At 51.1% G+C, this 57,073-nt stretch carries 59 protein-coding genes, 3 tRNA genes and 1 other RNA gene (1 of these 63 cut by a window edge); 16 read left to right on the top strand and 47 right to left on the bottom strand.

Annotated features, from left to right (window positions below; translation table 11 throughout):
* Positions 1-337, top strand: partial view of a PspC domain-containing protein gene (locus G5B42_RS08615; RefSeq protein ID WP_181340068.1) — the 3' portion only. Its footprint begins 50 nt before the window's first position; 337 of the gene's 387 nt are visible here — the last part of the coding sequence; its start codon lies off the left edge, out of view; its stop codon occupies positions 335-337.
* Here G5B42_RS08615 and G5B42_RS08610 read toward each other — a convergent pair.
* From G5B42_RS08610 to G5B42_RS08540, 15 genes are all read right to left on the bottom strand, one after another.
* Entirely contained in the window at positions 321-902 is a 582-nt protein-coding gene (locus tag G5B42_RS08610; RefSeq protein ID WP_181340067.1) for a 5-formyltetrahydrofolate cyclo-ligase, read from the bottom strand. The two genes, G5B42_RS08615 and G5B42_RS08610, sit on opposite strands and share 17 nt — an antisense overlap.
* A gap of 56 nt (positions 903-958) precedes the next feature.
* Positions 959-1,144, bottom strand: a non-coding RNA gene (ssrS, locus tag G5B42_RS08605) — 6S RNA.
* Positions 1,145-1,181: 37 nt separating this feature from the next.
* A complete protein-coding gene (aspS, locus tag G5B42_RS08600) occupies positions 1,182-2,987 on the bottom strand; it encodes an aspartate--tRNA ligase (protein ID WP_181340066.1) in 1,806 nt (601 codons plus the stop codon).
* A gap of 2 nt (positions 2,988-2,989) precedes the next feature.
* Positions 2,990-4,285 carry a histidine--tRNA ligase gene (gene hisS / locus G5B42_RS08595; RefSeq protein WP_181340065.1) on the bottom strand — a complete coding sequence of 432 codons (1,296 nt, stop codon included), beginning with the start codon at positions 4,283-4,285 and terminating at the stop codon, positions 2,990-2,992.
* A gap of 95 nt (positions 4,286-4,380) precedes the next feature.
* Positions 4,381-5,889, bottom strand: a complete 1,509-nt coding sequence (locus G5B42_RS08590; RefSeq protein WP_231133394.1) for a peptidylprolyl isomerase — start codon at positions 5,887-5,889, stop codon at positions 4,381-4,383.
* Between the two features lie 113 nt (positions 5,890-6,002).
* Entirely contained in the window at positions 6,003-7,475 is a 1,473-nt protein-coding gene (gene hemZ / locus G5B42_RS08585; protein WP_181340063.1) for a coproporphyrinogen dehydrogenase HemZ, read from the bottom strand.
* Positions 7,476-8,105, bottom strand: coding sequence for an MBL fold metallo-hydrolase (locus tag G5B42_RS08580; RefSeq protein ID WP_181340062.1), 630 nt, complete (start codon positions 8,103-8,105; stop codon positions 7,476-7,478).
* A 20-nt stretch (positions 8,106-8,125) separates the two neighbouring features.
* Positions 8,126-8,692, bottom strand: a complete 567-nt coding sequence (lepB, locus tag G5B42_RS08575) for a signal peptidase I (protein WP_231133381.1) — start codon at positions 8,690-8,692, stop codon at positions 8,126-8,128.
* Between the two features lie 180 nt (positions 8,693-8,872).
* A complete protein-coding gene (locus tag G5B42_RS08570) occupies positions 8,873-9,148 on the bottom strand; it encodes an HU family DNA-binding protein (RefSeq protein ID WP_181340060.1) in 276 nt (91 codons plus the stop codon).
* Between the two features lie 225 nt (positions 9,149-9,373).
* The gene (gene spoIVA / locus G5B42_RS08565) at positions 9,374-10,849 is read right to left on the bottom strand and encodes a stage IV sporulation protein A (protein WP_181340113.1); all 1,476 of its coding nucleotides are present in this window, start codon (positions 10,847-10,849) and stop codon (positions 9,374-9,376) included.
* Positions 10,850-11,146: 297 nt separating this feature from the next.
* Positions 11,147-11,773 (bottom strand): DOMON domain-containing protein, encoded by a 627-nt coding sequence (locus G5B42_RS08560; RefSeq protein ID WP_181340059.1) that lies wholly within the window; start codon positions 11,771-11,773, stop codon positions 11,147-11,149.
* A 91-nt stretch (positions 11,774-11,864) separates the two neighbouring features.
* The gene (locus tag G5B42_RS08555; RefSeq protein ID WP_181340058.1) at positions 11,865-12,872 is read right to left on the bottom strand and encodes an NAD(P)H-dependent glycerol-3-phosphate dehydrogenase; all 1,008 of its coding nucleotides are present in this window, start codon (positions 12,870-12,872) and stop codon (positions 11,865-11,867) included.
* Positions 12,873-13,475 carry a glycerol-3-phosphate 1-O-acyltransferase PlsY gene (plsY, locus tag G5B42_RS08550; RefSeq protein ID WP_181340057.1) on the bottom strand — a complete coding sequence of 201 codons (603 nt, stop codon included), beginning with the start codon at positions 13,473-13,475 and terminating at the stop codon, positions 12,873-12,875.
* 25 nt (positions 13,476-13,500) lie between these two features.
* On the bottom strand, positions 13,501-14,811 hold the full coding sequence (der, locus tag G5B42_RS08545) for a ribosome biogenesis GTPase Der (protein WP_181340056.1): 1,311 nt from the start codon (positions 14,809-14,811) through the stop codon (positions 13,501-13,503).
* Positions 14,811-16,175 (bottom strand): DUF512 domain-containing protein, encoded by a 1,365-nt coding sequence (locus G5B42_RS08540; RefSeq protein ID WP_331274095.1) that lies wholly within the window; start codon positions 16,173-16,175, stop codon positions 14,811-14,813. Before G5B42_RS08540 ends, der begins: the two co-directional genes overlap by 1 nt.
* Before the next feature lie 120 nt (positions 16,176-16,295).
* Between G5B42_RS08540 and G5B42_RS08535 the strand changes: the two genes are divergently transcribed.
* On the top strand, positions 16,296-16,628 hold the full coding sequence (locus G5B42_RS08535) for a hypothetical protein (protein ID WP_181340054.1): 333 nt from the start codon (positions 16,296-16,298) through the stop codon (positions 16,626-16,628).
* 19 nt (positions 16,629-16,647) lie between these two features.
* On the opposite strand, the gene dut is transcribed toward G5B42_RS08535, so the two are convergent.
* Both dut and G5B42_RS08525 read right to left on the bottom strand, forming a co-directional pair.
* A complete protein-coding gene (gene dut, locus G5B42_RS08530) occupies positions 16,648-17,100 on the bottom strand; it encodes a dUTP diphosphatase (protein WP_181340112.1) in 453 nt (150 codons plus the stop codon).
* Positions 17,081-18,361, bottom strand: coding sequence for a M16 family metallopeptidase (locus G5B42_RS08525; RefSeq protein WP_181340053.1), 1,281 nt, complete (start codon positions 18,359-18,361; stop codon positions 17,081-17,083). The genes dut and G5B42_RS08525 overlap by 20 nt, the downstream gene beginning before the upstream one ends.
* Before the next feature lie 342 nt (positions 18,362-18,703).
* Between G5B42_RS08525 and G5B42_RS08520 the strand changes: the two genes are divergently transcribed.
* The gene (locus tag G5B42_RS08520) at positions 18,704-19,999 is read left to right on the top strand and encodes a glycosyl hydrolase family 18 protein (protein WP_181340052.1); all 1,296 of its coding nucleotides are present in this window, start codon (positions 18,704-18,706) and stop codon (positions 19,997-19,999) included.
* A gap of 87 nt (positions 20,000-20,086) precedes the next feature.
* Here the strand turns inward: G5B42_RS08520 and G5B42_RS08515 are convergent, their stop codons facing one another.
* The gene (locus G5B42_RS08515; protein ID WP_181340051.1) at positions 20,087-20,512 is read right to left on the bottom strand and encodes a hypothetical protein; all 426 of its coding nucleotides are present in this window, start codon (positions 20,510-20,512) and stop codon (positions 20,087-20,089) included.
* 277 nt (positions 20,513-20,789) lie between these two features.
* On the opposite strand from G5B42_RS08515, the gene G5B42_RS08510 reads away from it, so the two are divergent.
* The 5 genes from G5B42_RS08510 to G5B42_RS08490 are packed head-to-tail and all read left to right on the top strand — an operon-like array spanning position 20,790 to position 25,100.
* Positions 20,790-21,329 (top strand): helix-turn-helix domain-containing protein, encoded by a 540-nt coding sequence (locus G5B42_RS08510; protein WP_181340050.1) that lies wholly within the window; start codon positions 20,790-20,792, stop codon positions 21,327-21,329.
* Positions 21,330-21,383: 54 nt separating this feature from the next.
* Positions 21,384-22,442, top strand: a complete 1,059-nt coding sequence (potA, locus tag G5B42_RS08505; RefSeq protein WP_181340049.1) for a spermidine/putrescine ABC transporter ATP-binding protein — start codon at positions 21,384-21,386, stop codon at positions 22,440-22,442.
* On the top strand, positions 22,439-23,263 hold the full coding sequence (locus tag G5B42_RS08500; protein ID WP_181340048.1) for an ABC transporter permease: 825 nt from the start codon (positions 22,439-22,441) through the stop codon (positions 23,261-23,263). The genes potA and G5B42_RS08500 overlap by 4 nt, the downstream gene beginning before the upstream one ends.
* Complete coding sequence (locus G5B42_RS08495; protein WP_181340047.1) at positions 23,260-24,060, top strand: ABC transporter permease; 801 nt, start codon at positions 23,260-23,262, stop codon at positions 24,058-24,060. Before G5B42_RS08500 ends, G5B42_RS08495 begins: the two co-directional genes overlap by 4 nt.
* Positions 24,054-25,100 carry an ABC transporter substrate-binding protein gene (locus tag G5B42_RS08490; protein WP_181340046.1) on the top strand — a complete coding sequence of 349 codons (1,047 nt, stop codon included), beginning with the start codon at positions 24,054-24,056 and terminating at the stop codon, positions 25,098-25,100. The genes G5B42_RS08495 and G5B42_RS08490 overlap by 7 nt, the downstream gene beginning before the upstream one ends.
* Before the next feature lie 103 nt (positions 25,101-25,203).
* Here the strand turns inward: G5B42_RS08490 and G5B42_RS08485 are convergent, their stop codons facing one another.
* From G5B42_RS08485 to G5B42_RS08365, 25 genes are all read right to left on the bottom strand, one after another.
* Positions 25,204-27,237 (bottom strand): methyl-accepting chemotaxis protein, encoded by a 2,034-nt coding sequence (locus tag G5B42_RS08485; protein ID WP_231133380.1) that lies wholly within the window; start codon positions 27,235-27,237, stop codon positions 25,204-25,206.
* 273 nt (positions 27,238-27,510) lie between these two features.
* A complete protein-coding gene (locus G5B42_RS08480) occupies positions 27,511-27,711 on the bottom strand; it encodes an aspartyl-phosphate phosphatase Spo0E family protein (RefSeq protein ID WP_181340044.1) in 201 nt (66 codons plus the stop codon).
* A gap of 342 nt (positions 27,712-28,053) precedes the next feature.
* A complete protein-coding gene (locus G5B42_RS08475; RefSeq protein WP_181340043.1) occupies positions 28,054-28,692 on the bottom strand; it encodes a response regulator in 639 nt (212 codons plus the stop codon).
* Positions 28,689-30,260 (bottom strand): sensor histidine kinase, encoded by a 1,572-nt coding sequence (locus G5B42_RS08470; RefSeq protein ID WP_331274093.1) that lies wholly within the window; start codon positions 30,258-30,260, stop codon positions 28,689-28,691. Before G5B42_RS08470 ends, G5B42_RS08475 begins: the two co-directional genes overlap by 4 nt.
* Before the next feature lie 86 nt (positions 30,261-30,346).
* Positions 30,347-30,700 carry a response regulator gene (locus G5B42_RS08465; protein WP_181340041.1) on the bottom strand — a complete coding sequence of 118 codons (354 nt, stop codon included), beginning with the start codon at positions 30,698-30,700 and terminating at the stop codon, positions 30,347-30,349.
* Positions 30,701-30,845: 145 nt separating this feature from the next.
* The gene (locus G5B42_RS08460; protein WP_181340040.1) at positions 30,846-31,199 is read right to left on the bottom strand and encodes a response regulator; all 354 of its coding nucleotides are present in this window, start codon (positions 31,197-31,199) and stop codon (positions 30,846-30,848) included.
* 199 nt (positions 31,200-31,398) lie between these two features.
* Entirely contained in the window at positions 31,399-32,658 is a 1,260-nt protein-coding gene (locus tag G5B42_RS08455) for a 6-phosphofructokinase (protein WP_181340039.1), read from the bottom strand.
* Between the two features lie 348 nt (positions 32,659-33,006).
* On the bottom strand, positions 33,007-33,288 hold the full coding sequence (locus G5B42_RS08450) for an FmdB family zinc ribbon protein (protein WP_187350988.1): 282 nt from the start codon (positions 33,286-33,288) through the stop codon (positions 33,007-33,009).
* On the bottom strand, positions 33,257-33,832 hold the full coding sequence (pduL, locus tag G5B42_RS08445; protein ID WP_181340037.1) for a phosphate propanoyltransferase: 576 nt from the start codon (positions 33,830-33,832) through the stop codon (positions 33,257-33,259). The genes G5B42_RS08450 and pduL overlap by 32 nt, the downstream gene beginning before the upstream one ends.
* 102 nt (positions 33,833-33,934) lie before the next feature.
* Positions 33,935-34,010 (bottom strand) — tRNA-Trp (locus G5B42_RS08440).
* Between the two features lie 96 nt (positions 34,011-34,106).
* A complete protein-coding gene (locus tag G5B42_RS08435) occupies positions 34,107-34,496 on the bottom strand; it encodes a TIGR04086 family membrane protein (protein WP_181340036.1) in 390 nt (129 codons plus the stop codon).
* Between the two features lie 144 nt (positions 34,497-34,640).
* Positions 34,641-34,717 (bottom strand) — tRNA-Pro (locus G5B42_RS08430).
* 81 nt (positions 34,718-34,798) lie between these two features.
* Positions 34,799-35,914, bottom strand: a complete 1,116-nt coding sequence (locus tag G5B42_RS08425; RefSeq protein ID WP_181340035.1) for a hypothetical protein — start codon at positions 35,912-35,914, stop codon at positions 34,799-34,801.
* A 269-nt stretch (positions 35,915-36,183) separates the two neighbouring features.
* Positions 36,184-37,080, bottom strand: a complete 897-nt coding sequence (thrB, locus tag G5B42_RS08420) for a homoserine kinase (protein WP_181340034.1) — start codon at positions 37,078-37,080, stop codon at positions 36,184-36,186.
* A 79-nt stretch (positions 37,081-37,159) separates the two neighbouring features.
* On the bottom strand, positions 37,160-38,032 hold the full coding sequence (gene ilvE, locus G5B42_RS08415) for a branched-chain-amino-acid transaminase (RefSeq protein ID WP_181340033.1): 873 nt from the start codon (positions 38,030-38,032) through the stop codon (positions 37,160-37,162).
* Positions 38,033-38,171: 139 nt separating this feature from the next.
* Positions 38,172-39,515 carry a 16S rRNA (cytosine(967)-C(5))-methyltransferase RsmB gene (gene rsmB, locus G5B42_RS08410; RefSeq protein WP_181340032.1) on the bottom strand — a complete coding sequence of 448 codons (1,344 nt, stop codon included), beginning with the start codon at positions 39,513-39,515 and terminating at the stop codon, positions 38,172-38,174.
* Entirely contained in the window at positions 39,508-40,209 is a 702-nt protein-coding gene (locus tag G5B42_RS08405) for a zinc metallopeptidase (RefSeq protein WP_181340031.1), read from the bottom strand. Before G5B42_RS08405 ends, rsmB begins: the two co-directional genes overlap by 8 nt.
* Positions 40,210-40,353: 144 nt before the next feature.
* The gene (gene fmt, locus G5B42_RS08400) at positions 40,354-41,301 is read right to left on the bottom strand and encodes a methionyl-tRNA formyltransferase (protein ID WP_181340030.1); all 948 of its coding nucleotides are present in this window, start codon (positions 41,299-41,301) and stop codon (positions 40,354-40,356) included.
* Positions 41,298-41,756: a peptide deformylase gene (gene def / locus G5B42_RS08395; RefSeq protein WP_181340029.1), complete on the bottom strand. Its 459-nt coding sequence runs from the start codon at positions 41,754-41,756 to the stop codon at positions 41,298-41,300. The genes fmt and def overlap by 4 nt, the downstream gene beginning before the upstream one ends.
* 101 nt (positions 41,757-41,857) lie before the next feature.
* Entirely contained in the window at positions 41,858-44,317 is a 2,460-nt protein-coding gene (gene priA, locus G5B42_RS08390; protein ID WP_181340028.1) for a primosomal protein N', read from the bottom strand.
* A gap of 85 nt (positions 44,318-44,402) precedes the next feature.
* Positions 44,403-44,606 carry a DNA-directed RNA polymerase subunit omega gene (gene rpoZ / locus G5B42_RS08385; RefSeq protein ID WP_181340027.1) on the bottom strand — a complete coding sequence of 68 codons (204 nt, stop codon included), beginning with the start codon at positions 44,604-44,606 and terminating at the stop codon, positions 44,403-44,405.
* A 63-nt stretch (positions 44,607-44,669) separates the two neighbouring features.
* Positions 44,670-45,266: a guanylate kinase gene (gene gmk / locus G5B42_RS08380; RefSeq protein ID WP_181340026.1), complete on the bottom strand. Its 597-nt coding sequence runs from the start codon at positions 45,264-45,266 to the stop codon at positions 44,670-44,672.
* Positions 45,267-45,276: 10 nt separating this feature from the next.
* Complete coding sequence (gene remA, locus G5B42_RS08375; RefSeq protein WP_181340025.1) at positions 45,277-45,546, bottom strand: extracellular matrix/biofilm regulator RemA; 270 nt, start codon at positions 45,544-45,546, stop codon at positions 45,277-45,279.
* A 21-nt stretch (positions 45,547-45,567) separates the two neighbouring features.
* Positions 45,568-45,882 (bottom strand): integration host factor, actinobacterial type, encoded by a 315-nt coding sequence (gene mihF, locus G5B42_RS08370; protein ID WP_181340024.1) that lies wholly within the window; start codon positions 45,880-45,882, stop codon positions 45,568-45,570.
* Positions 45,883-45,893: 11 nt separating this feature from the next.
* A complete protein-coding gene (locus G5B42_RS08365; RefSeq protein WP_181340023.1) occupies positions 45,894-46,775 on the bottom strand; it encodes a YicC/YloC family endoribonuclease in 882 nt (293 codons plus the stop codon).
* A 234-nt stretch (positions 46,776-47,009) separates the two neighbouring features.
* Between G5B42_RS08365 and G5B42_RS08360 the strand changes: the two genes are divergently transcribed.
* The 5 genes from G5B42_RS08360 to G5B42_RS08340 all read left to right on the top strand — a co-directional run bounded on the left by G5B42_RS08360 (position 47,010) and on the right by G5B42_RS08340 (position 50,497).
* Positions 47,010-48,209 carry a S1C family serine protease gene (locus G5B42_RS08360; RefSeq protein WP_181340022.1) on the top strand — a complete coding sequence of 400 codons (1,200 nt, stop codon included), beginning with the start codon at positions 47,010-47,012 and terminating at the stop codon, positions 48,207-48,209.
* Positions 48,210-48,284: 75 nt separating this feature from the next.
* Positions 48,285-48,884, top strand: coding sequence for a sigma-70 family RNA polymerase sigma factor (locus G5B42_RS08355; protein WP_181340021.1), 600 nt, complete (start codon positions 48,285-48,287; stop codon positions 48,882-48,884).
* Entirely contained in the window at positions 48,884-49,426 is a 543-nt protein-coding gene (locus tag G5B42_RS08350; protein WP_181340020.1) for an anti-sigma factor family protein, read from the top strand. The genes G5B42_RS08355 and G5B42_RS08350 overlap by 1 nt, the downstream gene beginning before the upstream one ends.
* A gap of 74 nt (positions 49,427-49,500) precedes the next feature.
* Positions 49,501-49,914 (top strand): hypothetical protein, encoded by a 414-nt coding sequence (locus G5B42_RS08345; protein ID WP_181340019.1) that lies wholly within the window; start codon positions 49,501-49,503, stop codon positions 49,912-49,914.
* Positions 49,915-49,981: 67 nt separating this feature from the next.
* On the top strand, positions 49,982-50,497 hold the full coding sequence (locus G5B42_RS08340; protein WP_181340018.1) for a flavin reductase family protein: 516 nt from the start codon (positions 49,982-49,984) through the stop codon (positions 50,495-50,497).
* Here the strand turns inward: G5B42_RS08340 and G5B42_RS08335 are convergent.
* Both G5B42_RS08335 and G5B42_RS11925 read right to left on the bottom strand, forming a co-directional pair.
* Positions 50,487-52,091 carry a UTP--glucose-1-phosphate uridylyltransferase gene (locus tag G5B42_RS08335; RefSeq protein WP_231133379.1) on the bottom strand — a complete coding sequence of 535 codons (1,605 nt, stop codon included), beginning with the start codon at positions 52,089-52,091 and terminating at the stop codon, positions 50,487-50,489. The two genes, G5B42_RS08340 and G5B42_RS08335, sit on opposite strands and share 11 nt — an antisense overlap.
* A 4-nt stretch (positions 52,092-52,095) precedes the next feature.
* Complete coding sequence (locus G5B42_RS11925; RefSeq protein WP_231133378.1) at positions 52,096-52,278, bottom strand: hypothetical protein; 183 nt, start codon at positions 52,276-52,278, stop codon at positions 52,096-52,098.
* Between G5B42_RS11925 and serC the strand changes: the two genes are divergently transcribed.
* On the top strand, positions 52,279-53,367 hold the full coding sequence (gene serC / locus G5B42_RS08330) for a 3-phosphoserine/phosphohydroxythreonine transaminase (RefSeq protein WP_181340016.1): 1,089 nt from the start codon (positions 52,279-52,281) through the stop codon (positions 53,365-53,367).
* Positions 53,368-53,475: 108 nt separating this feature from the next.
* Here the strand turns inward: serC and G5B42_RS08325 are convergent, their stop codons facing one another.
* Positions 53,476-54,600, bottom strand: coding sequence for a lactonase family protein (locus G5B42_RS08325; RefSeq protein WP_181340015.1), 1,125 nt, complete (start codon positions 54,598-54,600; stop codon positions 53,476-53,478).
* Between the two features lie 215 nt (positions 54,601-54,815).
* Between G5B42_RS08325 and G5B42_RS08320 the strand changes: the two genes are divergently transcribed.
* Positions 54,816-55,520, top strand: a complete 705-nt coding sequence (locus G5B42_RS08320) for an MFS transporter (protein WP_181340014.1) — start codon at positions 54,816-54,818, stop codon at positions 55,518-55,520.
* Positions 55,521-55,615: 95 nt separating this feature from the next.
* Positions 55,616-56,734, top strand: coding sequence for an RtcB family protein (locus tag G5B42_RS08315; RefSeq protein WP_181340013.1), 1,119 nt, complete (start codon positions 55,616-55,618; stop codon positions 56,732-56,734).
* Positions 56,735-56,778: 44 nt separating this feature from the next.
* Here G5B42_RS08315 and G5B42_RS08310 read toward each other — a convergent pair.
* A tRNA-Ala gene (locus tag G5B42_RS08310) sits at positions 56,779-56,854 on the bottom strand.
* Positions 56,855-57,073: the final 219 nt, after the last annotated feature.

The raw sequence follows: 57,073 nt of genomic DNA, 5'->3' as shown, positions 1-57,073 counted from the left end.
GGTGGCCGGAGGGTTGGCCGATTATTTCAACGTTGATGTCACGGTAATCCGGTTATTGTGGCTCCTGTCGTTATCGTTCGGTGGCGGACTTGTTTATCTGATTGCTTGTTTCATTATTCCCGAAGAGAACGACAACTGGGACCGGACCGAAGTCCAAGAAAGCCCGGAAGACGATGAACAACGGTGGCGGCGGGGCGGCATCATCCTGATTGTCCTGGGATTGTTCTTCTTGTGGCGTGCCCTATTTCCCTGGCCGCGTTTTCGTGACTTGTTGCCGTTCTTCTTGATTATCCTTGGGATCATCATGCTCTTTGGCGGATTTAAACGTAACAGATAATTTCCTGCTCGGTTAGGACCGCATCGACTTTTATATCGTGGGGAGCAACAGGGAGGGCCTCGGCGATCTGCAGTTGAAAAGCAAGCCCAATTTTGGCCGCATCCGGTCTGACCGTGGACAGATAACGGTCATAATACCCGCCCCCGCGGCCCAACCGGTTCCCCTGTCGGTCAAAAGCAAGACCGGGAATGAAGAACAGCTCAATCTCCTCCGGGGAACATAACTCTCCGCTCCGGGGTTCCAAAATCCCGTAAACGCCAGGGGTTAAGGCATCCAGACTGTCGACGCGCCGGAACTCCATCATCCGGCTTTGCCGGTCCACCACGGGCAGGACTAAAACATGGCCTGCCGCCAGCAAACCGGCGAGGAGCGGCCGGGTAGCCACCTCGTGGCCAAAGGAGCAATAAGCCGCTATAACTTGCTTGTCCGGTAAGACCGGCAAGGCTAAAGCCCGCGCACAGATCTGGGCACTCCATCGCCGGACTTTGGCTTCCGGGATCTGCGCGAGCTTCGTCTGGTAGACGGCGCGCAGTTCTTTTTTTTCCGCCTTGACGGTGGATTGCAATGAACCAGCCCCCTTGACGCTTTGGTTTTTTCGTCGTGGTCATACCCAAAAAAGAAAGAAACCCCGCCATGTCGTTTACGGCTGAAGGTTACCTGAACCCGCTCTCAACAGGTGGGTGCCTACCCAGACGCTTTTGTGTGTCCTTCCTTCGCCAAGGCTTACACGCCACGCCCGGAGATCGGCTCCCTAGGTAAATGTGTTGGTTCAATACATCAGCTTCGTCACGCGCACAGCAGGGTTTCGTTTGTTGTTTCTATTTAGATCTTACCATATGTGGGCTTATCCTTGCAAGTCTGTGGTTGCCGCCGGAGGTTTCCTATACTTGGTAACCAAATGCACCTCATCCAACTGTTCCTGAGTTACTTCGGAGGGGGCCATGGTCATCAAGCACGTAGCGCTGGTCGTCTTCGGAAAAGCGATCACCTCACGCATGCTGCTTGCCCCTGCCAGCAGCATCACCAACCGGTCCAACCCCAGCGCGATGCCGCCGTGGGGCGGGGTCCCGTATTCAAAGGCCTCCAACAAAAAGCCGAATTTTTCTTGTACCACGTCGGGGGAGAGCCCCAGGGTGGCAAAGATCTTCTCTTGGAGGCTGCGCTCGTGAATCCGGATGCTGCCGCTGCCCAGCTCCATTCCGTTCAGCACCAAATCGTAGGCGTTAGCCCGGACCTTTAACGGCTCGACCTCCAAGAGCGCCTTCTCTTCCGGCAACGGTGAAGTAAAGGGGTGGTGCATGGCAACCAGACGACCCGTGGCGGCATCCTTTTCAAACAAGGGGAAGTTCAGCACCCATAAGAAATTATACTGGTTTTCTGGGATCAAATTTAAGCGGCGGCCAAACTCAAGGCGTAAAGCCCCGAGCGCCATGAGCGCCTGGGTTGGGTTCTGGTCGGCAATGATGATGATTAAATCGCCGTCTTTGGCTTCCAGTCGCGCAAAGACCTTTGCCAACTGTTCCTCAGTGAAAAACTTGCTGATCGGCGATTTTACTTTCCCTTCCGTCAAGGCAAAATAGGCCACGCCTTGCGCGCCGTGTTTGGCGGCCAACGCCGACAAGTCATCCAACTCCCGGCGGGTATAAGCCCCGCACCCCGGAGCATTGAAGGCAACCACTTTCCCCCCTTGGGCCAAGATCTTACGGAACACGGCAAACTCCCCATCGGCCACCAAGGCGGAGATATCCTTAAGTTCCAAACCAAACCGGGTGTCCGGTTTATCACTGCCGAAACGGTTCATCGCTTCTTCATAATCCAGACGGGGGAAAGGCCGTGGGATGTCAATCCCTTTCAGCTCCTTTAAGAGCACCGCCATCATCTCTTCCAGCAAGGCAAGGATGTTTTCCCGCTCGATAAAGGACATCTCGAGGTCGATCTGGGTAAATTCGGGTTGACGGTCCGCCCGTAAGTCTTCATCCCGGAAACAACGGGCAATCTGAAAATACTTCTCCACCCCGCTCACCATCAATAATTGTTTAAACAGTTGCGGGGATTGGGGCAAGGCGTAAAATTGACCGGGGTTGACGCGGCTGGGGACCAGAAAATCCCGCGCCCCTTCCGGCGTGCTCCGGGTTAACATGGGGGTTTCGATCTCCCAAAACCCTTTTTTATCTAAAAAATCACGGATCAACTTAACAATCCGGTGACGCAGGGCCAAATTCCTCTGCATTTCCGGGCGGCGCAGATCCAGATAACGGTAACGGAGACGGAGCGTCTCTTCTTCCGTTGGCCGTTCGTTCACGTAGATTGGCGGCGTCTTGGCCGTATTTAAGATCACCAGCTCGCTGGCGATCACCTCCACCGCACCGGTGGTCATTTCGGGGTTGACCATGTTCGCCGGTCTCTTTTGGACCTGTCCCTTCACCATAATTACGTATTCATTCCGCAGAGCCTCCGCGGTTTTAAAAAGCTCCGGCTGTTGCTCCGGATTAAAAACCACCTGGACCACACCGGACCGGTCGCGAAGGTCAACAAACAATAACCCGCCCAGGTTCCGGTAACGATTAACCCAGCCATTCAACGTAACAGTCTGACCTACTTCGTTTAAGCCGAGCAAACCACATTCGTGGGTACGAATCAGTGACGACATCCTTATTCCTCCCTTAGCGGTACTATCAGCCGGGGACTGACCAGTTCGGCAATCTCCTCCATCAAACCGGAAGCCGGGAGACGTTTTTGGCTTCCATCCGCCATAGTTTTCAGTGTTACTTGCCGCTCCCGCCATTCTTCCTCGCCGATGATCACGGCATAACCGGCTCCTGATTTATGAGCCGTTTTCAGCTGCGCTTTTAAGCTTTTCGCTCCGTTGCCCATCTCCACACTAAAGCCTTGCCGGCGTAGGACGGTGGCGATTTCAAAGGCGACTACGTTTAGCTCCTCGCCCAGAGGCAAGACATACAATTGGGGGCCAAAGGGAAGCTCCGGAATTTTCCCCTTTTGTTCCAAGGTTGTATAGAGCCTTTCCATCCCGGAAGCAAAACCAACCCCGGGGACCGCCGGCCCGCCACATTCCGCGACCAGCCCGTCATAACGGCCGCCGCCACAGAGAGCATTCTGGGCTCCCAAGTCATGATTGATGATCTCAAACACCGTCCGGGTGTAATAGTCCAAACCCCGGACCAACTTGTCGGACCGTTTATATTTCACGCCGACCTTTTCCAAAAGGGTGGTAACCTGGTCAAAATGGTGACGGCAGTCGGCACAAAGATAATGATGGATCGATGGCACCCGACTGATCACTTCTTGACAGACCGGGCTTTTGCAGTCCAACAAGCGTAAAGGATTACGGACTAAGCGCTGTTGGCAGGTGGGACAGAGCTGGTCGGCCACCGCCTGCAAGGCGGAGGTGAGCGCCGCTTTATATTCCTGACGGCACGCCGGGCAACCCACCGTATTCAGGTGAATTTCCAGCTCGGTCAAGCCCAATTGCCGGTAGAGGTCGTGGGCCAGAATGATCACCTCGGCATCGGCGACGGGACTTTTCTCACCGATCATTTCGACGCCGAACTGGTGGAACTGGCGGAAACGGCCGGCCTGCGGCCGCTCTTGCCGAAACATCGGGCCGATGTAGAAAAGTTTCGCCACGGGTGCCTGGCCATAAAGTTTATGTTCAATATAGGCGCGGACAACCGAAGCGGTACCCTCCGGCCGTAAGGTGAGACTGCGCCCGCCTTTGTCGACCAGAGTGTACATCTCCTTTTCCACGATATCAGTGGTTTCGCCGATCCCCCGTTGAAAGAGTTCGGTATGTTCAAAAATGGGCGTCCGGATCTCACCGTAGCCATAGGAAAGAAATACCTTGCGGATGGTCGACTCCATCCATTCCCAGACTATAGCTTGCGGCGGCATCAGATCAAAAGTGCCGCGTGGCGCAGTGATCAAATTCATCCCTCGTTCCTTAACGTAGTGTGCTTACTCATATAAGGAAAGAAAGGGTGAAGGGACCAGCCCTCCACCCAAACCTGCTTCTTAACTGACCGCGGTTATTCCGCCGGGGTTTCGATGATCCCCTCTTGGTTCCGTTCGGCTTCTAGTTTCTTCTGTTCCTCTTCCAATCTCCGGTTGAGCTCTTCCTGTTCCTTTTGGATCTTTTCGCGCAACTCCGCAATCTTGGCCTCTAAGGCTTCGGCTTCCGCGGTTAATTCTGCCTCTTTGTACTTTTCGAGAACCTGGTATAGATTGCCAAGGTTATCGCCGGCTTTGGCTTCCGCCGCCGTCAAAACTGCTTTGACCTTTTCCTGCTCGCCTTTGGCAAGATAAAGAGCGGCCTTTTCTAAGTCAACTTGGAAGTTACCCTGCAGTCCCTTGGGCAGACGGGCAAAGACACCAAGGGCCGCGTCGTATTCTTCCCTTTCTTTGTAGGCTCCTGCCAACGCCAGATAAGTCTTGAGTTCGTTTTTGTATCTTTTATCCTTTAGCGCTTTCTCATAGGCCATGGCGGCTTCCGCCCATTTCCCTTCCTGGCCCAGACTGTATCCCAACAGATAGGGGTCTAAAATCTCAATCTTAGCATGCTTCGTCCGTTGTTCTTTCACCCAGTCGCTCTTTTTCTCGGCCGAAAATTTTTCGGCAAGGAGCTCGTCCCGGATTTTCTCTTTTTCCCGTTCATACGCTGCGCCCTGGGCTAGCTTTTTGTCATGCACAGTAATTAAATGGTAACCAAACTGGGTTTTCACCGGTTCGCTGTATTCGCCAACCTCAAGCTTCAACGCCGCTTCCACGAACTCGGAAGCAAAGGCCATCTTGAAGTAACTGAGCGGAACACGTCCGAGTTTACCACCCTGCTCCTTATTGCTCGCATCATCCGAATACTCCCGGGCGAGCTCGGCAAAGTCGGCCCCCTCCTGGAGTTTTTGGTAAATCTCCCGGGCCTTCTTGAGGGCTTCCTGATCCGAGAGGGGTTCTGCCTTCACCTCGGAGCTGGTAGCAATGAGGATGTGGGCCGGTTCCAACTCTTCGTAACGATCAATGATCTCCGCTTCATCCACTTCCATTTGTGCTTCCTTTGCCAGGACAGTATACAATTTTTGTTCGGCCAGGATCTCCCGGATCATCGCCTTCAACCCTTTCAGGCTCCCGGCCCCGGTTTGGTAGATCAGGTACTCCAGCTCTTCTTCACTGTCAATCTGATTATAAAGTTTAATCTCGGCGAGTAGATCATCCACTTCCTGGTCGGAAACTTTGATCTTCCGTTTTTTGATCTCCTGGTTGACCAGTTCCTTGGCGATTAGATAATCCATGGTACTCAATTTGATCTGATCCTCACCGATGAAAGTACCGTATTGTTGCGTAAACCGCAGGTAGGCCTCGTTAAAGTCCCGGTCGGAGAGGGTCACCTTGTTGACCCGCGCGGAAGGGCCTTTATATAAAGTGAGGGTGTTGACATCTCCGAAGCGGGGAATATAATAGAACAAACCAACAACCAGACCTAAGACTAAAATAATAACAACCGGTTTCATTAATGTCGTTGTTAACCGGCGAAGACGCATCATTCCAGCCAAAAAAATTCCTCCTTAAAATATGATTTGCTCTTTCATATCACAAGGGAATCGACAAAGACCATTGCAAGCACTAACCTTAATTGTACCTAAAGCCACTGGCATTGTCAATTCACACTCGCCAAGAGCTTATTGACTTTTTCCGCCACCAATTCCTTGATCCGCCCCCGGTAGGTCGCCGGACATTTGGGGTTGGGAGTTCGGGAAACCTCCAGACTGACCGGATCAAACCATTTACTCATCCCACCTCCCCCTAAACCTAAAACGGTAGCGCGTTCTTCCATCATAATAATGTTATAAATCCCCTCCCGGCCTGGAAGGGTGTAACCGCTGTTTTCCTGTCCGGCCACAATCCTGCGCTGCCGGTAAAGATAATATGGATAATATCCGGCCGCTACCAGCCGCCTCCTGCCTGCTTCCAGCCAGTTGGCGACCCTTTCTTCGGCAATCTCCCCTTTTACTTGAGAAAAGTCCCACGTAGCCGCTCTTTTGGGCGCCAGGGTATGCAAAGTAATATTTTCGCTCCGGTAGGCAAGGAGCTTTTCAAGGGTATAATCCCAGTCTTCTTCTTGTTCCCCGGGTAAACCAAGGATCATATCCATGTTTAAACATGGAAAGTCCAACGCCCGGACCTGCGCCACCGCTGCTTCCACCTGTTCCACCGTATGCTGCCGGCCGATCCGCACCAGGGTCCGGGGGTTGAAGGTTTGCGGATTGACACTGACCCGGGTGACCCCGTAATCCCGGAGCAACTTCAATTTTTCCCGGTCCAAGGTGTCAGGACGCCCGGCTTCTACGGTGTATTCCAACAGTTCCCCCAGGGGGAAGCTGCGACTAACCTGCTCAAGGAGTTCGCGCAACTGATCTGCCGTCAAAACGGTAGGAGTTCCGCCCCCAATGTAAAGCGTGGCCGGGGAATGGCCCATCCGGGCAAGGGTTTTCCCAATCTCCGCAATTTCATAAGCAAGGGCCGCCAAAAACCCCTCCACCAAGTGGGCATGGGTGGCCAAGGGATAAGAAGCAAAGGAACAATAATGACATTTGGTCGGGCAGAAGGGAATCCCGATATAAATACTGATCCGGCCCGCCACCTTTTGCAACCAAGGCCTTTGGACCTCCCCGACGGCGGCTAAATGTGCCGCTTTTTCCGGAGCGAGCATAAACTGGGCCTGCAGACGTTCCTTTACTTCCGCCGGGCTAAACCCTAAGTCCCGCAGGTAATGGTAGAGCTTGCTTGGGCGAACGCCGGTAAGAATTCCCCAGGGTGGCGCCGGCCGGCCAATTTTCTGGAGTAAAACCAAGGCCCCTTTGCGCACCATTTCCTTTTGGCGCTGGGTAAAAGCATTCATATCGTAGCGGGAATCACCGATCTCCCGGTCCGTAAAAGTCACCTGGGCACTCTGCCGCCCACTGATCCGCCCCTGACAGGTCAGCTCCTGCTTTGTCCCGCTGATCGTGATGGCGATCCGGTAGTCGGCGGAACCACTTGTAAAAACCGCCTCCGGATCGACCGCAAGCACCATGTTTTCCATGTTGGGGATGTTCCCCGGTAAATTACACTCCAGTGCGTAAGAGGTCATTTATTCCCCACCAAATTGCTTCAAAAATGGATTGAACTGTTTTTCCCGCCCGATGGTGGTCTCCGGTCCATGACCGGGGAAAACCCGGGTTTCGGCGGGCAGTTGAACCAATCGCTGCAGACTTTGGTCCAAAGTTGCCTGGTCACCACCGGGGAGATCGGTCCGGCCGACACTGCCGGCAAAAAGGGTATCCCCACTAAACAGTAGTCCGGACGTGGCGATACAGATGCCGCCAGGAGTATGCCCCGGCGTATGGTTAATCTTCAGCATTTGCGCCCCTAAACACAGGACATCGCCATCAGCCAGCAACTGGTCCGGCGTGACTACTATTGGCCGGCTAAAAACAACGGAAAGGTTAAGGTTGGGATTGGTTGCCATCTCGGCATCGGCGGCATGGATGGCGACAATGGCACCAGTGTTGGCCTTTAACTCATTAACCCCGCCAATATGGTCGTAATGACCATGGGTAAGCAGAATATACTTTAATTTCAACTTTTTCTGCGTAAGCTCCGCCCAAATCTCCTGCGGTGGACCGCCCGGGTCAAAGCAGGCGGCTTCCAAACTTTCTTCATCCCACAACAGATAGCTGTTGACTTCCAGTTCGCCAAGGACGAACTGTTGTAGTCTCATGTTGATCCCACCTTATTTTTTTAACGGATCGGGCCGATCCGCTTTAGCGGCCAAAAGCGCCAAAAAGCCCGGCCGACAATGTTTTTCCGGGGGAGAGTCCCCCAATAATGACTATCCCAACTTTGGTTCCGGTTGTCCCCCAAAACGAAATACTCGTCCTCACCAACCGTGATCGGCCCGAATTCATAAATGGGACGGCGTTCCGGCGAAATATATTCCTCTGTAAGGGGAACACCGTTAATCCAGACTTTGCCTTCGGCGATCTCCACAGTCTCGCCGGGCAAGGCCACGATCCGTTTGATAAAATCATCCAGTCTTACCGGTTCCCCCTGGCGGCCCTGCTGTTCATTGGCCAGGTAATTTGCTTTCTCCGTTGGATGAAAAACAATAATGTCACCCCGGCGGGGTTCACGAAAGCGGTAGGAGACCTTCTCTACCAAAAAGCGGTCCCATTCGATGATCGTCGGCCGCATCGACGGGCTGGGTACATACCGCGCTTCCACGACAAAGGTACGTAAAAGCAAAAACAGAACCAGCGCCGGCAGAACGACCTCCAGGATCTCCCGGAAGATAGTTTTAAATTTCAAAGCCAATCTCCTCCCAAACGCAATGGGGATATGTCCACATTTAATCTTGAACGTAAAAAACAAAAGACAGTTCCGGCGGATAGCAAAAATCATATTATAAAAGGCCCCCAAATTACGGGAGGGCCTTGTAAAAACAAATAAACGGAGCCTTTCCGAAGGATAAGAAAATGTTTTGTGGAATTAACGATCCACCGCTTCTTTCAGTGCTTTCCCCGGTTTGAAAACCGGTACCTTCCTGGCTTTAATTTGGATGGCAGCTCCGGTTTGCGGATTCCGGCCCGTCCGGGCACTTCTCTCTTTCACCTCAAAACTGCCGAACCCGACCAGTTGAATCTTGTCTCCCTTGGATAAAGTTTCGGTCATCACTGAAAAAAGCGCGTCAATAGCTTTCCCCGTGTCTTTCTTCGTTAAACCGCACTTTTCGGCGACTTGATCGATCAACTCAGTTTTCGTCATCAACCTTCACCTCCTTCTGATGCACCCAATAAGTGCATTATGGAAAGTAGTAATCAATAGTTCCCTTGGAAATTGCATTTATCTATTCTAGATAATTCCCCGTTCTCCTTCCGTCTAACCGAAAAATATTTTCCCCGCCCCAGTCATCTGGTTCTTTGGCCGGCTTTTTTTAAAAAATTAAAGCCGTGTTTTACACGGCTTTCCCAGCTAGAGATGGGTTTCTAATTAAATTATAATACAGATCAGCCCACCGCTGCCTTCATTCAAAATTTTGGTCAATGTTTCTTGCAGTTTTTCTTGGGCATGAGGTGGCATCCGGCTTAATTTAGCTTGGATCCCTTCCTTGACCAAGTCATGAAGGGTCTTGCCAAAGAACTCGGTTTTCCAGATCCCCTCCGGATCTTTCTCAAATTCCTCCGTTAAAAAGCGGACAAATTCTTCCCCTTGTTTCTCCGTACCAACTACCGGAATAACTTCCGTCTGGATATTGGCTTTGATAAAGTGATAGGATGGCGCTGATGCCCGGATACGCACCCCGCACCGGCTCCCTTGTTGAATAAGCTGGGGTTCGGCAAATTCGATCTCATCCATTTGCGGCATAACCAGACCGTAACCGAACTCGCGCACTTGAGCTAGGGCCCCGGCTACCTTTTGGTATTCCTTTTTCACCGCAACCAGTTCTTGGATATTCCGTAAAAGGTCCCCATTGTTCTGCAGGGATAGACCGGTCATTTCCTGTAACACTTGATAGAAGAGGGCTCCGGCCGTCTGGATCCGGATCACAACGGTGCCCTTCCCCAAATCGACCTTGTCGAGAATAACCTCTTCCATGTGTTCGGTGCTGCGCAGAGTAGCCAAGACCTCTTCGATATCCTGCACTTTTTCCACCGGGGCAACCGCGGACATCACCGCTTCTTCGTAAGCGCACCGGAGCCAATGGTCGGCGGGCAACTCTTCGATCCAATCCACAAAATTGACCTGAATCTCCTGGACAGGGAACATCTTTAAGACACTCTGCATTATACGGTTCACTTCATCGACTTCCATCCGCAAACAATTCACCGACAGCACCGGAACTTTGTATTTCTCCTTTAAGGTTTCGACCAAGGCCAAAGTCTCCGTGGCTTCCGGATGAATCGAGTTGACAAGGACAACAAAGGGTTTACCCAAGGTGGCCAGTTCCGCCACGACCTTCTCTTCCGCGGGCAGATAATTCTCCCGTGGGATTTCGGTAATACTCCCGTCGGTGGTGACCACCAAACCAATGGTGGAATGGTCCTGGATCACTTTTCGTGTCCCCATCTCGGCCGCCACCTGGAAAGTGACCGGCGTTGTGCTCCAGGGTGTGAGCACCATACGCGGCCCAGTCTCATCTTGATAACCCCTGGCGCCCTCAACGGTATACCCGACACAGTCCACCATCCGCACCTTTAGTTCAACCTGGTCAAATTTGAGGGGAACCGCCTCATCCGGAATAAACTTGGGTTCCGTCGTCATAATCGTTTTGCCGGCACCACTTTGGGGCATTTCATCCATGGTGCGCTCGCGATAGTGCTGATCGCTGATGTTCGGTAAGACCATTAATTCCATAAAACGCTTGATAAAAGTGGACTTCCCGGTTCGCACCGGCCCGACAACACCAATATAGATGTTTCCATTCGTACGTTCGGCGATATCTTTAAAAATATCAAACCGTTCCAATCCTTCTCCCCCCTTTTCTCCTTCAAGTTCAACCGAAACGGCAAGTGTCTTTCTTCGCACACACCTCCCAAAGGCCTTAAATTCTTTGGACTCCGTTCCATCAGATTGATCTCAATATATATACAACAGAAGAATAACCGTTATGCTTTTCCGGTCCAAATTCCCCGGCCAGATCGTTGTCGCCCGGATCCGGGGTCTGTTTATCTATATGAAGGTCAGACCTAAAATAGGACAAAAAAAAACAACCCATCCGGGTTGCGCTCTCATGAGTTACCGATAAATAGCTTCTTGTCATATCTAGCGGGAAAGAACCAAGGTGGTATAGTCCAGTGGTCCAGTACCGAAAAGCCAATAAGTTTTGGCCTCTCCTGTACTGCTGACCTCGTTCACCCCGATCTGAACCGGTATCTCCCGGTGGTTCGGAGCAAGACCCAAGTTGGACAGGGCAATGTCAACAGTTAAGAAATAGCCCTCCGGAACGGGGAACGACCGTACCATTACACTTGTCCGGCGCCAGGAGGCACCGGAGATGTTCAGGAGCGGTTCTTTAATCTTACTGCTGGGCAAGAGATATAAAGTTACCGGCGTTGAACCCTGCGGCCAAAAAGAAAGCCGCAGATGATCACTGCCTCGAAAATCCAAGGAATAATCGTCTTGAAAGGTTAAAAAAAGATCCTTGACGTAAAAGCCCAGATATAATTGCTCCTGATCGAAACCGGCCCAGAGGCGTAAATTCATACCTCCAGGCAAAGAAAAGTCATAAGCGGCCGTGCTTTCCCGCCAGGCTTTCTCCGGGAGCGTTCCGGCAAAACTTTCATTAACCCGGACCGCTTTTAAAGGAACGTCCGCCGCTCTTGAAGGGGTTCCCAACACCAAAAACAACAAAACCAGCAGAAAGCCCTCTCTAACCAATTTCTTGGTCATTTTGATCGCTCCCTTCCGCAGCCGTAGGTGCCATCTTCGGCACCGCTCGGCCTGATCCTTTTGCGGAAATGCTGGAAACCCCCAAATTCGGTTAGAAAATATCTTCCGTTTCGGAACGGCGCTCGCGAATCATCAGATCTTCCACCGCCTGGCGGGGTGGATAATCCTCAAACAACACTTGGTACATCTTCTCCACGATCGGCAATTCAACCTGGAACTTTTTACTGAGCGCATAAGCTGCTTTCGTAGTGGGGACACCTTCCACCACCATTGGTGTGGAGGCCAAAATCTCCTCCAGGCGGCGGCCTTTCCCGATCTCCCGGCCCGCCCAAGCGTTTCTACTATGCCGACTGGCGGCCGTCACAAAAAGATCTCCCAGCCCAGACAAGCCGGAGAAAGTTTCGGGTTCCGCCCCCATCATTACACCCAGGCGGCGCATCTCCGCCAGGGCCCTGGTCACCAAAGCGGCCTTGGTGTTGTCCCCAAAGTTTAAGCCATCACAGATCCCGGCGGCCATCGAAAAAACATTCTTTAAAGCGCCACCAAGCTCCACGCCAAGCCGGTCCCGGTTTGTATAGACCCGGAAATACGGTGACATAAAGATTTCCTGCACCTCTTCGGCTACTTTTAAATCGGGCGACGCGACGACGGTGGCCGACGGCAGGCGGCGGCTCACTTCTTCGGAATGATTCGGACCCGAAAGAACCACAATTTCATGGTGGAGAGCAGATAGTTCCTCCTTTAAAACCTGGGACAGGGTTTTCAGCGTTTGGATCTCCAAACCTTTTCCGGCGTTAACGACAACCGTTTCCGGGGCAAGATGGGACGCAAATTGCTTCGCCGTGGTGCGTACCCACTGCGAAGGCACAACAAAAGTCACGAGCTCCGCCCCGTCCACCACTTCGGCCGGATCGGTGCTGGCTCTCAGTTCCGCGGGCAGCACAACCCCGGGAAGAAAGCGTTCATTGGTATGTTTTTGGTTGATCTCCGCCATCGTCTCTTGTTCATAAGCCCACAGCATAACCTGGTGTCCGTTCTCCGTCAGCAATTTGGCAAGCGCGGTACCCCAACCCCCTGCTCCAACTACTCCAACCTTCATTTATGAATCCTCCTTAGCCTTTTTCCGTAAGATTTTGTTTTCGGTGCCGTTCATAATCCGCTGAATGTTGGCGCGATGTCGAGAAATTGCCAAGAGACAGGCCAGTACGGCATAGAAAAACAGATCCGTATTCCCCGGATATAAGACCAGACAACTCAAGGGCAAGCCCAAAGCCGCAACGATTGAGGAGAGGGAGACATAGCCGCTCAGCAGCAAAGTGATGATCCAGAGGGGGGTGATGACCAAGAGTGTAGCCGGGGCCAAGACAATAATGGTCCCGAAAGAGGTGGCAATCCCTTTTCCCCCTTTAAATTTGAATTGAAGCGGCCAGTTATGACCGGCAATTACCGCCAGGGCGCACCAGGGGGCAATCTCGGGTACGCCCAACCAACCGCCAAGCAAACAACCGATGACCCCCTTTAACGTATCGCCAACTAGGACGATCAAACCGAAGAGCGGTCCTAAAATTCGGTAAACATTGGTCGCTCCCGGATTTCCGCTCCCTTTCTTGCGCACATCCACACGGAAAATAAGGGCAATCAATTCTCCGAACAAAATACCGCCAAGAAGATAACTGAGGACGACTGCTAAAACTATCCGCATCATGTACACTCCCGCTTATTTTTGGTTATTCTTTCGCCCTTGCCCGCACCAAAAAATGGATCGGCGAACCGATAAAACCAAAGTTTTCTCTTATTTGGTTCTCTAAAAAGCGGCGAAAAGAAAAGTGCATCAGGGAAGGGTCGTTTACCCACAACTGAAAAGTGGGGGGTTTGACCTTGACTTGCGTTGCATAATAAACCCTAAGTTGCTGTCCCTTATGGGATGGAGGTTGGTGGCGAAATAAAGCTTCACGGAGCAGTGCGTTCAAAGCACGGGTTGGAATCCGCTTGCTAAACTCATTCGCCACGTTAAAAACTTCCGGCAAGACTTTTTGCACCCGTTGTCCCGTTTTGGCCGAGATAAAAAGAACCGGTGCATAATCCAAAAAGGAAAGTTCGGTCCGGAGTTTCTCGACATACGTTTTAGCGGTCCGGTCGTCTTTTTCCACCAGATCCCACTTATTAACGACCAAGATCACTGCTTTCCCGGCTTCATAGGCGATTCCGGCGACTTTCTTATCCTGTTCAGCCAAAAAATCGGTTGCATCCAGCACCACCAGGACCACATCCGCCCTTTCCACCGCCCGGATGGCCCTGAGCACGCTATAATACTCGACGGCCTCCTCTACCTTGGCTTTACGCCTGATGCCGGCGGTGTCCACCAGGATATAGTTGGTCCCTTGGTACTGAAATGGGGTATCAATCGCATCACGCGTCGTTCCCGGAATGGGACTGACGATCACCCTTTCTTCCCCCAAGAGCGCGTTGAGGAGAGAAGACTTGCCCGTATTCGGCCGCCCAATCAGGGCAACACGGATCGCGTCCTCCTCCTCTTTTTGCTGGACGGGAAATTCAGCCACCGTTTGGTCTAAAAGGTCGCCAAGGTTTAAGGCATGTTCGGCCGAGACCAGGATCGGCGGTCCGAGCCCCAGCGCGTAAAATTCACTGGCTAACGACGGGTCATAGGTATCGACTTTATTACCCACCAAAATCAGTGGTTTTTTTGTTTTCCGCAAGAGGTCGGCGATCTCCTGATCCAAGGGATGCAACCCTTCCCGGGCATCAACTACAAACCAGATCACATCGGCTTCTTCAATCGCCAATTTGACCTGGTTATAAACTTTGACGTCTAAAGGGTCATTTTTGTTACCGGTAATTCCGCCGGTATCCACCAGCAAGAATGTTTTTTCCATCCACGCGGTCTCCCGGTAAAGCCGGTCCCGGGTGATCCCGGGGATATCTTCCACAATGGCGAGCCTTTCCCCGATCACCCGGTTGAACAAAGTGGATTTTCCGACGTTCGGGCGGCCAACAATGGCCACAATCGGTTTGGGCATCAATCATCCTCCAATCCAAGCAAAGTTTTGACCACGACCTCTCCGCTAACGGGAAGGACTTTTACCGGATGTGGAACGCGCGCCCGCAACTCATCCACCGTCATCCCATCTAAAAAATCATTCTCCGGCCGGCGGAGCATAACCTGGGGAAGCAACAGGGAGGTCCCAGGTTTTAGCGGGGTCTCCGCCAAGGCGCGCCGGATATCGCCTCCGGTGACCAGTCCGGTCACCGTGACCTCCGGACCGAAAAAATGGTTCGTTACGGGTAAGATCGCCAGTTCAATCCGGGGAAAAACCTCTGTAAGCATGCGGCGAAGCTCGGTCCACAGGCCAACCGCACCGGTTCCGGTAATGACCGTAAAATGGCCCGCCTTCCCACGCCGCTGTCCTTCCCCGGCCAACTTAGTCAGGGTTTGTTGAAACTCGGTTTTGAACAAAGGCCACAAACCAACCCCATTCTCCAATTGGAGCAGGTCTTCATAGGCCTCCAGGGGAGGAAACTCCTGTTCCGCCTGGAGGTAAAACTCATCGGCCGCAAAAACCAGCCTGCTCCCGTAGGCGCTCAGAAATCGCTCTTGCGCACGATGGACAAGCTTTAACACCGCCCGGGCTTCTTCCCGTGTAAAAAGGCGCAATGGGGTGAGCCCCGTCCGGTGGCGGGTCAATCCCACCGGAACAATGGCCAGTGTTTGCAAGTGTGGCCAGAACGCCCCCAAATCAGCGATGGTTTTTTCCAAAATCGGACCGTCGTTAATGCCGGGACAAAGGACCGCTTGGGCGTGAAAGTGACACCCCCAGGCCGCCAGTTGCCGGAGGTGCGCCAGAATCTCCCCGGCCCGCCGGTGGCCAAGCAAGCGGACCCGTATTTCCGGGTCGGTAGCGTGCACCGAAATGTAGAGCGGGCTTAAACGAAGCTCCTGGATTCGCTGCCAATCGGCGTCACTCAGATTGGTTAAGGTAATATAACTTCCTTGGAGAAAAGAAAGGCGGTAATCATCGTCTTTTATGTACAACGACGGCCTTAGCCCCGGTGGCATCTGGTCGACAAAACAGAACAAACAACGGTTACGGCAAGGCTTGATGCCGTCAAAGACAGCCGCCGTAAAGGACAACCCCAACCCTTCGCTCTCGGCTTTCTCCACCTCATACTCCCAATACTCCCCGTTTTCCTTCTCCACCTCTAAAACGAGGTGTTCCTGGGCTTCTTCCATCTGGTAAGTGATGAGGTCCGGTATTCTTTTTCCGTTGATCTTCACGATCCGGTCACCAGGCTGCAATCCGAGACGGGAAGCCAAACTGTGGGGGGCGACGGCTGCAACCACGGCAACCGGTTTTTCTCTACGCAAGTTGGATCCTTCCTTAATTTATAGACGTTAAAAACTCGGCAGTAGTTTCTTCCTTCCCTAATCTACCCCGTTTTTCTTTCCCTAATTGCGTGTGAAGGGCAGAAAAAAGGAGAGAATAAGGGCGAAAGGGGAATTGTGATGTCCTGGCGACGTTTTGGATTCAAGTTTGCCGCCGCTTTTCTTGTGGTTTTCGGCCTTGGTTATCTCCTGCCCAACTTTTCGGTGCTTCCGGTTTCCACCGCCGCGTTCGCGGGACTGACCATTGCCGGACTCAGTTTTTGCGTGGAAACCCTCATCCTAAAGAAAGATGTACTACCCTTCACCTATGGCTTAATCAGCTTTTTCCTTTCCTTGTTTGGGCTGGCCTTCTTGAAGATGGGCGCCGCGATCGATTTATCCTGGTTGGGTTTGCTCGCGGCCGCGTTGATCATCGGACTTGTTGATCTTATTATTCCCTCCACCCTCAATTAAAGCGGAAGCACCGCTTAGTTCATCGCCGGCCGGTATGGCCAAAACCACCGTCCCCGCGCCCGGTCTCTTCCAACTCACCACAGAGGAGCCATGTGCTTCGTACCACCGGAGCCACCACCAGTTGTGCAATGCGGTCGCCCCGTTTAATCAGAAATCCGTTCCGTCCGTGGTTGATTAAAAGCACTTTAATCTCCCCCCGGTAGTCTTGATCAATCGTTCCCGGGGCATTCAAAACGGTGACCCCGAATTTGGCCGCCAAACCGCTCCGGGGCCGGATTTGTCCTTCGTAACCGTCCGGCAGCGCGATGGCAAGCCCGGTCGGAACCAAAGCGTACTCCCCGGCGGGAAGCAGAAGATCCTCCTCCACCGCCGCCAAGAGATCCATACCCGCCGCGCCGGCGGTCATATACTTCGGTAAAGGAAGATCACCGGCATGGGGCAACTTTTTGACTTTAATCTGGATCGGTGGCATCATCATTCTTCCATCCTTTGGCAACCGCTTCGTCTTCTTCTTGGAAGGGGCCCAGCGCGGCTAGGGTGACCTGTTCTTCCTGGAAAAGATCACTGGAGATCCGGATCAAATCTTCCGCGGTCACCCGTTCCACCGCGGCTAAAACCTCTTCGGGCGGGATAAAACGGCCATAAAATAATTCGGACTTGGCCAGGCGGGTCATCCGGTTGGTCGTATTCTCCAGACTAAGCCAGAGGTTTCCTTTGATCTGTTCCTTCGCCCGGTTTAATTCTTCGGTCGGTACCGGCTCTTCCCTTAGGCGTTTGAGCTCTTTCCAGATGAGCGAAAGGACCCGGGGAAAGTTTTTCCGGCTGGTCCCGGCGTAAATGGAGAATAAGCCGGTATCACGAAAAGCCGAGTAATAAGCACCGGTGGAGTAGACCAGTCCGCGCTCCTCCCTTAACTCCTGGAACAACCGGGAAGAAGAACTCCCCCCCAAAAGATTGTTGAGGACCAATAACCCATAACGGTCTTGGTGTTTCCGGTGGAAACCGGGGACCCCGATACAAAGGTGCACTTGTTCGGTGTCTTTCTTCCGCAAACAGGTTGTCCCTGCGGTCTGAACGGGGCTGCTTTCCCCCGGCGTAAAACTCCCCCGCAAATTTCGCCAAAAGGCATTGCATTCCTCCACCAGCCGGCTTACCTCGAAATTACCCGCAATGGCCAGACAGGAATTGTCCGGCGTGTAAAATCGTTCTTTAAAGCGGATTAAATCCTCGCGGCTGGTCCGTAAGATACTTTCCGGTGTGCCGAGGATTGGATGGCCAAGCGGATGATCTTTCAGCAGGGTTTGGACCATCAGGTCATAGATTAGTTCATCGGGATTGTCTTCGTACATCCGCACCTCTTCGAGGATGACATTTTTCTCTTTTTCCAGTTCTTCCGGGGCAAACAAGGGGTTGATTACCATATCGGCCAGCAATTCCAGGCCCAAGCGGAGATGCTGGTCGAGAATTTTTACGTAATAACAGGTGTATTCTTTTGTGGTAAAAGCGTTTAAATGCCCCCCCACCGCATCAATCGTTTCGGCGATCTTCCGGGCCGACCGTTGTTCGGTTCCTTTGAAGAGCATGTGCTCGAGCAGGTGGGAGATGCCTTGTTCCGCAGGGGATTCGTTCCGCGAGCCGCAGGCGACCCAAAAACCAATCGCCACGGAACGAACGCTTGGGATGTGTTCGTAAACTAAAGTTAAGCCGTTTTCGAGTTTTGTTCGGTTTGACATTCGCGAAATCTCCTCATTCCGATTCTTCATAATCATATTCTCCATAAATCGACAGCGTAATCAATCTTCATTGGCGCGGTTCGCGCGGCATGTGTGGTTTATTTTTTTTGTAAAAAGATCTTGGGACCCGATTCTATTCGCGATGCGAAGGAAAAACCCTTTCATTTGTAGACAATTGCAATCAATCCTTTACTTTATAATTAAAATTTTGTAAAGGACAGCTTCCCCCTTTGAATTTGAAGTTCTATACTGAACTGGTTTAATCTACATAAAGGTTTCTGCGCGGCGGAGCGCGAATCTAATTAAGGCGATTTAGTTTATGTTAACATGAGGGGTAATTAAATGGAGCAAAACATTCTCACCACCGTTCTGGCGCTGCTGGTCTATCTTTCTTCTGCGCTGTTTGGTGGCGGCGGCGACGCTACCGATCCGCACCTCCCGCCCACCACCGGCTCTGCGCAATCCCCCTCCATGACCTCGGCTTTACCTTCAACCGTTGCGGTTTCGGCGGAAACGGTCAGTATGCGCTCAGAACCTGTCACGAAAGCTAATGTGATTCGCCAGCTTCCGAAGGGAACTGTCCTTGCCGTGCAGGATGAAAAGGACGGCTGGTACCAAGTGTCCGACGGACAAGGCAATTCCGGCTGGGTTGTCAAATGGGCCGTGAAACCAGGTTATGTTACGGTCCCGGCGACTCTGCAACAACGGGAAGTCTTTGGCTACTATGCCGAAAGCTATAATGGTGACACTCGCGCCTTAAATTCGTTTACACAAAATACCAGCACCATTACGACCATCGCGCCCTTTTTCTACCGGGTAGAGCAAAACGGAAAAATCAGTGGTCAGACCAAACCCCAGTTGATCCAGGCCGCGAAGAGTACAGGTGTCAAGATCCTGGCCGTCGTCACCAACATTGATTCCTCGTCCAGCTTTAACAAAAAGACCGTAAGCTCCCTTTTAAGAAATAAATCCGCCCGGAGTACGGCAATCAGAGAGATCCTTAATCTGCTAAAGGATAACGGGTATTCCGGTGTTAATATTGACTTTGAAGGGGTTCCCCCGGCTGACCGGCCTTATTTAACCGCCTTCTTCCGGGAACTGGCCGCCACTTTACGGGCCAATAATTTACTGGTCACCGCCGCGTTACCCGCGAAAACTGCCACCGAGGAATGGTCCGCCTGGTCGGGGGCCTACGATTACCAAGCAATCGCCCCTTACTTGGACTTAGCGGTCCTGATGACTTATGACCAGCATTATGCGGGTGGACCGGCCGGTCCGGTGGCATCCCAACCTTGGGTCGACAGCGTCTTGACTTATGCGCTCCGTTATTTCGCCCCGCAAAAATTGGTCATGGGTATCGCCGCCTATGGGTACGACTGGAATGACCGTTCCGGACGGGCTTTAAACTACACGGCAATTCAGTCCTTAATCAAGAAACACAAGATCGTCCCCGATTGGCACGAAGAATATAAAACACCCTATTTCACCTACACTGAAGGTGGAGTCCGTCATGAAGTCTGGTACGAAAACCGCCGGAGTACCGCCGCCAAACTGGAACTGGTTAAGAAATACAACCTCCGCGGGGTCGCCATCTGGCGTTTAGGTTACGAAGACCCGGGAATCTGGAGTATTTTATAACAGAAAGAGGAGAGCATACCCTCGTGACGGAAGGGAAAGCGCTCCTCTTTTTTTGTTGGGTCAACCCTATCCTTAGGCAAATTGGAATTATTTAAAAATCCGGTTCGTGATCCTTAATAGCGCCAAAACCACAAGCGCACCAAGAAATACCGTCAGATGAGGAATGAAGGTTTGGATATTGGCGGTGGCAGACTGACTGAACACGTTCAACACCCGGGCCACGCCGGGAACGCGGTACTGCTCAAGCAAGGGAATCGAGCCCAGAACCAGACCGATAATTAAAGGCCACACCTGCCGTTTGTTCATGAAGATGACCATCAGAACGAAGGCAATAAGTAAGACACCGCCATAGACTTTAATCCAACCAAAGTTAATGTAAATTTTGTGTGTATTGACCACCAATGTTTCGGTGCTCTCGGCGACCAACGGCTGCAACAGGAAGAAAAGCGCGATGACCGTAAAAGCACTGAAGAGAATCGTCCCTAAAAGGCCGCGCAAATCTGTTTCTTTCATTAATATACCCCTCCTTTTAGTTAATTAATATTAATTCGCGGACGATCAAATTATACCTTCTTTTGCCCCTCTTCCTTTCCCCCGAAAAAAGCCAGTTTTCCCCGGACTGCCAAGCATAACGAAAACCTTATTAAAACTTGTAATTTTCGGTTGCAAAGAAAAAAAGAAAAACCCTTGACTCTTCCCTCCGATCTGCTTATAATTATGGTTGTTGTTTCGGTTTAGCATTGGTAAACTTGGAGTTTAATTACATTAAAATAAGACAAGGATGAAGTAAATGAAAATCGGGGAAAAAATCAGGCGTTTGCGGATTAGGAACCAATTAACCCAAGAGGAGTTGGCCAATCGTTGTGAACTGTCGAAAGGCTTCATTTCCCAAGTGGAACGGGATCTGACCTCCCCTTCAATCGCAACCTTGCTTGACATTCTGGAATGCTTGGGAACGAACATCAATGAGTTTTTCAACGAAACCGTCGATGAAAAAATTGTTTTTAAACGAGACGACATTTTTATTCGGGAAGATCCGGAGTTAAAACACCAGATCCATTGGATTGTGCCCAATTCCCAGAAAAACCGGATGGAGCCCATCCTGGTCAATCTGGAGCCCGGCGGAACCACCAAAGTAGACGACCCCCACGACGGCGAAGAATTTGGGTTTGTTTTAGCCGGTTCCGTCAATCTCCATCTGGGCAAACAGGTCTTTAAGGCCAGAAAGAATGAGAGTTTCTACTTCAAGGCTGTCGCCAGCCATTATCTCTCCAATCCAGGATCGACCAACGCAAAAGTGCTTTGGGTTTCAACTCCACCCAGTTTTTAAGGTTCTTTAATTATAGTGAGAGAGAGATCATTAACAATCGCGGAGGGTAGTGGAATGCAGCAGCAAAATATCATTCATCTGGTCGACATCTGCAAGGATTATAACGGGACGGAAGCGCTAAAAAACATCAACCTTTATATCCGAAAAAATGAATTTTTGACGCTGCTTGGACCCAGTGGTTGTGGGAAAACAACAACCCTGCGGATTATTGGCGGGTTTGAAGAACCGACCAGCGGTGACCTTTTTTTTAACGGGGTAAGAATCAACGATCTCCCCGCCTACAAACGGCGGGTAAATACTGTCTTCCAAAAATACGCTCTCTTTCCTCATCTAAACGTCTTTGAAAACGTCGCCTTTGGGCTGAAGATCAAAAAGATCGATAAAAAGGTCATTGAGGAAAAAGTCCGTACCATTCTCAGCCTCGTGAACCTGGAAGGATACGAAAAACGCGAGATCGATTCCTTAAGCGGCGGCCAACAACAGAGAGTGGCCATTGCCCGCGCTCTGGTCAATGAGCCGGAAGTCTTGCTTCTGGACGAACCTTTGGGGGCCCTTGACCTGAAACTGCGGCAAGAGATGCAGATCGAACTGAAGAATATGCAAAAAAGACTGGGCATCACTTTTGTCTATGTCACCCATGACCAGGAAGAGGCGCTTTCCATGTCGGACACCGTGGTGGTCATGAAAGACGGAACGATTCAGCAGATCGGGACCCCCATTGATATCTATAATGAACCGAAAAACGCTTTTGTCGCCGATTTTATCGGCGAAAGCAACATCATCGACGGGATCATGCACCGCGATTATCTGGTGGAGTTTGCCGGTTTACAATTTGACTGTGTTGACCGGGGTTTTGCCGAGGCGGAGCCGGTTGATGTGGTGGTTCGTCCGGAAGATATTCAAGTGGTGTCTGAGGATGCCAGTGCCCTCCGCGGTGAAGTCAAAGCGGTAACCTTTAAAGGGGTACACTACGAGATGCTGGTTGACAGTGCAACCAACCCTGCCTACCGTTGGAAGATCCATAGTACGGAGATGGCGCCGGTGGGCGCGAAAATCGGGCTAAAGATTCTGCCCGACGCTATCCATATCATGAAAAAGGTGGCCGCAAAATGAAGAAAAACTGGGTGAGTTATCCCTATCTTCTTTGGATGCTGGTCTTTATTTTCCTCCCCCTCCTGCTGGTGCTCTTTTATAGCGTGACCACCCGGACTGAGGAGGGGCTTACTTTTACGCTCGAGCATTTTCAGCGGTTTATGGAGCCAATCTATCTTAAAGTCCTCTTCCGTTCGGTTAAGTTAGCCGTGATCTGTACGGTAATCTGCCTGGTCCTCGGTTATCCCATGGCGATGATCCTGGCCGGAAACCATTTTAAACGGAAGCAAATCATGGTCTTTCTTTTTGTGATGCCAATGTGGATGAATTTTCTGCTCCGCACCTATGCTTGGATGACCCTTCTGGAAAGAACAGGCTTGATCAACACCTTTCTTTCGTGGCTGGGGCTGCCCACCTTAAATCTGCTCTATACGGAAGAAGCAGTTGTGTTGGGGATGGTCTATAATTTTCTCCCTTTTATGGTGCTCCCCATCTATTCGGTGCTGAGTAAGATCGATAAAAGCCTGATTGAAGCCGCCCAAGACCTGGGGGCCGACGATTTCACCATTTTTCGGAAAGTTACTTTCCCGCTGAGTCTACCCGGAGTGCTTTCCGGCATCACCATGGTTTTTATGCCGGCGGTAACCACCTTCGTGATCTCGCGGTTGTTGGGCGGCGGACAGTTCACCATGATTGGCAACCTAATTGAACAACAGTTTTTGGTAGTCGGTGATTGGAATTTCGGCTCGGCCATTTCCATGGTGATGATGCTGGTGATCCTGATCAGTATTGGTGTCATGTCCAAGTACGAAAAGGAAAATGAAGGGAGTGGGCTCTTTTGATCCGGTTTCTAAAGAAAAGCTACGCCGCCTTAATCTACCTGTTTTTATACGCGCCCATCCTCATTCTCCTGGTCTTTTCCTTTAATGCCTCCAAAGCAAGGGGAAACTGGACAGGGTTCACCTTAAAGTGGTATCTGGAACTCTTTCAAGACCGGCAGATTATGAAAGCCCTTTACCATACAATCATTATTGCCGTTCTCTCTTCCACCATCGCCACGGTCATTGGCACGGCGGCCGCCATTGGGATTCACAACATGAAAAAGCTGAAGAAGAAGATTGTCATGAACATCACTTATATCCCGGTGGTCAATCCGGATATCGTGACGGGCTTATCTTTAATGCTCCTGTTCATCTTTACCAATTTTCGCCTTGGTTTTGTCTCTTTACTTTTGTCCCATATTACCTTTAACATTCCCTATGTTATCCTATCCGTTCTGCCCAAGTTAAAACAGTTGGACAAAAATCTTTATGAGGCGGCTTTGGATCTGGGGGCCACTCCCCTTTATGCCTACCGGAAAGTTATTCTCCCCGAGATCATGCCGGGGGTCATTACCGGACTTCTGCTCGCATTTACGCTCTCCATCGACGACTTTGTAATTAGTTTCTTTACCACCGGCTCCGGGGTCTCTACCCTGTCGATCATTGTCTATTCGATGGCGCGGCGCGGAATCAATCCAAAGATCAACGCCCTTTCAACCCTGCTCTTCGTGACGGTCCTCCTCTTGTTGGTCATCGTTAATTTGCGGACGTCCGGAACGTCCCATGATCATAAAAAAAGGAGTGAGCAAAAATGGTGAAGAAAAACCGGATTCTGCTGGCGGCGGTCCTCTTGGCGGTTTTTGTCTTAACCTTTTCGTCCTGCGGCCGGGACAAGCGGGTGGTGCTGAACGTTTACAACTGGGGAGACTACATTGATGAATCCGTAATCGACCTCTTTGAAAAGAAGTATAACATCAAAGTGAATTACGATACCTTCAGCACCAACGAGGATATGTATGTCAAGATCAAATCCGGCGGGGCGGACTACGATGTACTCTTCCCGTCCGACTACACCATCGAACGGATGATCAGGGAAGACATGCTGCATAAACTGGACTTTAACAACATTCCGAACTTCAAATACATTGACGACCGTTTCAAAAACCTTGGCTATGACCCAAACAATGAATATTCCGTTCCTTATATGTGGGGGACAGTCGGCATTCTTTACAATAAAACGATGGTTGATGAACCGGTGACCAGTTGGCGGATTCTTTGGGACGAAAAGTACAGTAAACAGATCCTGATGCTCGACAGTCAACGGGATTCCATCGGCGTTGCGTTGAAAATGCTTGGCTATGACATGAACACCCGGAATCTTGACGAGCTGGAAGCCGCCAAACAGGCTTTGATTCAACAAAAGCCGTTGGTCCTGGCCTACGTCGGAGATGATGTCAAGGACAAAATGATTTCGGGCGAAGCGGCTTTGGCCGTGGTCTGGTCCGGAGATGCCATTTTTATGAAAAGGGAAAACCCGGATCTGGAATACGCACTCCCCAAGGAAGGCAGTAACCTTTGGTTCGATGCCATGGTCATCCCCAAAACCAGTAAGAACAAGGCCGCAGCCGAACTCTTCATTAACTTCATGTGCGAACCGGAGATCGCTTATAAAAATGCGGATTATATCGGGTACTCCAGTCCCCACACGGAAGTGAAAAAAATGCTCGATCCGGAGCTGGTTGCCGACAAGGCGGCCTATCCTGATGAAGAAGACCTCGTCAATTACGACATCTATAAAGATCTAGGCGATTATTTGAAGGTCTACGACCGGATCTGGACCGAGGTCAAATCCCATTAAGGAATTAAGTAAATTGTTGAAAAAAGCCGCTCCTCTCCTCCGCCAAATGGTGAGGATGAGAGCGGCTTCTACTTTTTGATCATTCTTTATCGACTTAATTCATTTAAAAGCGGTCCAGACTGTCGTGGACGAAGTTTACCGCCCCATTCCCGTTCACCGGACGCGGTTTCTTTACCCCGTTTTCTTGGCCTAGGGTCCCTTTGGGCGATTTGGTTTCCTCCGTTCGCTGGGCGGACAGCAGACGGTCATCCACTTTGAACCGGGCAACATTCTCCCGTAATTTCGCCGCCTCCGCATCCAGCGCTTGGCTGGTGGCGCTAATTTCTTCAACCATCGCGGCGTTCTCCTGGGTCACCTGATTGAGCTGTTCAATCGAAGCCTGGATCTGTTCCGCCGCTCCCGCCTGCTCCCGCATGGCCGCCGCCACTTCCACAACCATATCCGAAGTTTTCTTCGTGTTCTCCACAATCCGCTGGAGCATCTCGAAGGATTTCTGGATCAACTCGTTACCACGGTCGACCCGCCGCACGCTTTCGCTGATCAATTCTTCGATTTCTTTGGCCGATTCCGCGGTCCGCCCCGCTAAATTCCGCACCTCAGCCGCTACCACCGCAAAGCCCCGCCCTTGCTCCCCGGCACGGGCGGCCTCAACCGCTGCGTTGAGGGCTAAAAGGTTGGTTTGGAAAGCAATGTCGTTGACCACCTTAATTATCTCCGCAATCTGTTTACTGCTGTTTGAGATCTCTGCCATTGCATTGATCGTTTCCACAATCGAGTGTTCACCTTCATTTACTGCTTCCAGGGTAATCTGCGCAACATGGTTGGCTTGTTCGGCATTGTTGGACACACTCCGGATTGACGAGGTCACCTCTTCGATCGTGGAGGAGATCTCTTCCAGGGATGAAGCTTGTTCCTGAGTGCGCTGGGAAAGATCCTGATTACCGGCGGCAATCTGTGCGGAAACCATCTGGACGCTCTCCGAAGAACGCACCACGTTGATAAAGGACTCTCTTAATGCTTTGGCCGTCATGTTGAGCTGAACAGCCATCTCCCCAATCTCATCCCGCCGGTCGGTAGCTAATTTAACCGTGAAATCACCCGCCGCCAGTTGCTTTAGCTTTTCATGGAAACCTAAAATTGGACGGGCCAGTGAACGGGCGAAAGTGAAGCCGATCATAACCACAATAGCGCAGATCACGACCGCCAGGAATAGGGCAAAGTCGCGCAGCTTATTGACGGCCGCAAAGGCTTCATCATAATCCACCTTCACGTTTAAACCGACCAGTTGTTCACCAAAGGTAAGCGTACTGGCGTTACCGATCACCTTCTTCCCCTGCAGATCATTGTAGACAAAAAATTGTTGGAAATCGCGGTTTCCGGCGGCAATCGCCCGTGCCGCTTCCGCTGCCGCCTCGGTGGCAATCTTGGTCCGCAAGACCGCCATCCCCTGCTGAAACCGGGGTACCGTCAGCAAGATCTGGTTCGCATCGACCAAATATGCATCGGCACTTTTACCGATTACGTCAAGACCGTCCGTCAAGATCTTACTGATGCGCGGAACATTCAATAAGAAGATCATAACCCCGTTAACCGTACCGGAAACTTCACCATTACTGTATATGGGCGTGGCGATCACCAAACAATTCTCCGCCAGGAGATCCGAATAGAAGATCTCCGATATGTTGGTCTGACCCAGCAGGGCTTTTTGGAAATATTCACGCCCGCTCAGATCATCCCGCAGACGGTTACGGTTGGTCGCGCTAACGACGATCCCTTTCCGGTTGGCAACCATAACATAGGCGAAATCGTAGCGTTCAACGATACTTTCCAAAAAGGGGGTCAAAATCAGTCGGTTTCGGTTTTCCCACATGAAGAGTTCATTTTCCGTTGCCCACGGATCATCTACATAGTAATTGAGGCTGTCGTAGACATCTTGCGTCGCCGCCGCCGCTTCGGCCACATTTTTTTGGAACGCAAACCAGGTCTCCAGATATCTTTGTTGTTGCCCATGGAAGATTTTAATTTCAGTTTCAATCGCCTCCGTGAGCGCTTGTTCCGCCAGAGAGAAGGAGACGACCAACGCCACCAACATTGGAATTAGACCGATCAAAAGAAACAGGGTAACCATTTTAGGCATCAGCTTAAGGCGATTAAACAAGACAATCCCCCCCCGTATGAACGACGTGCTATTATCTTTATCGACAAAATCTCCTTTCCAATTAATTATTAAATGACTTTTTAAGCTATTAGCAACACAATAATTTATGATGACGATAAAGACAAAAAGGACCGTTTCCGGTCCCCATGCGATCAATAATACATCAAGGCTTAAATTGGTCTCCCCACCCCGTCTTTTCTTCGTCAAACTCAGTGTTCTTTTCCAAATCAAAATTAAGCGTTCATGAGGTAACTAGTTTTGAACACTGTTTTTTTTGAAACACAGGGGTGCACTTAACATCTGGTATTCATAGATCAACTTGTCCAAGTCGGTGCTGAGTTTCAAAACTTTACTGCTTATCCCCTGCTCCCGATAGAAACGGTAGAGTTCCTGTTTCTTTTCGTTAATCAGTCTCCGCAGCTCCATTATATACACATTAACCATCCTTTCCATGTCTCCAAAAACCTCCCAATCCCCGTTTTGTTCCAGCTCATTTGTTCGCGTGGGAGAAAAAACAAGCGGTGCCCGTTTTCCGTCAACCATGAGCGCGTTTTTGGAAATTATCGATATTATTATTATCACTTTTTTTCCCCTTTTTTTCCATAAGGTCTTTTCCCCATTTTTCTCTAGTTGTTTACCCCTACGCCGGGGGCTTACCCCGGAAACTGCGGAATAAAAAAGTATCGCCCATCCTTTTCCGGCATGGGCGACACTTTTTCCCGGTTGCCTCCTGTCTTAACCCTTACAAGCGAAACCTGCTCTTTTTTTACATAGAACATTTCGTTCCCTTTCGCCTCATTCGTCAAGCTTAACGATCCCTTCTTTCACCGCCGTAACAATAAGTTCGGCCGTATTGGTCACATTTAGCTTTTTCATTATATTTGCCCGGTGGTTTTCTACAGTTTTGAGGGCAATCATCATACGCTCGGCAATCTCCCGGTTTTTATAGCCTTTCACGATCAGTTGCAATAACTCGCTCTCGCGGGGCGTAAGACTCCGACTCAGACTCTCTTTCTCCGTGATGTAATCCTCCACTAAAAGTTGGGAGATCGCCGGGCTCAAATAGGTCTCGTTATTTAAACATGCCCGAATGGCGATCATCAGTTCTTGAAAGACGGAACTTTTTAAAAGATAACCACGGGCCCCATTTTTTAAAGCTTCCCGCACAACCTCCGGTTCGGAATACATCGACAGTACAATTGGAATCGTCGGTAAATTAAGTTCCTTGAGTTTAACCAGCAACTGATTACCGTTGAAAGCCGGCATCACGATATCAATCAAAGCCACATCCGGTCGCAACCGCTTGATCAACCGCAAGGCTTTTTCCCCATCATCGGCCTCTCCGACGATCTCAATCTCCCCGGTCCGCTCAAGCAATACCCGTAGCCCTTCACGAACAATATGATGATCCTCGGCAATAACCACCCGAATCATCTTCTCCCCTCCCATGGAACCTGTGCCGTTAGGGTGAAACCCTGCCCCGGCAAAAACTTGGTTTTTAACGTTCCTCCCAGCGCCGACAGTCTTTCACCCATGCCCAAAAGACCGATTCCTCCCCCGGTCTCCGGTGGCAGTTCCGAAGGGCCTGGTCCAGACCCGTTATCTTGCACAATTAAGGAAACAAACTCGGCATCGGTTTGTAAAAGGACTTCGATCTGCGTGGCTTGGGAATGTTTCGCGGCATTGGTTAACCCTTCCTGTAATACGCGATAAAGCGTTATACTGGCCGCTTCCGAAATCGCTGGCAATTCATCTCTGGAGGAAGTAAAGATGACCGGGATCCCCACCCGTTGGGTATAGGTGCGGCAGTAATTACGAAGGGCCGGAATAAGTCCCACCGCTTCCAAAGCGGCCGGACGAAGGTCGTATGCGATATGCCTTGTCATGGTCACAACATCATCAACAAGGGTAATTATCTTACCCAGTTCCGCCCGGCATAAACAATTCCGGTAAATCGTATCGGCCACCAGCTCCAATTTGATTTTGATTGCGGTCAAGGCTTGCCCCAGTTCATCATGGAGCTCCCAAGAGATGCGCCGTCGTTCTTCCTCCAGGGTCTGGACCACCTGCTGATGAAGCTGGTGGAGTTTTTGTTTGTTGTTTTTGATCTCCATGTAAAGTTGGGCGTTACGGATCGCCAGTGAAGCCTGGGCGGCCAATCCCTGCATCAGCATCCTTTCTTCCTCGGTCACCGGCCACTCCTCACCGAAGCGGAAAAGCAAAATCGCCCCACTTACCTCTTTTCCGTTGTATAACTTGATGCCAATCAGCGACTTCAAATTAAGATGGCCGAAGACCTTTTGAAAAGCGGGGTCCTCGATGGCGGCCATGTCCTCAATTACCGTAACCTGTTCCGCGCCGCCAAAGTAACGTTCGAACAAAGCAGCGGGGATTGATGGTGTAAAAAACTGGGGGTCTTTCCCGTAACTATAATACAACCGATAGTTTTGCCGCTTCGCGTCCAAGAGGCGAATTGTCACGCAACTGGCTTTTAAACTGGTTGATACCTCAAAACAGATGGTTTCGAGAACTTCGTCCAGATCTAAGGCGGCGTTGATCGTCAAAGCCGTCCGGGCCAAAGTACTCGCCTGGTTATAAAGCCGTTGAATCTTATGCTCTTTTCGCTTCAGTTCCGTCAGGTCCACAACATTGACTACCCGGTATTTGGCTTTATTTTCCTCATCATAAACGATATACGCCGTCACCAGGACCGGAAAAATCGAGCCGTCTTTCCTGATATGCTTGGATTCATACGAGTAATATCCCGTTTGATAGATATATTCGGTAATTGCCGGTAATTGGGCCCGGTATTCTGGAGCTAAAACATCGGCAAACGGGCGACCAGTCAATTCTTGCACCGTATAACCATGCATCGCCGCAAAGTAGGGATTCATGAACTCCAGCAAGTCTCCTTCGGCCGTACCAATCACCAAACCGACCCGCGCTTGATTAAAGAATAACTCCTGGAGACGTTCTTTAATTGACGGTTTATTCCGCTTCACCCTGCTTGTCGCGGTTGGTAAATGCTCCACTCCCCAGCACCACCTTGGCAGAAATGCCGTACCGGGTCCGGGACAAATCCGGTTCACTATATTCCACTGAGAACGTTACGTACATTTTCCTCCCGGAACGGTTTGATCAAGAAGCCTTTCGCTCCATAGCTCAACGCTTCATCCACAAACCAATGTTGGCCCATGGCCGAGACCATCACCACATTGGCGCTACGGTTAATTTTCATGATCTCTTGAAGCGCGGTAATCCCGTCCATCACCGGCATGGTAATATCCATTGTGACCAGGTCCGGGTTAAGTTCCTGGTATTTCTCAACACCCTTTAAACCGTTATCGGCTTCAGCAATAACTTCATAACCGATCTTCCGCAAAATACGCTTTAACATCATGCGCATTACCATCGAATCATCGACAATCAGCGCCTTTTTCAATAGTCCACCCCCGACAAGGATCTACATTATTTAACAAAGCCTGATTTATATCCTATTATACTCTACTCCGGTCTTTCTGGTAAAGAGAGGCAACAAATAATTGACACAAAAGCAAAAACACCATCCCAACTGGGATGGTGTTGCCTTAAAGCGAGTTTAACACCTTGATGACATGATCTTTATTAAAGGGTTTCACGATAAAATTCTTTGCCCCGGCCATCACGGCTTCCCGGACGTAACTCTCCTGTCCCATCGCGGAGACGATCACAACATTGGCATTGGGGTCAAGCTTCATAAGCCCTTTCAGTGCGGTTATTCCGTCCATTTCCGGCATGGTGATATCAAGTGTAACGATGTCCGGTTGCAGCTCATTATACTTTTCCAGTGCTTCTTTTCCGTTTTCCGCTTCGCCGACAACCTCAAAGCCATTTTCGACCATGATTTTCCGTAGTGACATCCGCATAAAAGCCGCATCATCCACGATCAAGACCCTTTTCATTCGCTCTATTTGCCTCCTTTATTGTCCAATCTATGAACAAAAAACAACATATTTCGGCATAATTGATATCGACCTTTCTTTTCTTTGATAAACCTTTCGCGAATCTTTTTAACATGTTGTTTACATTTAACTTTTAAAAAATGCAGAAAAAAACCCTGTTATCCAGGAGGATAACAGGGTTTTTGCCGCTGTGCGTGCCTTACCGGCACATGGCCGGCTCGGTGGCCAAGACCTTCTTCAGTCTGGCAAAACGCGGGAGACTGTTCACCATCGGCGGTGAGGACTCGCCTTGAATCAGCGGTAAGGCATAATCGATAAATTCTTGTTTCAATCCCGTGCCGTTTTCGTCAATCCATTCCAGGGGAACCTTCTTTTCTTTATTCGCTACTTCGCTGAGGTTAACCAGCTTAATATTGCATTTATACTCCGGTCCCGCCGCTCTTTCAAAGGCCACCATGTAGTCGGTCTTTCCTTCCACGGCGTATTTGACCGCCATTTCCCCGGCCAACACCGCTTCGTTAACGTCGGTCTTCGAACCCAAATGGGCCGCGCATCTTTGCAGGAGACTAAACTCAATCCCACGGATTTTAGCGTTGGTTTTGGCTTTAAGGAAGTTGACCAACGTGCTGGCCAGCCCGCCGAGTTGGACATGGCCGAAGGAATCCTTATAAGCCAGTTCCGTACCGTACTCGGAGATATATTTTCCGTCCTTGTCTTTGATCCCTTCTGATACGGCAACAATCACGTTCTTCTGTTTCCGATAAAGATCGTTGACTTCATCAAGGAACTTCTCCATATCAAAGGGAAGCTCCGGGAGATAGATCAAATCCGGTCCGTAACCGGCATGCTTGGCTAAAGCAGCGGCCGCGGTTAACCAACCCGCGTTCCGGCCCATGATTTCAAGGACGGTGATCTGGCCTTGATCATAAACCCGTGCGTCGTGGTAGATCTCCATAATTGAAGTGGCAATATACCGGGCGGCGCTTCCATAACCGGGACAGTGGTCGGTCCCCCACAGGTCATTGTCGATGGTTTTCGGTACACCCATCACCCGGCACTCATAGCCGACCTTCTGCATGTACTTGCTCACCTTATTGCAGGTGTCCATCGAATCATTGCCGCCATTGTAGAAAAAATACCGTATATTATACTTCTTGAAGACTTCCAAAAGCCGTTTGTAGTCAGTCTCATCTTCTTCCGCATTTTTTAACTTATAACGGACAGAACCAAGAGCGGAAGAAGGGGTTGTCTTCAGTAGCTCGAGTTCATAAGGGTCTTCCTTGCTCATATCATAAAACTTCTCCTCAAGGATCCCCCTGATCCCGTGCGCCGCCCCGTAAACCGCGGTAATGTTCTCTTGTTTTAAAGCTTCCAGAAATACCCCCGCCGCGCTGGCATTAATCACCGCCGTCGGGCCACCGGACTGACCAAAGATGGCCGCACCTTTCAATTCACTCATTCTGCTAACACTCCTTCTAAAAATTCATTCACTTTCATAAAAAGAACCCACTTATGCTTAGATTTTCACATTCCGCGCACGATGTCTCGTGGGTAAAGCACTTATTTTTGTTATGTTTTGGTAGGAAAACAGGGTGTTTTTCCGGTAATTATAAAAATAAAATTTATATTTTTGGCATTATTAATATACGACAAGACTGGACTTTTTTCCTCTTCATCCGTTTCCGGCCGGCCCTTTTTAATGAAAATTTAATATGACCAATCCGGTTATACCGGTGGTCCGCTCCCCACCGACGCATAAGAAAAAGCCCCGCTATTTTATGATAACGGAGCTTCGATGCTTAACCGGCTAATGACAAGTGGAACAATGCCCTCCTCCACAACCGCCACAACTGCTGGCGCCGGAGGCCCCAGCACCACCGCTCACCGCAAAGGGTGAAAAAAGACGGTCGGTCTGTCGGGAACCGCATTTAGGGCAAGGAACCTTTTCCATAAAGCTTTTGCACAGTTCTTCAAATTTATGCGCACATTCCGCACATTTAAACTCATAGATCGGCACCCAATCACCTCGGTTCAACCGTATTGCCGAATTTTCAAATTTAGGGCTTGATGACGGTGACCAAGTCGCCATTTTTAAGGCCGGCCGCATTGGCTTCATCGGTATCCAGATGTAAGTCCTTCTTATATTTCGGGCCAACCCGGACTAAAACCTGTTCAAAGATCAGAGCACGGGGCCCGTCCACTTTTACTTGGACATAATCTTGATCCTTCAACCCCATCTCGGCCGCTTCCGTATCATGCAAATGCAGGTGGCGTTGGGCAATGATAACTCCTTCTTTGATCTCAATCCGGCCTTTGGGGCCTTCAATGATCAATCCCGGCGTATTCTCGAGATTACCGGAATCGCGAACCGGTGCCTCAATCCCCAAAGTAAAAGAGTCGGTTAACGAAATTTCAACCTGGGTTTGGGGACGCACCGGCCCCAAAATCCGGACATTGGGAATCGAGCGTTTCGGTCCGATGAGGTTAACGGTCTCTTCTGCAGCGAACTGACCGGGTTGGGAGAGTTCCTTTTTAACCGTTAGACTGGCGCCTTTCCCAAAGAGTTTCTCCAAATCTTCCTGCGACAAGTGGACGTGGCGATTAGATACTCCGACCGGTACTTTGAACGACATTTTCTATGTACTCCTTTCTCGAATCCGAATAATCACAACGACTGGTTTTAAAATTAAAAAAGAGAAAATAAAAACCGGTTGTTTCCGGTTGGTAAACTTTATTGGCAGGGGAGACAGGACTCGAACCCGCAACCACCGGTTTTGGAGACCGACGCTCTACCAATTGAGCTACTCCCCTGTGCAATCCACAATAATTATATATAGATTTCGCCCAGGTGTCAAGTCTTAAACCAAAGAAAGCAGGACTTCTTTCCCGGTCCGTACGCCGCCGGCTTTAGAGATTAATCCCGATCACCCCGCCGAATATCCCCAGCAGGACCGCGATGGCACCGTTAATCAAACCATCAGTAATCTTTTGCTCCACCCCGCATAGTCGCCCAATGATAAAAAAGATTAACCAGACGGCAACGGCTAAAATAATCCCGATCAGCCAACCTTTAGCCTTCGCCTTGTAACCGGCGGCCATCGCCCCGAGGACGACCGCAGTATAAATCGTATATTGGTAGATCGTCTGCTCGTAAGCACTCCAGTCCCAACCCAACCAGTAAGTCAACGCCAACAAAAAGATTGCAATCAGCAGTAAGGCAAGGACATACCGTAAACCGGCAAAAACAGCTGTCAAGGCCAAACGGGAATTTACTGCCGGGCGCTCTTGTTTAACCACAAGCCCCACCCCCAGCCAGAATTTTAATTCATCTATATGAAAAACCAACGTCAAGTATGTCACGGTGGCGTTCGGGGGTACCGTAAAAAAAGAAATAAAAAAAACCGGCGCCAGATTTCCTGCGTCGGTGTTTGTGTTTATAGATGGTCGGGCCGACAGGATTTGAACCTGCGACCACTTGACCCCCAGTCAAGTGCGCTACCAAGCTGCGCTACGGCCCGACTATTAACGGCAGATTTTATTATAACACTGGATTTGGTTTGTGTCAATGAATCGCCGTTAAATATTCTGCTGTTGACCGTTTACGCCCCCTGAATTCTCCGGCTCTTCATCACATTACCAAATTGATCAACGGTAATCTCCATGCGGTGGATGAAATCGCCCAGAGAAGCAAGTTTTGCAACACTCTCCAAGTGCATGAAGTCATTGAGCGTACTATTGAGGAGTTCGTAAATCTCGGTCAGTTCTTTTTCACGTTTCGCCAGCCGCGCCCGTTCTTTCTCAAATTGCTCCGTCAGTCTTTGGTTCTCCGCCACCAAACGGTCGATCTCCGCTAAAAACTTTTCTTCTTGTTTCAGATCGCGTTCAACGGCAAGCAGATGCTCGATAAAGCCCCGCAGATCCAACTGCCGTCTTTGGGCTGCTTCAAGCGCATTAACCCTCTCCTCCAGTTTTTTAATGGTTTCCGGCAGATGGGCCAGTTGATACAGGAAGGTCGACTTTTGCTCTTCACTTTCAGGGGTGATACTATGTACGAACCCCGGCTTCTTCTCTTGATTGTCGGCAGGCGCTGCTTCCAGTTGGGGTTTCTGCTCCTTCCTTCCACCCTTGATTTCTTCTTTCACCGGCTCCGCGCTCCTTGTCCCCACCGGCGGAATCTCCCTTCCGTTTAAAAGGGGGGCTTCCGGAATGATAATCCCGGATCGTTTCAGAACATCCCGACCTAAACTGATGATTTTTTCCTCACTTAAACCTCTTTTTTGGACCAAACGGTAAAAACGGAGTTTCAAAGCTGCTTCGCTGATGGGTTTCGCCATAAGCCGTTGTAACTCCAAACAAGCGTCATTCCTGGTCCCACCCAAAACCTGATGTTTCGCGAAGATCTCCAGAATTAACTGGTCTTCGTCATCGGATAAGATTTCTTTGGGGGTGGCCGTCTGGTATTTGGCGCGCATCATCTTGTAATAATCCGTGTTCGAAATCCCCTTTTCTTTCAGAATCCGGCAAAACTGGCTCCTCAGCGCCGAGATTTTGCGGCCAAAACGGCGGGATAGTTCTTTGCGCAACTTCGGATTCCACCAATTTTCGTAGATCATCTCATTTTCATTCTCCGAGTAGCGCGGTTTGGAGCGAACAACTTGATTGTTACTGTTCGGCATAAGATCCGCACTCGACACCAGTTCGTTCATTTTCGCCATTCTATTCCCTCCATTTAAAATTCAATCTTCTCCATCCTTACAAACCATAAAGGCTGGAATTCAGTTTTATTATGTTCCGTTCTGAAAAGATTTATGCCAAAAGGAGAGAATTTTTTTACCGCACGATTTTTTTAAGCTTCTTTATCCTATGCCATATGCCAGCAAATGTTTACGCCCGGCGCAAAAAGGTGAAAAAAAACCTTGACCGCAATGCGGTCAAGGTTAAAATCCTGTTTGCCGTCCTATTATCTGTTTGTACCGAACCGTTCCTAAACAAAACGGAACCCATCGTGGTTAACAGCAACTGATAACCACTGCGCTTCAATTCCTTGTTCGTTAAAGGCGGAAACCATTCCGGTCCCCACCGCCTGTTGCCGGTTTTCCGGAGCAAAAGCAATAATCGTCGGCCCGGAACCACTTAAAGCCACACCCAAAGCCCCTTCTTGGTACGCAGCAGCCACAACCTGGTGGAAACCGGGGATCAAAACCGCCCGCCGGTTCTGGTGCAAGGCATCCTCCATCGCCAGCCGGAAGAGGTCGACCCGTCCGGCGTAACAAGCCCCAACCAAAAGGCCGGTCCGGGAGAGATTAAAGACCGCCTCGGTCAAAGGAACCTCTTTAGGCAGGAGATTCCGTGCTTCCACCGTCGGCACCCGCAGTTTAGGAACGGCAAGGACAACATAGAGTGCGGACGGAAATGGAATCTTTAAGTAGGTATACGGTTGCGAAGGTGACTTCACCACCCCAACCAAACCACCAAACACCGCGGGGGCTACATTATCCGGATGCCCTTCGATCTCAACGGCCAGGGCCAAAAGCTCGTCTCTACTCAAAGGCTCGCCCAGAAACCGGTTGGCCGCCGCCAAGCCGCCGACAATGGCAGACGCACTTGTTCCTAAGCCGCCAGCCGGCGGGATGTGGTTTTCCAAATGGACAATGCCGCCTTTAAGCTCCTTGCCAATCTCGGCAAAAACCCGTTGCAATGCTTTGCAAACCAATAGATCGGAGCGTCCCGTGAGGACTTCCGCCCCATAACCTTCCGCCGTTACGTACCATTCGTCCGCCGGCTTAAAACTCACCGTATTATATAGATCCAAAGCCAGGCCAAGAAAATCAAATCCCGGCCCCAAGTTGGCGCTGGTGGCTGGAACCATTACTTTGACCATTTCAAAACCTCCAGATAATTATCACTCGCCACCAGCGAACATCCGCACTTGATGGCGAGGAGCGCCTGTAAGCAGAGTTTTACTCGTAAATCGGAGTCCCGTTTTCCATGGCGTACCGGTGGAAAGCCTCTTTCAACTGCTTGGAATAGACGCCCGGTTTCCCGTCGCCGATCTTCCGTCCATCCACCTCAACCACAGGAATCACTTCGGCGGCCGTCCCGGTGAGGAAACACTCGTCGGCCACATAAACATCGTAACGGGTCAACGCCATTTCAACTACCTCGAGCCCGATCTCGGCCGCCAGTGCCATCACCCGGCCCCGGGTAATTCCCTTTAAGGCGCCGAAGGAGGCCGGCGGGGTGGCCAGCGTTTTTCCTTTGATCAGAAAAATATTGTCACCGGTACACTCGGCAATGTAACCCTCTTGGTTAAGCATGATCGCTTCCGCTGCGCCGCTCAGATTCGCCTCGATCTTGGCCAGGATATTATTAAGGTAGTTAAGGGATTTGATCATCGGATTAACCGTTTCCGGCAAATTGCGGCGCGTGGGAACCGTGATAATCTTCAGCCCTTTTTCGTAGAATTCCGGCGGGTACAGGCTGATCCGGTCGGCGATAATAATCACCGTTGGCCGCTCACATTTGCGCGGGTCCAAACCAAGATCGCCCACCCCGCGGGTGACCACCGTCCGGATATAGGCGTCGGTCAATTGGTTTCTTCTTAACGTCTCCAAATGAGCCGCCTTCATCTCTTCTTTCGTCATCGGGATTTCGAGGGCGATCGCTTTTGCCGAATTATACAAGCGGTCAATATGGGCGTCAAATTCAAAAATACGTCCGTTGTAGGCACGCGTTCCTTCAAAGATCCCGTCCCCGTAAAGGAGCCCGTGGTCAAAAACGGACACCTTTGCTTGATCCTTTGGATAAAATTTCCCATCAATGTAGATTTCCAATTTAAACTCCCCTTCCTTTTCTCTTCCTGCACGAAACGGCGGCAGAATTTGTATGAATGAATTTTCATTATTTTATCATGAATTTTCGTAGGGGACAACCGGTCCGCGCAAGTCACCCCAAAAAAAACTACCGGTTTGATCATGATTTAACCAAACGGGTCATAAAAAAGCCGTCCGGCCCGTCCACCCGCGGCATGATTAAAAAACCTTCCGCCAGCCGGTCTGCCGGAAAGTCGACGGCAAAGTTGGCGGGCAGATCCACCCGGAATTCGGGGTGCGCCGCTAAAAAACGGGTGATCTGTTCCTCGTTCTCTTCGCGCTCCAACGAACAGGTACTGTAGACCAACCGCCCACCCGGCCGCAATAGGGATGCGGCGTGGTTTAACAATTCCTGTTGGAGGGGGACCAACTGAGCCAGATCGTCCGGCTGGCGCCGCCAGCGAATATCCGGACGGCGGCGGATAACACCCGTTCCCGTACAGGGTGCATCCAACAGAATACCGTCAACCGGTTCCGCCGGACGCCAACACCGGGCATCGGTCGTCAGCGGCTCTATGATCCCAATCCCGAGCCGGCGCGCGTTCTCCGCAATCAAGGCGGTTTTATGTTCAAACTGGTCCAGCGCATAAATCCGGCCAAGATTGTTCATTAATTGCGCCAGATGCGTGGTTTTTCCCCCCGGTGCCGCACATAAATCGGCGATCACCATCCCGGGTTCCGGTGCCAAAAGGTGGGCCACCAACATCGAAGCTTCGTCCTGGATATAAAAATATCCCTCCGTCCACAAGGGATTACTGGTGAGTTCCTGTCCGCTTTTTACGCGGATCGCTTCCGGGATCGTCGGCACCGGCTCCGCCTCGATTCCCGCCTTGGTCATGGCTGCCAATAACTCGTCCCGGTTAATGCGTAAAGTGTTGGTCCGTACACTTAAGGGGGCGGGTGCATTGTTGGCTTCGACCAAACGATGGGTCATTTCCTCACCCCAGCGCCGGATCCACCGCTCAACCAACCAGCGGGGGTGAGAATGAACAATCGTCAAGTGACCCACTGGGTCTTGGGCAAAGTCGGGTAAAGCCTGTTCCAGTTCTTGCTGCCGCCGCAGATAATTCCGGAGGACCCCGTTGACCAAGCGGGACAACCCCCGGTACTTACCCGCTTTCGTTAGAGCGACGGCTTCATTGACCACCGCATAGGCCGGGTGATTGGTAAAGATCAGTTGATAAAGGGATAAGCGAAGAACTTCCCGGATAGCCACGGGCAATCCGGAAAGTTCTTTCGTGAGTAACCGGTTCAAAAGAAAATCAAGCCTACTCCGGTGACGGAGGGTCCCCAAGACCAGTTCGGTCGCCAACCGTTTTTCCTTTTCGTCCGGTTGTTCCTTGGTAAAGAGGGAGTTCAAGATCCGGTTGGCATAAGCCCCTTCTTCCGCAATGGCAAGCAAAGCGTCGAGGGCGAGCCTGCGCCCGGAAGTTTTTTTAATCATCTCGCCGGGCTCCACGCAGCAGGACGAGGCGCAAGAGTTGGAGCAAAGCCATTGCCGTCGCCGCCAAATAGGTTAAAGCCGCGGCACTTAAGACTTTACGGGCACCGGCCACTTCGCCGCCGCGCATTAAATAACCTTCGCTCTCCAGCATCCGAAGGGCCCGTCCGCTGGCGTTAAATTCCACCGGCAAGGTAATCACCTGGAAGAGAACGGCAAAGGTAAACAGCAGAATGCCCAGGTCCATTAAGAAAGTTCCGCCCCGGCCAAACCAGAGGCCGATGAAAAACAGGGGGAAAGCCAGACTCGAACCAAAACTGGCCACCGGGAAGATGGCATTCCTAAGATTCAGGGGAATGTACTCCTGGGCGTGCTGGATCGCATGGCCGGTTTCGTGGGCCGCCACGCCTAAGGCCGCCAGCGACGTCCCGTGGTAGTTTTCGGCCGAAAGGCGCAACCGCTTTGTTCTCGGATCGTAATGGTCGGTCAAGCGCCCCGGGGTGATCTCCACCACCACATCGGTCAGGTTGTTTTTATCCAGCAAAGCGCGGGCCACTTGAGCGCCGGTTACGCCGGAGCTGGCCCGGACCCGTGAATAGTGGTCAAAAGTGGATTGCACTTTGATCTGCGCATAAACCGCCAGAATAATCGCTGGAATAAGCAGGATATAGGTGGGGTCGTAAAAGGGGAAAAACATCGTGGCAAAACCTCCTTCACGTGTAAGTAATGGCTTCCGTTATTTAAAACCAACCGCAAGGTGCAGCCCGTTTTTCCGGAAAGCCCGCTTTCTCAGGGAAAGAGAACGCCCATCCGCCGCAAAAGTTTCCTTCTTAAACCGACTTTAACCAAGAATTATCCCGGGCGTTAAAGGATTCCCGGCCACAAACTGCAGGACAGGGAGGCGTTTCTTCCCCGGGCTCTGGATCTCCGTCAGTAACAAAACCCCGTCCCCGGTCCGGACCGGCAGTCCTCCCCCCTCTTCCTTGGTCACCGCCCCGATCGTCCCGGGCCGGGCTCCTTCCAAACCATACCAGCCTTGTCCCGGTCGGGCCGCCCAAACCTTCAAAATTTCCCCGTGCAAAAAAGTACGAGCCCCGGGAACAGGCGAAAACGCCCGGATCCGGTTATGGAGTGCCATCGTTGAATCCGTCCACACCAAAACCAGATCTTCCTCGGTTAACTTCGGAACATAGGTCGCTTCCGCATGGTTCTGGGGGACCGGCTGTACCGTACCCGCAGCCAGACCAGCCAGGGTTTCCAGCAAAACTTCGCCCCCCACCACCGCCAGGCGGTCATGGAGGGAACCGAAGTTTTCGTCCGGGTCAATCGGGACTTGCCGACTAAGCAACAGATCACCCGTATCCCAACCTTCATCCATCCGCATCGTGGTAACCCCGGTGATTGTCTCCCCGTTCAAGAGGACGGCCTGAATCGGGGATGCCCCCCGGTATTTGGGGAGAAGGGAAGCATGGACGTTCACACACCCGTGCGGCGGATAGTTCAAAATCACAGGTGGAATCTTTAAACCGTAGGCCACCACCACAATTACTTCGGGACGGGTCTCCGCAAGCAAAACCATTACTTCAGCATCGGGAAGCCGCTCCGGTTGGACGACCGGTAGGTTATGCTCCATTGCCAACTGCTTTACCGGTGAGGGGGACAGTTTCATCCCCCGCCCGCGGGGACGGTCCGGTTGCGTGACCACCCCCACCACCTGGTGTCCGGCCGCCAGTAAACTCCGGAGGGAAACCGCCGCAAACTCCGGGGTGCCCATAAAAACCACTCTCATCTTCCTGCTCCCTCCGCTTCCGGCGACAGGTAGTCGATGAACAAAATCCCGTCCAAGTGGTCAATCTCATGTTGAAACGCCCGGGCAAGGAGGCCTTCACCCACCAGCTCAACCCGACGCCCTTCCAGATCTACCCCGGCCACCTTTACTTTGGCCGCTCTGGTCACATAGCCGTTCCGGCCGGGAATACTCAAACAACCTTCCACGTCCCGCTCCTCGCCTGTAGCACTGACAATCTCCGGATTGACTAAGACAATCGGGCCGTCCCCCACATCGATCACAATGATCCGCTCGCTTACACCCACCTGGGGACCGGCCAGCCCGACCCCATCCGCCGCGTACATCGTTTCCAGCATGTTCTGGGTCAGTTTTTTTATCCTTTTCGTAATCTTCTTGACCGGCTTGGCCTTTTGGCGCAAAAGCGGATTGGGTTCGGTAAGAATCGGTAAAACCATCTAACAGCTCTTCCTTTCGATCCAAAATACATCTATAATTCTTCTATGCCAATCACGACCGGGAAAGACTTGATATATCCAGAAAAGAGTTGATGAAAGTATTATAACACGGAATAGGGATTTTCGTCGATGATAATACGGACGCCCTGGCGCCGCTCACGATTCAGGGCTTGGACGACCCGGGGTAATAAGCGCTCAGCCAGGACCAGTTCTTTGGTTTTCAGCAAAGTATGCCAACGAAACTTGTTCTTTATTTTTTCAATCAAGGCCGGCTGCGGCCCGATTATTTCCATGGTTGCGGGCGGGAGCGCCAATTTCGCGAGCGCCATCTGCAAAAGGGATGTCCACTTCTGAGCGGCTTTGACCACTGCGTGCTGGTCTGGTCCGGAAAAGAGCACCCGGATCAGGTGGGTAAAAGGCGGGTAATTGGCTGCTTCCCGGTAAGCAAGCTCCTGCCGGTAGAAGGCCGCCTCCTCCTGGGCGACAAGGGCCTTGATACTGTAATGTTCGGGATTATAGGTCTGCACCACAACCAAACCGGCCTCGCTCCCCCGTCCCGCGCGGCCCGCCGCCTGGGTTAAGAGCTGGTAAGTCCGCTCCGCCGCGCGAAAATCCGGAAGATTTAGCCCCGCATCGGCGGCGACGATACCCACCAAGGTCACGTTGGGCAGGTCCAAACCCTTGGCCACCATTTGCGTTCCCAACAAAATGTCAATCTCCCGCCGGACCAATTGCCGGTAGATCTGTTCATGACTCCCTTTCCGGCTGGTCGTGTCCAGATCCATCCGCGCGACCCGGGCGTGGGGAAATTCGGTGGTTAATTCCTCTTCCAACCGCTGAGTGCCATGGCCAAAATAACGGATATAATGGCTTTGACAGTGGGGACAACGGTCCGGGGGAACCATTTGGTAGTCGCAGTAATGACAGCGCAGCACATTCGGTTTCCGGTGATAAGTAAGCGTCACATCACAAGCGGAGCATTTTAAAACCTGCCCGCATTCGCGGCAAAGAATAAAAGTGGCAAATCCCCGGCGGTTCAAGAGGATGATCACTTGTTCCCGGCGCTGGAGCCGCTTGGCGATCTCGTCCTTCAAGACGGGTGAGAGCACGGTGAAGCGCCGGGCTTTAAACTCTTGGCGCAAATCGACCACCTGGACCCGGGGCAACGGACGGCCGAGCACCCTTTGGGTCAGGGTCAATCCGATCAGTTCTCCCTTTTCCCGGGCATAAACACTTTCCAGGGAAGGAGTGGCACTCCCCAGCACCAGCACACCCTTGTTCCGCCGGCAAAGCTCATAGGCCACTTCTTTCGCATGATAACGGGGCACCTCTTCCTGTTTATAAGTGAACTCATGCTCCTCATCGACAATGATCAGGCCTAAGTTGGGCAGGGGTGCAAAAACGGCCGAGCGGGCCCCCACCACCACCTTAACCTCACCGTTTTTCATCTTCCACCACTGTTCGAACCGTTCGCCCTCGGACAAGCTGCTGTGCATAACCGCCACCGTTTCGCCGAACCGGGCCCGGACCCGTTCCACGGTTTGCGGGGTCAACGCGATCTCGGGAACCAGGAAAATAGCATCCTTGCCCAGCTTAAGGGCTTCCGCAATTGCCTGTAAATAAACCTCGGTCTTGCCGCTTCCGGTCACCCCGTGCAAAAGAAAGGCGGCCGTTTCTCCCCGGTGCAAAGCGGCACGGATCTGCGCCAAGGCCTGCGCCTGCTCGGCGTTGAGCTCCGGCACCGGTTGGGGGACCGCCGGTTGCCGGAAGGGGTTGCGCTCCAAGGTCAAAGTTGTTTTGGTCAGGTATCCCCTTTGGCACAAGGCCGTTAAGACGCTGGCCGTAACCCCGGTCGCCGCCAGAATCTCCTTCGTGCTCACCGGAGTGGTTTGGTCCGCCAGGAAAGCCACCACTTTCTGTTGCTTGGCGGTCAACCGGTCAGCCGCAGCCCGGGAAAACTCCGGGGCTAAAGTATAGGCCTGAACCGTTTTAAAGTTGACCGCCGGTTTTTGCGGTCGCCAACATATTTTGATGAAACCCTGCTCCACAAACTGGTTTAAATAGGGTTTAAACTCGGTTGGCAGCTTGGGCAGGGGCGTATATTCCTCGGCCAGCCCGGCCAACGCTTTCCGCAAATCCTGAAGCACCTCCGGCGGAAGGGGCAGGCGGTCGAGCAATGCCGTCATCTTAGCCGGTTCTCCCGTCAATCGCCAGCATTTCTCCGTCCGGGCCTTCAGCCCGGGCGGTAAAAACAGATGGAGCAGATCCTGCCGGCGGCAGAAATAACGCATGGCCAGCCAGTCAATGAGGGACATTTGGTCCGGCGTAAGCAAAGGTGTATCGTCCAACACCGCCAGGACGTCTTTGATCGTCTCCGGATAAGTCGGTTCTTGACATCCCCAAACGATCGCTTCCGCGCGGCGCCCGGCAAAAGGCACCAAAACGCGGCTGCCCGGGGATGGAATGAACGGCCAGTCGGCGGGGATATGATAATCATATAAACGATCATCCGGTAATTCCGGTAGGTTAACACAAGCCTGAACGTAACGACCGGGATTCATCTTAATCCTCCAAACTCCGTGCGCTTAAAAAGCCGTAAATAACAAAATACCCGGCGCCAGACGCGCCGGGGTAAAAAATGTACCCTTACACACTACTATAGGGTTTCTGTACGGGAACGATTTTTCCCTGCAGAATTTCTTCCAAAGCGGTCGAAACGGCTCCGATTGTCCCGTCTTTATTCGGACCGCTTTCATTGATAAGCTGGCGGGCACGTTTGGCAGCGGTTACAACAAGAGTGTATCTGTTGTCGACCCTTGCCAAGAGCTCTTCCAAAGATGGTGTAATCATCGGTGTAAGATGCCTCCCTAACCCGATACTCATAAATAACAATAAGCAGTTTTTTTCGTTTTGTCAAGGGTTAAGCAACCGCTTCCAGTACCCGCGCGTCACTCTAACTTCTTCGGCGTTAATGATCGATTCCACCCGCATACATGCTTCATCTAAACGGTCATTAACTACAACATAATCATAGAACTCTACCGCGGCTAACTCCTTTTCAATATAGGCCAACCTTTTCCTGATCGCCTCTTCATCTTCGGTGTTCCTCTCTCGCAACCGCCGGATTAGTTCGGCAATCGAGGGTGGATAGAGGAAGATCAAGACCGCATTGGCGTAGTTTTGCCGGATCTGAGCAGCACCTTGAATGTCCACATCCAAAATGACATGTTGTCCCTTCTGAAGCAGAGCCAGAACCTGCTTTTTGGGGGTACCGTAGTAATGACCATAAATCTCCGCCCACTCTAAAAACCCGTTCTGCTGACGCTCCGCTAAAAACTGCTCTTCTGTTAGAAAGTAATAATTTACCCCGTCGACTTCCTGCCCCCGCGGCGGACGGGTCGTGGCTGAGATTGAATAGGTCAGATCGGGACGCTTGGCCAGCACTTCCTTTAAAACGGTATTTTTTCCCACTCCGGACGGACCTGAAAGCACAAAAAGTAAGCCTTCCATCGATCATTGATTACTCCTCTGGATCAGTATTTGCTGCTTCCTTAGAATTTAAACGGTGCGCAACAGTTTCAGGTTGTACTGCGGAAAGGATGACGTGGAGGCTGTCCACAATAATTACGGCCCTCGTTCTTCTCCCGTATGTGGCATCAATCAGGGTCCCCCGCTCGCGGCTCTCCTGGATAATCCGTTTAATTGGCGCCGACTCGGGGCTCACGATCGCCACAATTCGGTTGGCCGCAACCATATTGCCAAAACCTATATTGATCAATTTGATATCCATGCGGAGTGGAATCCCCCTTTTTTACTGGTTACCAAAACGCTCTAGCAAAGCCTGCTTCTGCCGGGATCCTAACCCTTGGATTCTTCTGGTCTCGTCGATCCCAATCTCATTCATGATCTTGCGGGTGCGAACCTTCCCAATCCGCGGTAAAGACTCCAGCAAATAGGCAACCCGCATTTTCGCGATGACATCATTGTCCACCTGCTCCAGAATTTCACGGATTCCGGTCCGCCCTGCTTTTAAGTCCTGACGAATTTTGGCCCGTTCACTCCGAACCTGCTGTGCCTTTTTTAATGCTTGTTTTTTCTCTTCTAACGTCAGCTTTGGAAGCGGCATTTTTTCACCTCCTATTCAATATTTTGAACTTGTTCTCTTATGTTTTCAATTTCACTCTTAACCTCCACGATATAACGGGAGATGGTTAACTCACTGGCTTTAGCCGCAATTGTGTTAATCTCGCGGTTCAATTCCTGACAAATAAAGTCAAGCGTTTTCCCAATTGACCCCGGATCCTCCAGGGTTGATAAAAACTGCTCCAGATGGCTTTTAAAGCGAGTCAGCTCTTCGGTAATGGACGAGCGTTCAACATAAAAAAGAACCTCCATGGCCAACCGGTGTTCATCGATTTCAACGTCGGCCAATAAATCGTGGGCTGCTTTGGTTAACTTCTCCCGGTAAAGGTCGGGTAAGGCCGCAGCCGCACGCTCAATCTCTCCAATCATCTGGCCCAAGCGTTGAATACGCTCTTTCAGATCGGCCGCCAGGTTCTCCCCTTCGCGGCGGCGCATCGCCAAAAGCTGTTGCACGGCTCCTTCCACTGCTGTCAGAACCGCTTTTTCCAGCGCTTCTTCGTTTATTTCTTCTTTTTTCACAAAGAGATCAGGAATTTGCAAAATCTGTTCGATCCCGACTTTCCCGGCAAGGCGGAATTCCTTCCGGACCTGATTCAGTTCGCGCAAATAGTCGGCCAGCACCTTTCGGTCAATGGCCAGCCGACAACTGCAGTTTTCCGGGCGCTCCTCAATGGCCACGTAAAGATCGATCTTTCCCCGTCGTATCAACGGGCGAACCTGCTTATTGATACTCTCTTCCAACCAAGAATAATTCTTCGGCAAATGAACCGAAAGATCAAAAAATCGATGGTTAACACTGCGGGCTTCAACAGAAACGAGGTAGTTGGGATCGTCCTCCAATTTAAACCTGCCGTAGCCCGTCATACTATAAGGCATTGCATCAGAACTCCTTATCTTCCAAGCGAAGAAAGAACCACTTCGACCACGTGTTTTAACTGATAATTCACGTACTTAATTCCACCTGGAGAAGGAAACTCCTCCTTTTTAACCAGAAATTTCTGTAATTTTGGCCGGGGGGAACTTTTCGCCAAAGGCATCGTTTTAACCCACTAAAGAAGCAAGTCGAAATTTTAATTATAAACCAAACTTACCGGTAAGGAGGATCTGACGATGGGAAAACTCGCTCAACGTTACCAAAAACTATTAACCTTATTATTTGTGATTATTGCCACTTCGATTACTACTTCCGCGGTCTTGCTGACTTTTAACGACAGGAAAGACAAGCCTACCCCCACTCCCGCCGCCAACCCCAGTACAGAACCGCTTCAGATCCAACAAGCTGCTTTTAGTTTCGGATCCAACGATACCTCCTGGGAAAATGCGATTATAAATGTACACAAAAAAGTAGCGCCTGCCGTCGTCTACATCGACACCGAGCGGACCGTGCGGACCAGTCCGATCATTCCCGAGTTTTTCCGGGATTTCTTCGGCCCTGGGTTCTTTGATTTCTACGGCCAACGGGAATACAAACAACAAGGAACCGGATCCGGTTTTCTGATTCGCCCGGATGGTTACATCGTCACCAATTATCATGTGATCCAAAACGCGGAAAAAATAACCGTCAACCTGAAAGGCGGCAAAAAATACGACGCCAAGGTCGTAGGCTCGGACCGCAAATATGACTTGGCCATTCTTAAGATCGACGCGAAAAACCTTCCTTATTTAGAGATGGGTGACTCCGATCGCCTGCAGATCGGACAGTGGGTGGTGGCCGTCGGCAACCCCTATGGTTTGCACGAAACGGTAACCATCGGCATTATCAGCGCGCTAAACCGTTCCATCTCCAACAGTAAAGAGGAGGGTTATCTGATCCAGACCGATGCCGCCATCAACCCCGGTAACAGCGGCGGCCCCCTGGTCAACCTGAAAGGGGAAGTTATTGGAATTAATGAGGCAATCCTTTCCAACGCCCAAAACATTGGTTTTGCGATCCCCATTAAAATCCTGAAAGACAATCTGGACGACCTGATTAACCAAGGCAAAATCACCCATGAAAAATCAACCGTACCCTGGCTGGGCATTTATATGCAGGACGTTAACGAAGACATGACGGAATATTTCAAATTACCCTTTAAGACCGGTGTTTATGTCGGCCGCGTGGTGGAAGGCTCTCCTGCCGATAAAGCCGGGCTTCTCCCGCAGGATATTATTACCCAAGTAAACCAAAAGCCGGTTAAGTCCGGTGATGAGTTGGCCGATATGATCCAAAAAATGAAAGTCGGTGAAACCATCTCCCTTCTGGTCTGGCGAAACAACCAGTTTAAAAAGATCGATGTCACCCTGGAAGCGAAGCCGGAAGACCAAAGGTAAAACCTGCTTTTGACATAATTAAAGTTAAACGGTAAAATGCAGGTAAGAGCTTATCTGAGAAAGGGTTTGGATATTATGCTGCATACAGAAACCTTATCATTAGTCCGCAAGGTATCGGCACCAGATGTGCTAAAAGAATTTGAAAAGCAAGTCAAAACCTACGAAAAAGCCTTTTATCACTTTGCTTACCGTTTAACGGGGAATCACGACGACGCCGAAGACTTAACCCAGGAAGCTTTACTCAAGGCCTATCGTGCTTTTCACCGCTTTCAAGCAGGCACGGCCTTTGACCGTTGGGTTTACCAAATTATATATCGTCTGTTTATTGACCAATACCGAAAAAAAAGGCGGCGCCCGTTCGTCGCTTCCTTAGACGAAGCACCGCCCCATCTTGAACAGGAAAAAGCAAAAGAAGTGCCTGACCACAGCAAGCTGCCGGAAGATTTTGCCCTCCGGCACGAACTCGGCGAGACCATCCAAAAAGCCCTGCTGCGGTTGCCGGAAGAGTTTCGTGTCGCCGTTGTCCTCTGTGATATCCAAGGCTTTTCCTATGAGGAGATCAGCAATATCCTCCAATGTTCGCTCGGTACGGTCCGCTCCCGCATCCACCGGGGACGCCGGCAGCTTAGAGAACATTTACACCCATACCTTAACGGGGAAAGGGGAAAAAATTAATGAATTGTCATCGTGTCCAAAGCCTGCTCTCAGCCTATCTCGACCAGGAGCTCTCCTCCGAAGAACGGCGCCTAATCCGAAATCATCTCTTTAACTGTCCGGTATGCGCCCAGTGCTTCGAGGAGCTTTCCCGGATCAAAATATTTTTAGGGAGTTTGGAACCACCCCGGCCTCAGAGTAACCTGATCGATGATTTTTTCCACTACAAGTTGCGGGTGGAAGATTTTATCGAAACCAATCCTTGGGTGTGGGGCAAAAGGCTAGCCTTAACGGCCGCCTGCATCTTTCTTTTCCTGCTCACTTCGTTTTATATGTTCCCGGTCAACAGCACCAACCACCGAATTGCCAGTCAAGAAGTCAAGTACCAAACCTATGAACCCTTCACCCCGTATCAGCTTGTCAATGAACAAAGCAGCTATGGCCAGTTCTTCCTGGAAGAAGACAAGGCCGAGGAGGAAAGAAAAAAGCGCCAAAAGTTGGAGGAATTCTATCTCCCACCGCACCAAACCCCTTTACCCGGAATTCCGGTTTCATACCGTTAAGGGACTTTGGCACCTTCAAATCCGCCTCCGCATACAATAGGTATAAATTTTGAACGTACGGAGGTGGGCACCAAATGAGTGCATTATATCCTTACCCGGCGGTCCAGTACATTCCGCTCGCCTTCCAGGTTCATTTCCGGCATGCGAGCAGTCCATCTCGCCCCTTCATCCTCATCGGGCGGGAAATTTTCGCCCAGCAGGAAGCACTCGCGAAGAACTTCGGGATTGAATTGCCCGCACTCAAGGAAACTACCGAGCAGCTCCAGCTTATGGTTGGCGGGTTTGAGCCTTTAGAAGTCAAATACCGCGGGTTTTATGTAACAATCAAAGCTGCTCCCCGCCCGCTGATTAGTTTGATTTCCTTACCGAAATGTTATTTCTATAAAGATACCTTGCTTTTTCAAGCAAAAACCGCCGACGGAAACCTGCTCGCCGCCAAGGCATATAAACTGCCAGCGCTTCGCCGCCGGGCAAGCCGGCTTACCTAGTTAATAGTTGATTAAGAACCGGGGCAGGACTCCCCTGCCCCGGTTCATTCAGATCGGAGGAAGGAACATGGTTAAAGAAATTGCTTACAACGAATATGCACAAGAGGTTATCAGACAACTGGCCCACGGCGGTGTCTTTTTAACCGTCAAAGACCCCGACCAAAACCGCGCCAACATCATGACCATCGGCTGGGGAACCCTCGGCTATATGTGGCGCAAACCCATCTTCATGGTAATGGTTCGCTATTCACGGCATACATATGGCCTCTTGGAAAAAGCCGGCGAATTTACCGTCAGTGTCCCCCTGAACCAAGACCGCAGCAAAGAACTGCTCATCTGCGGCCGCCAGTCTGGCCGGGATACCGACAAGTTTCTGGCCTGCGGCTTCACCCCGGTAAAAGGGCAAACCATAGACACGCCGATCATCAAAGAATGTCCTTTGCACTTCGAATGCCGGGTCGTCTACCAACATGCCATGGAGCCCGGGCAGCTTGATAAAAAGTTGCGGGCGAATTGCTACCAAACCCCCGATTATCACGTCCTCTACTTCGGCGAAATCCTCGCCAGTTACCTTACCGATTAGCGGCGGCGATCTCCATCTTCAGTTCCGGAACGGTTTTGGGCGTCCACCGCCCCGCCACTTTTTTTAACCCATAGACCGTCATCAGCTTTCGCTGTAAACCGGCATGAAGCTTCGTGGCGGTCATTTTTAGATCCTGGGCCGGGTTAACGGCCTGCGGAAACCGGGGATCGTGCAAGCCAACCCCACTGGCAAGCAAGGTCTCAAGCGCAATCTTGGCGGCTAAAAAACGATCGTATTTGTCAATGCCAAAGATATAAAAATCATCCAGCATCCCGATGATCTCCCAAGTCACCTGTTCAGCCTGGGAGTAACGGCCGGCATCCTTGTCCTGATCGGAGAACCGGACCGGCAGATTTTTGCTGATCTCCTCCAGATGGGCCACCAAGTATTCCAGGTCAAAGAGGCCGGTGGCACAGTTGAAGAGGATCTGCGCGCCTCTTTTCTCCGCCGCCAACACCTCCTCCTGGGAAATGGCCACGCCCAAATCAACACAGTTCAACCGGCCATCTTGGTCAATGACCAGCACTCCCCCCTTGGTATCAACAACGGTCCGGAAAGCAAACTCAAAGCCACCGGTCTTTCCCTGGAGGGCAAGTAAAGCCACGGCCACCGGATTGACCGTAAAACCCAAGTTATCAACGTTACCCAAATAGACCATCCTGATGCCGCGGGCAAAAAGTTCACGGTAACAGTGGCTTAAAATCTGAAAGTTCTGCCCGTGTCCACCGGGCATTGGCAGGGGATTATTGGGTTTACCGTAGGCGGTGGAAAAAACCTCCTTGGGCCGGCCGAAACTACTATGGGTGTAAGCCGCCAACATCGGTTGCACCCCGGTTAACACGTCCTTGTTAATCGCCACGCCGGTTTCGGTCATTAAATCGCGCAGGTAAGGACTGTCCCCAAAACTATCGTACGCCTTCTCCAACTCTAAATAGTTATAGATGCTGGCCATCTGAAAGAGAGGCAGGATCTTTTTCTCCTTGGTTCCGGTATAAAGCTGGTAGCGGAGGATTTCCAGTAAAAGGGCGCGCATTTTCAATTCGATAAAAGTCGCCCCGGGGGTTCCGTCTTCGTTGATGTACGCCGGGACCAACGCTTTCGCTTTATTCCGTCCAAGCTCAGCCAAGAAAGTGAATTTTTCTGCACAGATTTCATACAACTCGGGACTTAAAGCCACATTCTTTTTATTATCAAAGTAACTACTGGCCGACCCGCCGTTTAAAACCCCGTAACCCACATAGGGATAAAGCAAAATGCCAAGCCGGCTCAGTCCGTCTTGGTCAAAAAGACCGGTTTCGCCCTCCACCCGGCAATAAGCGGCCAGATCCAGTTCGAGACCCCACCGCCGGAAACGGGCTTCCGCAGCCGGCAGATCAACCGCCACGGTCAGCGGAGCGGTCAGATCGATAATCCGTTTCCCGTCGATCCGGGGAAACCCCATCGCCCGCACCGGTTGAAAACGGTCAAACTCGCCCGCATTATAGCGCGTCAAAATATCTTTGGTCAGTTCTAGATCAATTCCTTTGCTCCGCATTGCGGCCGCCAAAGGAGGAGGAAAACCGTAATTATCGGGTCTTTCACCGAAAATACCCATGCCGTCATTCCTTTCCTGCTGAGATATTTTTCTGACCAGGCTTTTTATGTAGTTCGTGCTCATTTTCACTTTTTCCTTCAAAAAAGTTAAAACATTCTGCGTAGACCGGGCCTCCCCTTGTCCTTTCGAAAAATTGGTAGTATAATTGCTCTAATAAATCTTCATCGGAAGCGAGGTCTTGTTTCAAATGTATGAACGGGTTTATAACTTCTATCCTGGCCCCGCCACCCTTCCCCTCCCGGTTTTAGAGGCAGCACGCGATGAGTTGGTTAATTTTCAATCCTCCGGGATGTCGGTCATGGAGATCAGCCACCGTTCGAAACAGTATGAAGCCCTGCAAAACGACACGGCCGACCGCCTAAAGCGCCTTCTGAAAATCGGCGACAATTATAAAGTCCTCTTTTTACAAGGCGGAGCGAGCCTGCAGTTTGCCATGGTCCCCATGAACTTTCTCACTCCGGACAAAACCGCCGATTACCTGGTAACCGGTAGTTTTGCCGAAAAGGCGGCGGACGAAGCCAAGTACTTCGGACAAGTACATACGGCGGTTAATACAAAAGAAGAAAATTTCCGGCGCATTCCGGACCCGGCGGAGCTTAAGTTCTCCCCCAATCCGGTCTATGTCCACCTCACCAGCAACAATACAATTTACGGTACCCAGTGGCACACCTTCCCTGACTGCGGTGATGTTCCCTTGGTCGCCGACATGTCCAGTGATATCCTTTCCCGTCCTTTCGATGTAAAACCCTTCGGCCTGATTTATGCCGGTGCCCAGAAAAACCTCGGTCCGGCCGGGGTAACCATCGTCATTATCCGTGAAGACCTCCTGGCCAAGGCCAATCCCAACCTGCCGGTCATGTACCGTTACGAAACCTTTGTTAAACATAATTCGCTCTACAACACCCCACCCACCTTCTCTATATATATGGTCTGGCTCGTGCTAAAATGGCTGGAGGAACAGGGTGGCGTGGAGGCCATTCACAAACGCAACCAGGAAAAAGCCGCCCTCATCTACGACGTCATTGACCAAAGCGGCGGCTTCTACCGTGGCCACGCCGAAAAGAACAGCCGGTCGCTGATGAATGTCACCTTCCGTCTCCCCAGTACGGAGTTGGAAGAGAAATTCGTCCGCGCCGCAACCGAAGAGGGTTTGATTGGCCTGAAAGGCCACCGTTCCGTCGGCGGCCTCCGCGCCTCCATCTATAACGCCATGAGTTACGAAGGCTGCAAGGCCCTGGCCGACTTTATGAAAGACTTCCTGGCCAAGAACGGCTAGGCGGTAGTCAGAAAAGCGCCCACCGTAACAAAAAACCCGGTTCCTTTCGCAAAGGAACCGGGTTTTTTTAACCGGGAACAATGGATAGTGGCCGTCCCGGCACCGTCCCTACCGGATGGTCACCCACTGCCCCCCCGCTTCATACTCACCGGCCAGGGTCAACTTACCGGAAGAACCAATCGTAAAGGCTTCAACTTTCGACTCTCCCCGCCCGGCATAAAGAAAACGGCCGGATGGATCAACTTTTAAGCATTTAATATACTCTAGTTTTTCATAAAAGGGGGAACCCACCACCAAGGATAAATCCGAACCGCTGACCGCATAGGCGTTATAAGCAGTTTTCCCTGCAAACACCCAGTGATCATCCGGCGCGACGGCGAGGCTTTGCACATCGCCCGCGTCACCGGTATAGGTATGTTTATGGGTCAGTGTTCCCTCGCCGGAGTTGACCGCAAAGACCATTAAGCTGCCGGAAGAATAGTTGGCGACGTACAGGTAGGAACCGGCGTGGTTTAAAACCATGTCGCTGGGCTGGCGTCCTATGGTAACACTGCCTTTAGGGGTAACGCTCCCGGTGGCGGCGATTTGGTAAACCAAAATTTCCCCGTCGTCTCCCAAGATATTAGTGCCGTTTTTGGCGATGTAAAGATATTTCCCTTGGGGCGAAACGGCGAGCGCTTTTGGTTGAGTACCCGTACCAATAGTAGTAACTATGTCGAGAGTCCCGGCCGTTGGGTTCGCCCGAAAGATCGAGACAAAATTTTTATCTTCATGGGCGACAAAAAGATATTCCCCGTCAGGCGACAGCACCATTCTTAACTGACGCGCCCCGCCCGCTGGCATCTTGTTCGCATTTATCAGACTCAAATTGTACCCATCAATACCATAAATCTCGATGAAATCGCCTCCGCTCCCGGACGTACTGACGAATAGATGGTTCCCGTCGGGATGAACCACCGCGCATCCGGGTCCATCATTGGTAACTACCTGATTAACCTGCTCCAGTGTGCCGTCACTGTTGATTTTAAAGACGGAAATCTGGCCTTGATCCCTGCTTAAAGCGTATAAATATCTGGTTCCGGGGATTGACGGATCAATGGGGGGCAGGTCTGGCGGATCATTACCGTTAGGTGGATTGTACCCAGGTGGATGGGACGGGCTTTTCCGGCTGCCGCAACCAGCAAGCAGCAATACGACAACCAGGATTAAACCCACCCAAATTATACGTTTCATTTTTAACGCCCCTTTAAAAATTGTTGAGATTACTATACATGAACGTTCTCAACAAAAAATAAACACAAAGATTTCATGAAAATCTTTGTGCTACCTGCCAGAAATAAACGTCTCAGCCCTGAACATGATATAATAACATTAATGTTGCTAACATAAACACTATAGCCAATGGCCCATCTCCAGATCAAACAAATATGTGAAAACGGAGGAAATTAATGAACATTCGCCACAATTATACCCATACTTTGCTGGCATGCTATATTGGTTTTATCACCCAAGCCATCATTAATAACTTTACTCCCCTTTTGTTCTTAACCTTTCAAAGGGTCTACCGGATCCCGCTCGAAAAAATCGCTTTGCTGGTCACCGCAAATTTTGGGGTCCAGCTCGCCGTAGATTTGCTTTCCGCCTTCTTTGTGGACCGGATCGGCTACCGGTTTTCGATCGTGGCCGCCCATATTGTTTCCGCGGTGGGCCTGTGGGGTCTTGGGGTCTTCCCCCAATGGTTTCCCCATCCCTATTCCGGTTTACTGGCCGCCTTTTCCCCCTTCCCCCTCCTCAACCTGATCGGGTGTGCCCTGTGCGGGGTGGCCGTCGGTATCTTTTGGCCCGGAACCTTAAGTCTGGCCGCGCAAAACTGTTTACGCGGCGGCAGTGCCATGTTTGCGCTGCTGGCGCTGGCTGGTGATGTGGGCTGTGTCGCCGGGCCGACCCTGGTTGGCCTCGTAGCCGGGGCAGTCGGCGACAACCTCAAAATCGGACTCGCAGCGGCAATGCTCTTTCCTTTCTCACTGCTAAGCGGTCTTTGTCTCACCAAAGGAAGATCTTATAATAAAGCTACTGATATAAATATTAATAATGTTATTGAACAGGTTAATGACAAGCCTAATAAGGCTTTTAACAAGCCGGTCCATTTATGAAAAGAAACGGCGGATGCCTTCAGGATAAAAATATTGGTTTCTTGGGAGTTGGAAAGCTTCAGGTTGGCGACTAGCAACCAAAGGAGAGGGAAAACTTGTTAATCCTAAAAGGACAGTACAATTCGGCACAGATCATGATCGACGAGATCGATGATACCACCCGCCAGCAGATCCAAAGAATGCTGGATCATCCCGCCTTCGCCAAGACCTATATTGCGATCATGCCCGACTGCCACGCGGGAAAAGGGGCCGTCATCGGTTTTACCATGAAGTTAAACGAATATATCATCCCCAACATTGTCGGCGTTGATATTGGGTGCGGGGTGCTGGCCGCCCGTTTTACCGTCGACGATCTTGATCTGCCCGCTTTCGACAAGTTTATCAAGAAAAACATTCCGGCCGGGTTCTCCATCCACCTCAAAGCCAAAGTCGGGGACGATCCCACCCTTCGCCACTGGACAAAGGTGATTGGGATGGACTACGGAAAAGCCCTCCGCAGCATCGGCACCCTGGGTGGGGGAAACCACTTCATCGAGGTTGGCAAAGACTCACGGGGAAACACCTGGGTAACGATCCACACGGGAAGCCGTAATTTTGGTCTCCGCGTGGCCAACCATTTTCAGCGGAAAGCCCGGCAAACCATGGCAAAATACGCCACCGGCAAGCAGGAGAAAGACCTGGAGTTCCTCTTGGTCGACAGCCAGGACGGCCAAGACTATCTGAACGCCGCCCGGTTTGCCCAAAGTTATGCCGCTTTAAACCGCCGCACCATCCTTGCGGAAATCGCCCGCTTTTTCGGGCACGAACCGGTCGAAACCATTGAATCGGTCCACAATTTCATCGGCGACGATGACATTATCCGGAAAGGAGCAACCCCCGCCCGCCAAGGGGAAAGGGTGATCATACCCTTCAACATGCGCGACGGTCTTGCCCTCTGTACCGGGAAAGGCTCCGCCAAGTACAATTTTTCTGCTCCCCATGGTGCCGGTCGCATCCTGTCCCGGACCAAAGCAAAACAGGTGCTTTCCGTCGACGACTTTGCCCAGGGAATGAAGAAAGCCGGCATCTACACGACCACCGCCAATAGGGAAACCCTCGACGAAGCCCCCGACGCGTACAAGGATAAAGAACTGATCATCCAGAACATCAGCGAAACGGTGGAGATCAATGACTTTGTAAAACCGATCTACAATTTCAAAGCCGTCGGAGATTAAAAAATAAAAAACCCTTGATTTCTCAAGGGTTTAAACTTTCATTTTGGTGGAGATGAGGGGAGTCGAACCCCTGGCCTCTTGAATGCCATTCAAGCGCTCTCCCAACTGAGCTACACCCCCACGTCGCGGTGACATTTAATAGATTACCTCGAAATTTGATTTTTGTCAAGGGGATTTTTTGAATTTTCGCCCGCCACCGAGCCGGACCTCCCCTACCATAACTTGCGGGGTTAGTGTAAAATTACTGTAGATTTTATGGAGGAGATATCTTTACAAAAAGAGAAGAGGAACCTCACATTCGGCAAGAATGAATACCCCCCGAAGGAGGTCGAGGTTCCT

It is taken from the genome of Capillibacterium thermochitinicola (assembly GCF_013664685.1).
GTDB classification, from domain to species: Bacteria; Bacillota; UBA4882; order UBA10575; family UBA10575; genus Capillibacterium; species Capillibacterium thermochitinicola.
The sequence above is the reverse complement of the archived record's forward strand: the minus strand, read 5'-3'. Positions and strand labels throughout refer to the sequence as shown.

Bases quoted from the DNA above. Each gene is read 5' to 3' on its own strand.
- aspS (WP_181340066.1), bottom strand. From the start codon at position 2,987: ATGTCGTCACTGATTCGTACCCACGAATGTGGTTTGCTCGGCTTAAAC.
- hisS (WP_181340065.1), bottom strand. From the start codon at position 4,285: ATGAATTTGATCACTGCGCCACGCGGCACTTTTGATCTGATGCCGCCG.
- G5B42_RS08590 (WP_231133394.1), bottom strand. From the start codon at position 5,889: ATGATGCGTCTTCGCCGGTTAACAACGACATTAATGAAACCGGTTGTT.
- hemZ (WP_181340063.1), bottom strand. From the start codon at position 7,475: ATGACCTCTTACGCACTGGAGTGTAATTTACCGGGGAACATCCCCAAC.
- G5B42_RS08580 (WP_181340062.1), bottom strand. From the start codon at position 8,105: ATGAGACTACAACAGTTCGTCCTTGGCGAACTGGAAGTCAACAGCTAT.
- G5B42_RS08570 (WP_181340060.1), bottom strand. From the start codon at position 9,148: ATGACGAAAACTGAGTTGATCGATCAAGTCGCCGAAAAGTGCGGTTTA.
- G5B42_RS08560 (WP_181340059.1), bottom strand. From the start codon at position 11,773: ATGACCAAGAAATTGGTTAGAGAGGGCTTTCTGCTGGTTTTGTTGTTT.
- G5B42_RS08555 (WP_181340058.1), bottom strand. From the start codon at position 12,872: ATGAAGGTTGGAGTAGTTGGAGCAGGGGGTTGGGGTACCGCGCTTGCC.
- plsY (WP_181340057.1), bottom strand. From the start codon at position 13,475: ATGCGGATAGTTTTAGCAGTCGTCCTCAGTTATCTTCTTGGCGGTATT.
- der (WP_181340056.1), bottom strand. From the start codon at position 14,811: ATGCCCAAACCGATTGTGGCCATTGTTGGCCGCCCGAACGTCGGAAAA.
- G5B42_RS08535 (WP_181340054.1), top strand. From the start codon at position 16,296: ATGTCCTGGCGACGTTTTGGATTCAAGTTTGCCGCCGCTTTTCTTGTG.
- dut (WP_181340112.1), bottom strand. From the start codon at position 17,100: ATGCCACCGATCCAGATTAAAGTCAAAAAGTTGCCCCATGCCGGTGAT.
- G5B42_RS08525 (WP_181340053.1), bottom strand. From the start codon at position 18,361: ATGTCAAACCGAACAAAACTCGAAAACGGCTTAACTTTAGTTTACGAA.
- G5B42_RS08520 (WP_181340052.1), top strand. From the start codon at position 18,704: ATGGAGCAAAACATTCTCACCACCGTTCTGGCGCTGCTGGTCTATCTT.
- G5B42_RS08515 (WP_181340051.1), bottom strand. From the start codon at position 20,512: ATGAAAGAAACAGATTTGCGCGGCCTTTTAGGGACGATTCTCTTCAGT.
- G5B42_RS08510 (WP_181340050.1), top strand. From the start codon at position 20,790: ATGAAAATCGGGGAAAAAATCAGGCGTTTGCGGATTAGGAACCAATTA.
- potA (WP_181340049.1), top strand. From the start codon at position 21,384: ATGCAGCAGCAAAATATCATTCATCTGGTCGACATCTGCAAGGATTAT.
- G5B42_RS08500 (WP_181340048.1), top strand. From the start codon at position 22,439: ATGAAGAAAAACTGGGTGAGTTATCCCTATCTTCTTTGGATGCTGGTC.
- G5B42_RS08490 (WP_181340046.1), top strand. From the start codon at position 24,054: ATGGTGAAGAAAAACCGGATTCTGCTGGCGGCGGTCCTCTTGGCGGTT.
- G5B42_RS08485 (WP_231133380.1), bottom strand. From the start codon at position 27,237: ATGCCTAAAATGGTTACCCTGTTTCTTTTGATCGGTCTAATTCCAATG.
- G5B42_RS08480 (WP_181340044.1), bottom strand. From the start codon at position 27,711: ATGGAAAGGATGGTTAATGTGTATATAATGGAGCTGCGGAGACTGATT.
- G5B42_RS08475 (WP_181340043.1), bottom strand. From the start codon at position 28,692: ATGATTCGGGTGGTTATTGCCGAGGATCATCATATTGTTCGTGAAGGG.
- G5B42_RS08460 (WP_181340040.1), bottom strand. From the start codon at position 31,199: ATGAAAAGGGTCTTGATCGTGGATGATGCGGCTTTTATGCGGATGTCA.
- G5B42_RS08455 (WP_181340039.1), bottom strand. From the start codon at position 32,658: ATGAGTGAATTGAAAGGTGCGGCCATCTTTGGTCAGTCCGGTGGCCCG.
- G5B42_RS08450 (WP_187350988.1), bottom strand. From the start codon at position 33,288: ATGGCGACTTGGTCACCGTCATCAAGCCCTAAATTTGAAAATTCGGCA.
- pduL (WP_181340037.1), bottom strand. From the start codon at position 33,832: ATGTCGTTCAAAGTACCGGTCGGAGTATCTAATCGCCACGTCCACTTG.
- G5B42_RS08425 (WP_181340035.1), bottom strand. From the start codon at position 35,914: ATGGCGAAAATGAACGAACTGGTGTCGAGTGCGGATCTTATGCCGAAC.
- thrB (WP_181340034.1), bottom strand. From the start codon at position 37,080: ATGGTCAAAGTAATGGTTCCAGCCACCAGCGCCAACTTGGGGCCGGGA.
- rsmB (WP_181340032.1), bottom strand. From the start codon at position 39,515: ATGATTAAAAAAACTTCCGGGCGCAGGCTCGCCCTCGACGCTTTGCTT.
- G5B42_RS08405 (WP_181340031.1), bottom strand. From the start codon at position 40,209: ATGTTTTTCCCCTTTTACGACCCCACCTATATCCTGCTTATTCCAGCG.
- fmt (WP_181340030.1), bottom strand. From the start codon at position 41,301: ATGAGAGTGGTTTTTATGGGCACCCCGGAGTTTGCGGCGGTTTCCCTC.
- def (WP_181340029.1), bottom strand. From the start codon at position 41,756: ATGGTTTTACCGATTCTTACCGAACCCAATCCGCTTTTGCGCCAAAAG.
- priA (WP_181340028.1), bottom strand. From the start codon at position 44,317: ATGAATCCCGGTCGTTACGTTCAGGCTTGTGTTAACCTACCGGAATTA.
- rpoZ (WP_181340027.1), bottom strand. From the start codon at position 44,606: ATGATTACACCATCTTTGGAAGAGCTCTTGGCAAGGGTCGACAACAGA.
- gmk (WP_181340026.1), bottom strand. From the start codon at position 45,266: ATGGAAGGCTTACTTTTTGTGCTTTCAGGTCCGTCCGGAGTGGGAAAA.
- remA (WP_181340025.1), bottom strand. From the start codon at position 45,546: ATGGATATCAAATTGATCAATATAGGTTTTGGCAATATGGTTGCGGCC.
- mihF (WP_181340024.1), bottom strand. From the start codon at position 45,882: ATGCCGCTTCCAAAGCTGACGTTAGAAGAGAAAAAACAAGCATTAAAA.
- G5B42_RS08365 (WP_181340023.1), bottom strand. From the start codon at position 46,775: ATGCCTTATAGTATGACGGGCTACGGCAGGTTTAAATTGGAGGACGAT.
- G5B42_RS08360 (WP_181340022.1), top strand. From the start codon at position 47,010: ATGGGAAAACTCGCTCAACGTTACCAAAAACTATTAACCTTATTATTT.
- G5B42_RS08355 (WP_181340021.1), top strand. From the start codon at position 48,285: ATGCTGCATACAGAAACCTTATCATTAGTCCGCAAGGTATCGGCACCA.
- G5B42_RS08350 (WP_181340020.1), top strand. From the start codon at position 48,884: ATGAATTGTCATCGTGTCCAAAGCCTGCTCTCAGCCTATCTCGACCAG.
- G5B42_RS08345 (WP_181340019.1), top strand. From the start codon at position 49,501: ATGAGTGCATTATATCCTTACCCGGCGGTCCAGTACATTCCGCTCGCC.
- G5B42_RS08340 (WP_181340018.1), top strand. From the start codon at position 49,982: ATGGTTAAAGAAATTGCTTACAACGAATATGCACAAGAGGTTATCAGA.
- G5B42_RS08335 (WP_231133379.1), bottom strand. From the start codon at position 52,091: ATGGGTATTTTCGGTGAAAGACCCGATAATTACGGTTTTCCTCCTCCT.
- serC (WP_181340016.1), top strand. From the start codon at position 52,279: ATGTATGAACGGGTTTATAACTTCTATCCTGGCCCCGCCACCCTTCCC.
- G5B42_RS08325 (WP_181340015.1), bottom strand. From the start codon at position 54,600: ATGAAACGTATAATTTGGGTGGGTTTAATCCTGGTTGTCGTATTGCTG.
- G5B42_RS08320 (WP_181340014.1), top strand. From the start codon at position 54,816: ATGAACATTCGCCACAATTATACCCATACTTTGCTGGCATGCTATATT.